This is a genomic window from Winogradskyella immobilis, from assembly GCF_021887715.1.
Lineage (GTDB): Bacteria > Bacteroidota > Bacteroidia > Flavobacteriales > Flavobacteriaceae > Winogradskyella > Winogradskyella immobilis.
On the sequence record NZ_JAIQXX010000012.1, the window covers coordinates 1 to 57,671 of the forward strand.

Below are 57,671 nucleotides of genomic sequence, written 5' to 3' on the forward strand. Positions count from 1 at the left end.
CTTATTACTTATCCCTTATTACTTATCCCTTATTACTTATCCCTTATTACTTATCCCTTATTACTTATCCCTTATTACTTATCCCTTATTACTTAGATTCTAATTCACTGTAGTGCCATTTTTAACTTTAACTTCTGGATTTAGTAAAAATACGTCGTTAGCTTGTACAGCTCCCATGACTAAGCATTCGCTCATAAACTTAGCTATTTGCTTTTTAGGAAAATTAACTACAGCTACAATTTGCCGATTTAAAAGTTCTTCTTTTTTATAAAGTGTTGTTATCTGTGCTGAGGATTTTTTTATACCTAAATCGCCAAAATCTATTTTTAATTGATATGCTGGGTTTCGAGCTTCTGGGAAGTCGTTAACTTCAATAATTGTTCCGACACGTAAATCTACTTTTGTAAAGTCTTCAAATGTTATTATCTTTTCCATTTTATGCTGAACTTGTTTCAGTATTTTTTCCGTGAAAACGGAAGCTTTTTTAATTTCAACTAAAATACTAAAAAATAACATGGCCTTAACTGCTTCTAATATGTTACCCTTAGGTACAAAAGCGCCAGATTTTAGCTTAATCGATACTAAAGATGACCAAATAAAATCGTTAATAGGCCATAAAGGTATAACTGGCACTTTGGTTATGTTTATTTGTAATCATTGTCCTTTTGTAATTCATGTCAATGAGCAATTAGTAGCATTGGCAAATGATTATAAAGCCAAAGGCATTAATTGTATTGCAATTTCTAGTAACGACGTTGAACATTATCCACAAGATGGCCCTGAATTGATGCGGCAAAATGCCTTAGTTAATAACTACCCTTTTCCCTATTTATATGATGAAACTCAAAACGTAGCAAAAGCTTACGATGCGGCATGTACACCAGATTTCTTTTTATTTGATGCTGATTTAAGTTTGGTTTATGCAGGTCAATTAGACGATTCCAGACCTAGTAATGATATTCCTGTAACTGGCAAAGATTTAAGAATAGCCATGGATCACTTAGTCAATAACACATCTATTAATCCTAAACAGAAACCTAGTATGGGATGTAATATTAAGTGGAAGAATTGAACCTAGAGAAAAAGAATATAGAGAGAAGAAAAAATGCTCCTTTAACCAATAAAGAGGCTTTATTATTTTTCTTTTTACCTACTAATTTCGCTAGTTTTGATAATTCTAAAAGTACTGATTTTAATGAATCTGAATTAAAGCGCTTTAAAACTCACGGTTTTTACTTAAAATATAAACAGGCCAGAGAATTACAATTTTATGGTAGGATATTCTATGTAGCATTATCTATTATAATTAGTTATTTTATTCTTTTTTAACTCAAAAATTACAAATTATCTAACTGATTATCTGTACCATTCTCGCTAATCGTCCAAAAGAAACCGACAAAGAAAAACTGATCTGCTGCCGGTCGTAAAGCACGTCTATTAAAAACTCCATTAGCATTTGGTGTATTTGCATATTGGTAACCATTAATATTATTAAACCCTAATATGTTATTTACCGAGAAATACAGTATTTTTTGTTGACTTAGTAAATAGGCCCAATTAAAACTTAAATTGTTAAACGCTTTTGTACGTTCTCCTAAAAATTGTGTGGTATTAGGGTTTGTATATGGACGACCAGAAGCAAAAGAATAGGCCAAACCTATTTGGCTTTTCCAATCTTCTATCCAATACTTTGTTACTAAAGACAAGTTGTGTTTGGCTGCAAAACTTGGTTGCGCTGCTATCGGAAAATTGCCATCATTACGTTCCGTATCTAAATACGAGTAACTTGCCCAATAATCTAAATTCTTGACACTTGTATTATCACGCCAAAACACATCTAACCCTTGAGCAAAACCATCACCGTTAGAGGTGAAATTAGTATTAAGACTTTCTAATGGTGTATCGAATTTAACAAGGTTATCGTAATCCTTTCTATATAATTCTGTTCTAAAGATTTTACCATTATTGACATACTGATAATTAAAAATATAATGTGATGTCTGTTGTGCTTGTAAGTCGGTTTCAAATTTCAATACATTAGAATTGGGGTTTTGAAAAAAGTTACCATACGCTAAAGACATTTGGCTATTCTTAGACGTTTTATAGGCCAATGATAATCTAGGCGCAAAATTTGAAGTTTCAAAAATAGAGCTATAGTCTAATCTTACACCTGCTTTAAGTGCTAAGGATTTAGAAAATATAATATCTGCTTCTGTAAAAGCTGCTGTTATATTATTATTAAACCCAATAGTAGCATCTATATTAACATCTTGAAAACGCTCAGAGAAATCAGTAAGAAATTGTTCTACACCAAAATTAAGTTTAAAACGACTACTAAATCGTTTTTTAATTTTCACTTTAGCATGTAATGAATTTTCTCTACCGGTAATATCGCTAGTCTCTATTCCTATATCGGTATCTGCTATAGTATAACTTAAACCCGTAGTTAAGCTCCAATCATTTCCCAAAATACCTTTATAAGATGCATTAGCATAAAAATTATTATTCTTTAATTGAAATTGCAAACCATCGGTCTGGTTAATGTCTTCTTGTGTTAATTTAAAATTAGCTGTATCAAAAGCTGCGTAAAATTTTAATAACCCACTATTGGTTTGTTGACGAAATACGGCTTCTCCTTGTGCTCCTTGATATGGATTTTCCCAATCATTTCTATCATCAAACACTTCTAAATAAGGTGCTAGATTAATGTATGTAGCGTTAATACTTAACGAAGATTTCTCCCACTTCTGAGTGTTTCCTAAACTGCCACCAAGGGTCATAACACCTACATCTGTTTTTTCTTGGTCAGGCTCATCAATAGTATTTAAAAGTAGTACACTAGATAATGCTTGTCCGTATTCTGCTGAATAACCACCTGTAGAAAAGGTAATACCATCAAATAAAAATGGAGAATATCGACCACGCGTTGGTATATTATTTGGAGTTGGCGAAAAAGGAGTAAATACACGAATGCCATCTATAAAAATCTGAGTTTCATCAGCTGAACCTCCCCGAACAAATAGACGACCATCTTCAGCCACATTAGAAGTTCCTGGTAAGGTTTGCAATGCTCCTACAAAATCCCCTAAAGCACTTGCCGTAGTAACCACATCTAAAGAGTTTAAAACAGAAACTTTACTGTTGTCACTAGCCTCAAAAGTACCTGCAGAAATAACTACAGTATCTAAACTACTAACATCATCTCTAAGTTTAATGATAAGCTTATTCATTTTAGATACATCTTCTGTTATAGATTTGGTTTCATAAGATAAAAACGAAATTACCAATACTTGTGTGCCTTTCTCTTCTGTAGTAAAAGAAAATTCGCCCTGTTCATTAGTAGTAGCTCCATCATAAGTGCCTTCTAAATATACATTAACAGATGCTATAGGTAAGTCTTTAGTATCTATAACTTTACCAGATATGGTAGTTTGCGCAAGAATAAAATTATTTAAAATTAAACTTAAAATAAGGATTACATGTTGTTTCATTTTTGATTGATTTACTGTTCGTTTTTTGTTACTGAAACTAATTCAGTGTAAATTGATGGAGCAAACTTCGTGTAGTTAGCAATATTTAGAAATTCTATATGACCGAACTGTAAAATTTTAATGATGAATTGCGCTTAGCTGATTAGATATATAATTAGTTATCATACTTCTAAAAATTATTTTTATAATTCAAAGATTAAACTGTAACATTGTAGGTGTTTTTACTACCAATAGATAATCAATCATCATAAACCGAACGAGCTTCGGTTAAAAATCTAACTAACTATTGACCAAGGAACTTGAACATAGCTTTGTAGAGCAGCTTCAAACGCATCAAAACATTGTGCATAAAGTATGTAGACTTTATACCAACAATCAAGATGCGCATAACGACTTGTTTCAGGAAATCACGATACAATTATGGCGTGCTTTCCCGAAGTTTAGAGGTGACTCAAAGTTTAGTACATGGATGTATCGTGTGGGATTAAACACGGCGATAACTTTGTATAGAAAATCGAAACGTCGCATACAAACTGATGATTTTGATGCTATACAATTTAAAATTAAAGCTGAAGAGTATGACAATACTGAAGAAGAGCAATTAAAACTGTTATACAAAGCGGTACATCAGTTGAATGATATTGAGAAAGCTTTAGTTTTTTTGTATTTAGAAGACAAAGATTATAGAGAAATAAGTGAAACTTTAGGTATATCTGAAGTTAATGCACGTGTGAAAATGAATCGTATAAAAAAGAAATTAAAAACAATATTAAATCCGTAATGCATAATTACTATGGATGAATTAGAATTACTAAAAAAAGACTGGCAGAGCGATAAGCCTATTTACCCTGAGCTCTCTTATGATGACATTTACAAAATGTTGCATGCCAAATCTTCAAGCATTGTAAAGTGGATATTTTACATTAGCATTATAGAGTTAAGTTTAGGGATAGCTTTAACGTTAATAAATCCAAAAATAGAGTCACCAGCTCAATTTCCTAATTGGATTGATACTTTATCCTATTTTTCTATCCCATTTATTTTAGTCTTTATGTATCTTTTTTATAAAAACTACAAAACCATTACCACTACAGATAATGTAAAATCACTTATTAATAGTATTTTAAAAACACGACGCACAGTTAAATATTACGTATTATTTAATTTAATATTAGCAGGTATTTTCTCATCTGTACTCACTTACGTAAGCTATGTAGAAGTTAATGGCGGTCCCGATGTTTTTGAAGCCAGCGCACACTTTAAAGAATACGCTGTTCTTGGTGTTGTTATAGTCGTAGCTACTATAGGTATTACTGCTATAATCTTTGGTATCTATTATTTAATCTATGGAATTCTTTTAAAACGTTTAAATAAAAATTATAACGAATTAAAAAAACTAGAAGTTTGAAATTATAAATTCTGAATCTATGAATACAACATCACTCTTTAAAAGAAACTTAGTTATATTCGGAATACCAGTATTACTTATTATTAGTTTAATATTTCTTACAAAAACTTCGGTTTTTATTGATTATACCAATTCATTATCTAATGCAATTACTATTGATATTCTATTAATAGTCCCTTTTATTTATTATCTACTCATTCGAAAGACTAAAATTCCTAAAACTACAGTCGTTCCATTTATAATTTTGGGTATTGTTATATGTTCGTTTATTCTCCCAAAAGAACATCAAAATTACCTCAACCTCTTTAAAAGCTATATTTTACCAGTTATTGAATTGTCATTAGCTTCATTTATTATTTACAACGTTAGAAAAGCAATTATAAAGTTTAAAGCTGAAAAAGTCCACGCTTACGATTTCTATACTACATTAAAAAACACATGTTACCAAATGCTTCCTAGGGCTATTGTTATTCCTTTTATTACTGAAATTGCAGTGTTTTATTACGGTTTTATCTATTGGAAAAAACGACGATTAAACTCTAATGAGTTTTCTTATCATAAGGATAGTGGCGGAACAGGTTTATATATTGCTATTCTTTTTTTAATTGCTATTGAGACAGTTGCTTTTCATTTATTATTAATGCAATGGAACCATACTGCTGCTTGGATTTTAACGCTTATAAGCATCTATTCTGGCATACAAATTTTTGGGTTTTTGAAATCAATTTACAAACGACCAATAGCTATTGAAAACAATACTATTTATTTGCGCTACGGCATATTAAAAGAAACGAATATTGCTATAGATTCTATTGCTTCAATAGAGTTGTCATCTAAAGAAATAACTACAGAAGATTCTGTTGCTAAACTTTCTATTTTAGGAGATATGGAAAGTCATAATGTAATTATTAGACTTAAAGAAGAAAATACCTTAACTGGCCTTTATGGTAAAAAGCGAGCTTACAAAACGCTTTTGCTTCATGTCGATGAAAAAGTAGAATTTAAGTATAAAATAGATACTTATATTTCTACCAATCTCTAAGCTCTTTATTAAGCTTCTCTTTCTCTAATAATTCTTTTTGAGGAATTACCTTTAAAAAAGATTTATGCTGCTCAATAGCAAATTCAATCTTCTCTACAATTTCAGCTATAGATTCGTTATCGTAATCAATATCTAAAGGTTGTTTTATTTCAAAAGATTGATAAATATTTTTCTTTTTAATTCGAAGTCCTTTTTTATCAAAAGAACGCCTAAACCCATCAATTACAATTGGCACAACAATAGGCTTATATCGTTTTATAATATGAGCCGTTCCTTTTCTAATAGGTTTAAATGGTGTGGTTGTACCTTGAGGAAACGTAATAACCCAACCATCATCTAATGCTTTTCCTATGCTAGAAATATCACTCATTTTAACCTGTCTATTAACACTCTGTCCTTCAGAACGCCATGTACGTTCTATACTTACAGAACCTACATAAGCCAAAATTTTAGGCAACAGCCCAGATTTCATAGTTTCTTTAGCCGCAACATAGTACATGTTTAATTTAGGGTTCCACAAATAACCTACATTTTTAATGTTATCTAAACGTCCACTTAAACTGGCATTAAACACATGAAACATTGCAATTACATCTGCAAAATAAGTTTGGTGATTAGAAATAAACAAGACATTTGTATCAGGTAGATCCTTAATAATTTCAGATCCTTCTATTTTTAATTCATTAAAACCTCTAAAACGACGGTGTGTTAATACACCTAAGATTCTAATCAACCATTTTTTAATAAAAAGTATATGTCCAAAAGGATTCTTTTTGAATAATCCCATAGTTTTCAATCACATTTGCTAGAACACAAATGTAATAAATAAAGGCACTTATAAAAGCGCTTTTAGTAAGACTTTAATTTCACTAAGCATCATTGCTGTTGCTCCCCAAACCACATAATCATTTAATATAAAAGCAGGCACCTCAACTTCAACGTTATAACTAGTAGGTACTTTAGTTTGCTGCACTTTAGTTTCATCTAAAAGATCTTGAAGTGATACTTCAATAATTGCATTGACTTCTCCATCGTCTTTTATAAATTGAAGTGGTTTCTTTGAAATGCCCATAAATGGATGTACTAAGAAATTGCTAGGAGGAATATAAAGCGGTGACATTTCTTTTACAATCTCTATGCTATGCTGCTTTACCCCTATTTCTTCTTCAGTTTCTCGCAGTGCTGTTGCTTTTAAATTAATATCCGAAGCTTCTACTTTTCCACCAGGAAATCCAACTTGTGCAGAATGCACACCTTTATATGTGTTTCTTAAAATTAAAACTAATGTTGTATCATTATTTACATTTGGATAAAACAAAGCCAATACCGCTGCTATTTGCGCTTCTTTTTGTTTTTGTTTCATCTTCTCTGCCATTTTTAAACGATATGAAGGAGACATTTTAGCATGTGCTATTTCGCCTAAAAGGTCTATATGTTCTATATTTACAATCGATTCTAAAAACGTATTAAATTTCATTTATGAGGATTCTATTAATCTTATGTCTTTGTCTTGTATTTAATTGTGAAGATAAACAAACTTCAAAACAAAAATCATCGGTAGTTAAAGATTCATTAGCGTCTGAAAAAAAAGCAAAGCAAGCAAAAACACAAGAACGAAAATATCCTAGATTAACAGATGCTAATGCTATGGAGTTTTTCTTGAAGTTTCGTGAAGAAAATAAAGAAAATAAAGTGCGGATTACTACAGATTTTGGAACTATTGACGTTAAGCTCTATGAAAAAACAAGTTTTCATCGAGCAAATTTTATTTTCTTAATTAAACAAAATTACTTTGATGGTACTCAGTTTTATAGAGTTATTAATAATTTTATCATTCAAGGAGGAGGCAGTGATGATTATAGAGTGGCAAAACACCGTTCTAAAATTGGAAAATACCTTTTGCCACCAGATACTAAAAAAGGATTTAAACATAAACGTGGCGTATTATCTATGCCAAGTAGCGAAATAGAAAACGCATACAAATTGGCAACACCATATCAGTTTTTTATAGTACAAAATAAAGATGGAGCACCTCATTTAGATGGAGCTTATACAGCCTTTGGAGAAGTAACTAAAGGTATGGATGTTGTTGATAAAATTGCTACTGTAGAAACCGATGAAAGAGATTGGCCTGTACATAACGTTTATATTAAAAAGATTGAAATTATAGACTAATTAAGATCTATAATCTTATAGTTTTAATATCTTATATTTATAAAAAATCAATACATGAATCCATCAGCATTTGGCTGGATAAAAAAATTACTTCGTAGTCTTTCTAAAAGCGATTATCTCCAATTAGAAACGCTAGACTTTTACCATAACTTAAAAGAAACAGGTTTTATATATGGCAGTAATATAAGCTGCCTTTGTAGTGCTACAGACGATTTAGATTTTAACGAAGAAGAACGTTGTAAAGTTAACCTTATCTCTGCGTTTTATTACATCTATAAAACCGAAAATAGTTCTGAAAATTTTATAGAAAGTGTTATTGATTTTTATAAAGCTATTGATGAGCATAAACGTTCTTTTTTATCTGAATTATTTGGCGAAAGTAAATCGGATAGTTTATTAGAAAATATTATACATAAACGTATACATATCGATGATAACTTTATTACTAAAAACTTTAATTACTTTTTAATTAATGCACTCTTATTTATTGACGTACTAGGTTACAAACATTATATAAAAGGAAAAGGCAATACCAAAAAATACATTAATACGTTTGAGTCTACATTAGAAACCATTGTCTTTACTGTACTAAACTCTAAAACAACTAAAACAGAATATGACCATAATCTCGTAAGGCTTTTTGAAGCTTCATTACGACATAAAGAAGACGATTGTAATGATTGTTCAGATGTTACAAAAACCATCACGCAACCGCTAGAAAAACTATACATTATAGATTCTGTGTGTATGGCTTCTTGGAGTGATAAACATATAGACAAAGAAGAATATCTATACCTAAATCAGTTGAAGAAAGATTTAGATATAGATACCAAAATCTTAATAAATTCGGTTGATGATATCAATCGTTTTTATGAAAACAACAAAAACAATATTGCTTTTTTAAGTGCTAAAAATTTAGCTCAAAGTTTTTACGATAACAGCAGTAGTATTGTTTCGCGATTAATAAAACGGAATAGTAAACGTTTACTTAAAGAATTATCTCAAAGTAAAGAAGCTATGGTACTGCTTACAAAATCTACAACACGTCATCTTACAGACGAAGAACAAAAAAAGGTTCAGAATCAGCTTTTAGATATATTTAAGTCCATACCTAGCTTGGCCATATTTATGCTTCCTGGCGGCATGTTATTATTACCTTTATTTGTAAAGTTTATACCTAAGTTATTGCCTTCTGCTTTTGATGATAATAGAATTGAAGACGAATAAAACAACCTATAATGCTATGAAATATATAAAGTTAGTTGCCTTTTTATGTATTACATTAATTATGGCTTGTTCTAAAACCAAAAAAACACAAAAGCTCTTTGTAGAAAATGACACACAATGGAAAACTATAGGCGATGCCAATTGGTCTTTTGTTAAAGGCGAGCTTAAAGGCGTGGCAGATAGCTCTATGGGTTTTATTGTAACCAAATCTGTATACAGTAATTTTGAATTAAACCTAGAGTTTAAACCAGATAGTACTGTTAATTCTGGCGTTTTTGTGCGTTGTAATAATGATGCTATTTCTGCTGCAGGTTGTTACGAAATTAATATTTGGGATCTTCACCCTAACCAAGATAACAGAACTGGAGCCATTGTAACACGCCAAAAACCTTTTAAAAAAGTAGAAACTTTAAATCAGTGGAATACTTATAAAATTATATGTAAAGACAATGTCATTAAAGCTTGGGTTAATAATGTACTAACTGCTGAGTTAATAGATGACCAACATATAGAAGGGAAAATTGCATTGCAAGCTTTTGAAACTGGTATTATATGGTTTAGAAATATATCTATAACTCCGTTATAAAATCCGTTACGGTTAAAGTTGTAACAAATTTAGTATAGCAACGTCATATAACAAAACATCATTATATAGCTATGACACTGACAAATTATTAAAAGTTTCGCCACATAGCGATCTAGAAACTATTAAAATAGCCTTTAGAAGAGAAGTGTCTTTGTATCACCCAGACAATAACAAATCTCCAGAAGCTAAACCTATATTTGAAAACCTTATTGAAGCTTTTGATGTATTATCTAACCCAAAGAAGCGAAAGGTTTACGATGACATGTTACTTAATACTGAAGCTAATAATAAGCCCGTCATCATTACAGAACAACAAGAAGAAACTTATAAAAAATGGAAAAAAGAAGCTAAGAAAAAATCAAAAACTTCTTGGGAAAATCCTTTAACCGATTTACTGTTATTAGATTTGTTTTTTGGCGTAGGTTTCTTTGATATATTTGATGATATCGGCGATGGCATTGGTGATGTTCTAGGTGATGTGTTTGATTTGTTTTAATCTTCTACTCCAACCAGTTTTTAAAATCTTTTACACGTTCTCTAGCCACAATAACATCTTGCTCGTTGTAGTGGTTTAACTTTATTTGAAGGCGAGAATTTGTGTAACTCACCATATCTTTAATGGCATTAATATTAACAAAGAATTTACGGCTAACTCTAAAAAATGTATGTGGCTCTAATTCGTCTTCAAGTTGATCTAAAGTATGATCTAGAAGATAATTTCTGCCTTCCTTAGTATAAGCATAAGTGCCTTTATTTTCGCTATAAAAACATTCTATATCTTCAATATTAATCAACTTTAAATGCTGACCTACTTTTACAGAAAATCTTTTTTTATACTCGCGTTCAATAGGGTTGATTAATAACTTTTTAATGTCATTAAAATCTAAAGTTACGGCCTGTTTTTGCGGAGTTAATTCTTTAAACTTTGTTACCGCTTTTTTAAGATCGTCTTGATCTATAGGCTTCAACAAATAATCTATACTATTAAGTTTAAAAGCTTGTAATGCATACTCATCGTAAGCTGTTGTAAAGATTACTGCTGAGTTGATATCTATAGCTTCAAAAATCTCAAATGACAATCCATCACTCAACTGAATATCTAAAAATATTAAATCTGGATGTTCATTATTCTGAAACCATTCAATAGATTCTTCAACAGAATGTAACATGGTGTTGGTTTCAAAATCTAAACTTGTTAGCATTCGTTGTAAGCGTCTTGCTGATGGTTTTTCGTCTTCTATGATTATAATGTTCATTAATAATTTTATTTATAAGGTATAATACTTTGCTATTATTTAAAGATTGTCAACTACTCCCAACGTTTTTCTTCTTTATCCATATACTCCTTTACTTTACGTTCTTCCCAATTTTTTCCGAATAAAAAATCGGGACCAAATACACCCAGAAAGTGAAAGAATAAACCAATACCCCAAAATATAGCTGTTGAAAACGAAGCAAAGCTAAAATAACCTTCGCCTGAATTTGAGCCAATTACAATAATTAAAAAGATGTTGACAATAACATAACTTACTAAATGCCAGTAAAATCCTTTAAGTTTATCAAGTTTCTTTTTAGCTCTAATATAAGCTTCTTCTTTATAATAACGTTTTTCATCTGTATGATCGTTATAGGGTTCTATATTATATTTTTTCATCTGTTTTAGTTGTAATGTTTTAAATTTTCATCTTCTTCATCCATAAATTTACGTAATTGTTCTTCCTCCCAATTCTTGCCTAAAAAATAATCAAACCCGTAAACCGAAAAGGCATGAAATCCTATACCAACTCCCCAAGTTAACCATAGTGCTATCGTTGCAAAATCGAATATGGCTTCGTTTAATGTTTCTCCATTTTCTAGGTTCTTTACTATTTTAATAGCTGTTATAACTGCATTGACACAAACATAAACGATAACGTGTATATAAAAACCTCTTAGTCTATCGACCTTTGTCTTTGCTCTTAAATATTTTTGATCTTCAATATATCTTCCCATAACTATTGCTTTTTAATTCCAGCGTTTTTCTTCTTCTTCCTCTTGCATAAATTTTTCAATTTTACGCTTTTCCCATTCGCTTCCTAATACACCATCATTAACATAGACTTTATAGGCATGAAAACCTAACCCTAATCCCCAACCTAACATTGGAAACCAAAACCATTGAATTGTATGCGGTGTATAACGGTACCATATAAATACAAGAAATGGTATAACTAAACAGTATGAGATTAGACTGTAATAAAATTCTTTTAATTCTTCTACACGTTTACGTGCGCGGACATAACTACTGTCGTATGCTGATTTAGGCTCTATTCTTTTCATAATTGATAATTGTTTTGTGAGCATTGGTATTGCAACTGCAAAGTGCTTTGCTCCTTGATTGATGTTTACTTTTTTATCTGATAATAATTGGTAGCGCTGTTTAATATTATCTAGACCTACTCCACTGCTCTTTTTAACAATTTGCTTAGGTTGTAAATTATTTTCTACAACTAAGCTACCACTGTCTTCGTATATTTTAATATGTAATGGTTTACTACTCGTCACCATATTGTGTTTTACCGCATTCTCTAACAATAATTGCAACGATAAAGGCACTACTTTACTCTCTGGATTAGATGCGTGTTCTGGGATTTCAAAAATAATACTGTCTTCAAATCGCATTTTTAATAATGACATGTACGTCCTAGCAAAATCTAACTCTTCATCCACAGTAATTAAATCTTTATTTTTTTGTTCTAAAACATAGCGATATACTTTAGATAAAGATGTTGTAAACTGTTGCGCATTCTCAGGGTTTTCTTCTATTAAACTCGTTAGTACATTAAGACTATTAAACAAAAAATGCGGATCTAATTGATTCTTTAAAGCATCAAACTTAGCACTTGCTGTACCCGCAATAACTTTCTGTTCTTTGATTTTATTTTTTTGATAACGATTATAGAAATAAATAATATGAAAAACTGAAACAACACTCAACGTCATCCATAATCCAAAAGAATAACCACTCCAACTTTCATTCTTTATAAAATCATCGAATGAGTTATTATGAATAATCATTGATATTCCAGCTCTTAAAATGAAAATACCTATTAATGTAATTATTGTAGATCCGATAATCCCAGACACAACACGTTTAACCGTTTCTCCTTTTTTCCATTGCCGTTTTTCCATATAATTAAAAAACGCCATATTACTATATCCTAATACAAAAGAATAAACTTGGTAAAGAACAAAATCAAATAAAAATTCATTTACACTTTTAAAATTAAATCCACCAAAGATTCCATTACCTATAACAAAAACTAGGCACCCAATAATGAAAGTTAAAATGATATCTTGAGTTGATTTTTTCATAATATTTTTATTTACATGTTTTTAAAACTTGTTCAGCACGTTCTTTTCCCCAATTAGGATGCAACTTACTTTCTGATTTAAAGTTAGTAAAAAGTTCTATGGACCTTTCAATTTCTATGCAATAAGGTGCTGTGTCCTTACCAAAAAACTTTGCACTTCCCATATCCCAATCTACTTTTCCAAAAACAGCTCTAGGGTTTTTAGCATCAATAGCCATAGCTTTAGCATATAATTCTGAAACTTTATTGGCGTACTTCATTCCATATTTCATACCATCAAAAGCAACCCAATTAGTAAACACTTGTGCTTGCATTACTAATAGTTCTGCATTATTTTCGCTTCTGCTAAATGCAATATCTAAGTGCTGTTGTGCTTTGTCTAACTGTGCTTTAAGAACAGCTTCATCTTTCTCATTCCAACTCTTTAAACTATTAATTTGAGCAATGTAATAATTTGGCAACCATGCTTCGGTTTCTGCTTTAGAAATACGCTCAAATAAATTTTGTGCTTCTTCTAACTTATTGGCTTTCCATAATTCAAAGGCTTTTTGCATGCCTTTTTCGTAATTAGATTGTGCTTCAATATTAGGTGTTACTGCTCCTAAGATTATTACGACTAAAATTTTCACTAAACTGTTCATTTTTTTCTTGATTTAATTTGAAGCAAATATCTTTTTAAAGTCAAATTTTAAAAAATAGGAATTACCGAATTGTAGAAAATTATGGACGAATTGTAATTCTTTTGAAAATAGATTGAAAAATTGGTAACTTATTCACGTTTAATAGGACTCATAGTCATTAACAAAAATCAACCAAAAATGAAACGCTTTTTATTACTACTAATCACTCTTTGTTTTGCATCATCTTTTGCGCAAACCGATAAACGTCTTAAAGGTTTAGAGGATGAACTTAATAAAATATTAGAAATTACAAAAACTGCTGGTTTTGCCGTAGCAGTTGTTGAAGGAGATAAAGTAATCTACAATAAAGGTTTTGGTTACAGAGATTACGAAAATAAGATCCCTGTAGATGCTAATACCTTATTTGCTATTGGGTCATCTACCAAAGCATTTACTTCTGCCATATTAGGAAAATTAAGAGCTGACGACAAATTATCTTTTGATGATAGTCCAAGAAAATATATTCCTGAATTAGAGTTTTATAATGATAATTTAAACAACAATATTATCATTAAAGATTTAATGCGTCATAGCACAGGAATTCCAAGGCATGATGGAGCTTGGTATTTCTTTCCTTCGCATAATAAAGACAGCTTAGTACAGCGTATTAAATACCATGAGCCATTTACAGGCTTACGCCAAAGATGGTATTACAATAATTTTATGTTTTTAACCCAAGGAGTTATTGCTGAAAAGATTACAGGTAAATCCTGGGAAGACAACTTAGACGAGATGTTCTTTAAACCATTAAATATGAATAGAACCAACTCCGATATAAAAGCTATGAAGTCTGCCTCTAATGCATCTATAGGTTATGAACTTAAAGACGATAAAATCTCTAAAATGGATTATTACGACATTGCTGGAATGTCTCCTGCAGGTTCTATAAACAGTAGTGTTAATGATATGACTAAATGGATGACACTATGGCTTAATAAAGGAAAACATAATGAAGAAGAGCTGTTACCAGAAAGTTACATACAAGAAGCTACAGGTTCTCAGATGGTAGTGTCTTCTGGTATTCCTAGTAAAGAATTACCAGACATGCATTTTGCTAATTACGGTTATGGATGGTTTACACACTCGTATAAAGGACATTACGTAGCTGAGCACGGAGGTAATATCGACGGATTTTCTACCAATGTTGCTTTATATCCTACAGATAGCCTAGGCATAGTTGTTTTAGCCAACCAAAATGGATCTGCTACACCTAACTTAGTCCGTAATACTGTTGCAGATTATGTTTTAAAACTAAAGAAAACAGGATGGGCTAGTAAACATAAAAAAGATCTTGAAGAAGCTGAAAAAGCACAAGAAGAAGTTGAAGAAAGTAGTGAAAGCGCACAGATACCAAATACAAAACCTTCGCATAGTAATGTTGATTATACAGGTGTATATTCTAACAAAGGTTATGGTGCAGTAACTATTACTACTAAAAACGATTCTTTATTTACCATTTTAAATAAAAAACTTAATTATCTACATCATTTTCATTACGATACTTTTGAACTTATTAGTGTCGTAAAAGGTAAAGTAGACACAACAGATTATGGACAATCGCTTAAAGCAACATTCAGCACTGGTGACTCTGGAGATATCGATGGTTTTAAAGTTGCTATTGAACCTACAATAGATCCTATTTTCTTTAAACGTTCACCAATTGCATTAGATGTAGATTCTAGTGATTTAGAACCCTATACTGGTGATTATGAGATTTCTGGTGCTACTATCAAATTTTATCTCAAAGGAGGAAAAACATTGTTTCTCTTTGTCCCTGGTCAACCAGAATATGAATTATTACCAACAGACAAACATAAATTTACACTTAAAGGTATAGATGGCTTTAAAGTAGAATTTATAGAAAATGATAAAGGAACTATTAAAGAAGCAAAATTATTTCAACCTAATGGTACATTTACTGTAAAACGAAAAGAATAAAGAACATTGTCAAACAATGAAAATATACATGTTAGCGACACAGCATTTGTAACCTGTGCCTTTAGGCGTTTGAATGAATCATTAAGTCAAGATTATTATGCTAAGCTTTGGTATAATGACAAGGCTGAACTTATTCTTAAAGATTACCTCAGTAAAGTGTCAACCGAAGAAGTGCAAACTCATTGCATTCGTAATCGTTATTTTTTAGAACAATTAAAAAGGCTAATTACTGAACATAAAATAGAAGTACTTATTAATTTTGGAGCTGGATTTAGCATGTATCCTTTTCTTTTAGAACAAAACATTACCCATATAGAAATTGATAAACCTGAGGTTGTTGATTATAAAAAACTTCAGGTAGATCAATGGATTTCTGAAAACAAATTACCTCAACGACATATTAATTTTATAGGCGTGGATTTTAGCACTGATTATCGTGATGATTTAATTGTTAAAATCAATGCTTTAAAGGGAAATAAATCGTGTTTTATACTCTTAGAAGGAGTGCTTTTCTTTTTAAATAGGTCTGAATCTGAAAAACTTTTTGAAGTATTCAGTACAATTCAGCAATCAAAAGATTACATCGGCAGTGTATCTTACACCAATGAAGTTCATAAAACTAAAGCTTATAAACGGTTACTTAAATATGCCAATAAAGAGCTCGACGATGCTAGCGATAATGGACTACAAACCGTTGAAAATAGTTTTTATGAAAATCTAGAAAGTTATCAACTAATAGATCATCAAGATTATTTTTCGTGCTCAAAATTATTTCAAAATACACCAGAATGTGAAGCCACACATATTTTGAATGAGCATTTCTATATTTTACAAAAAGATTAATCTGAATACCTTATTTCTATTTAGCTTCATAGATTTCTATAAACTCCTTAGCTCTTTTATTTCTAGAATTTAAGTCATAAGACTTTAGATAATTATTATAAGCATTTAAACTGTCTCCAGTAGCCAAGTAACCATCACCTAAACTATCGTAAACATTAGGACTATTAGGATGCAAAATAGTATTCATTTTAAATATGGCTACTGCATCTTCATGTTTTTTATCTCTTAGAAATCGGTATCCTATGCGATTAAATTTATATTGCTGAATAAATTCACTGGTAGAGTCTTTTTCTTTTATTTTAAGAAAGCCTTCTAATGCTTTTTCATAATTTGCTTCTTTAAGATATGTGCTCGGTGTTTTATAATCATCTGCTACTTTTAGGTAATCATAAGTAATAGAATCTGTATTTTCTTCTTGTATTACAGACAAATATTTTTCTTTAGATGAAGAATTCTCCACAAAATGAAGCTTCTTATACATATCTGCCACAAAAAATTCATTATCGCCAGTAGTTACAGATTTCATCTCTCCTTCTCTCCATTTTAAGTAAAGGTCATTACCTTTATAGTAAACTTCTATAACATCATCCGCATTGTATAAATATTTACCAGATGTTTCTGCTTTAAACTCTTCTGTAAACTCAACAGAGTTGCAACTTAACATGATTAAAGCAAGTAAAAAGCTAGTGAGAAATGATTGGGTTTTCATGATTGAATTTTTGATTGGTTGTAATATGAGCAAAAAAAAGTCTCATTTAGCAATGAGACGATTTTTTTTAAATTTTGTTACGTGCCTTATATAAGTATAAGCAATTTATTCACTTTTGCTAAAATACAAAAGTGATGCTCTGCTTATTTTATATCCATCAACTCAACATCAAAAACTAAAGTTGCTCCTCCAGGAATGACTCCTCCTGCACCAGCACTACCATAACCTAAATCACTAGGAATAACTAAACGTGCTTTATCACCAACATTAAGTAAACAAATACCTTCATCCCAACCAGCAATTACCTGACCAACACCAACCTGAAAATCAAGTGGTTGATTACGTTTATATGAAGAATCAAATACAGTACCATCTGCTAATTGTCCTTTATAGTGTACAGAAACCATATTTCCTTTTTCTGCTTTTTTACCAGAACCTTTTTGAATAACTTGGTAACGTAATCCGCTAGCTGTTTCTTCAAAACCAGAAGCTAATTTATCCAACTCTGCCTTAGCAGCTTCACGTTCTGCTTCAATACGTTTTTCTCTTGCTCCCTCAAAAGTTCTAAAAGCTTCAACTGCATTAAAAGCTTCTGCTTCTGATCCTTGACGAATAATTTCTAGGCTTTCTATAAGATCTCCTTGTGCTACTGCATCAACAACATCTTGTCCTTCTACAACTTTACCAAAAACAGTATGCTTACCATCTAACCAATCTGTAGCTATATGTGTAATAAAAAATTGACTCCCATTAGTTCCTGGACCTGCATTTGCCATTGATAATACTCCTGGGCTATCGTGTTTTAAATCTGGATGAATTTCGTCATCAAATTTATAACCAGGATTACCTGTTCCTGTACCTTGAGGACAACCTCCTTGAATCATAAAATCTGGAATAACTCTATGAAATTTTAAACCATTGTAATATGGTGTTCCTTGAGGCTTTGCTGAATTCTCTAAATTACCTTCTGCTAAAGCTACAAAATTACCAACTGTACCTGGAGTTTTCTCTAACTCTAAGTTTACTAAAATTGCACCTTTACTTGTATTAAACTTTGCGTATAAACCGTCTTGCATTGTTTTATCATTTTATTTAAGGCTGCAAAGATAGGCAATGATTTATGATTTACGAATTTAGATTGAAGATTTGAGAATTAGTTTTTTAAAGTTAGTTTTGCCTAAATTTAAAACGCATGGGATTCTCATTAACTAACATTTTTGGCAAAAAGGACACTAAAACCAAAACAGAAGATAATATTACTGCTATTTTAAATGATATTGAAAGTGAACCTTTTGGAATCTCTGAACATAATGTACTCTTTGCAGGACTTAATGAATTAGGCGGTTACTCCTTTTTTCAGACTGTAATTGTAGGTCAATTTCATATAAAAACAGTAAAAGGTATATCTATAACACTCAAAAGTGAATCTACTGTAATGACATTAAAGTCTGATACTGATGAGTTAGAATCTGACGCTACTTCAATAAAAGGAAGGCATATTACTAAAGTTGATTTTGAAATTGAAAATTCTGATTTAGAACAATTACAAAACGAAAAAACAACTCAAATTATAATCTCCGACAAATCTCAGAATATTGTGTTTACTAGGTATGTTGCTTTGGATGAGGAAGAGTGAAATAAAACTATTTTCTTATAAATATTGATAGACATTCTTATTAAAATAATTAATCATGACTTTATAATTGTTATTCGCATATCAATTCGCCACCTCGCTCATAAATTTAATACGGTAAAGACGTAGTTCTTCCTCTTCATAATCTCCATCAAATTCTTCAATAGCATCTTCTATTTTATCGGTTTCAGATTCCATAAAGTAATCGTGGATTTCTTCTTGTTGATCTTCGTCTAAAATTTCATCAATCCAATAATTGATATTGAGTTTAGTTCCTGAAAATACAATGACCTCCATCTCCTTAATAAAAGCTTGCATATCCATACCTTTTGAAGACGAAATATCTGTAAGTGGTAACTTTCTATCTACGTTTTGTATAATGTATAGTTTTAATGCAGAATTACTCCCAGTAGATTTCACTATCATATCTTCTGGGCGAATAATATCATTGTCTTCTACATAATCTTGAATTAATCCTATAAAGTCTTTTCCATATTTTTTGGCTTTGCTTTCTCCTACACCATGTACATTAGAGAGTTCTTGTATGGTTATAGGGTATTTTAACGCCATATCTTCTAAAGATGGGTCTTGAAAAATAACAAATGGCGGAACACCTAGGTGTTTAGCATTAGATTTTCGTAAATCTTTTAGCATGCCCATTAATTTTTCGTCAGCCGAAGCACCACCAGATTTTGAATTGGTAATAATACCATCGTCAGTACCTTCATCAAAGACATGGTCTTCAGTCATCATAAAAGATTCTGGAGTATCAATAAATGCTCTACCTGCTTCAGACAATCTTAAAACTCCGTAAGTTTCTATATCTTTTCGTAATAATTTAGCCACTAAAACTTGACGAATTAAGGCCATCCAATATCTTGACTCTTTAGCTTTACCTACTCCAAAAAAAGGTTGTAAATCGGTTTTATGTGAGGATATTAATGCGTTAGATTTCCCTATTAAAACTTGTACTAAGTCTTTAGATTTATACTTTTCATTAGTCTTAGCAACAGTATCTAATATAATATGCACATCATCTTTGGCTTCTTTCTTTGGTTTTGGATAGCGTATGTTATCATCCATATCTCCTCCTTCACCCGTTTCATTATCAAACGCTTCACCAAAATAATGCAATATAAATTTTCGTCGAGACACCGAAGTTTCAGAGAAAGCAACCACTTCTTGTAAAAGCGCATGCCCAATCTCTTGTTCAGCCACAGGTTTGCCAGACATAAATTTTTCTAGTTTCTCTATATCTTTATAAGCATAATAAGCCAAACAATGACCTTCACCTCCATCTCTACCAGCTCTACCTGTTTCTTGGTAATAACTTTCTATACTCTTTGGAATATCGTGATGAATTACAAAACGTACATCGGGTTTATCGATTCCCATACCAAACGCAATCGTTGCAACAACGACATCAGTATCTTCCATTAAAAACATGTCTTGGTGTTTCACTCTCGTTTTTGCATCTAAACCTGCATGATAAGGCACAGCTTTAACACCATTAACCTGTAAAACTTGTGCTAATTCTTCAACCCGTTTGCGACTTAAGCAATAGATAATACCAGATTTACCTTCGTTCTGCTTTACAAAACGAATAATATCTGCATCTACATTTTTAGTTTTTGGACGTACTTCGTAATATAAATTAGGTCGATTAAAAGACGCTTTAAACGTTACCGCATTAGGCATACCCAAACTCTTTAATATATCTTCTTGTACTTTAGGTGTTGCTGTTGCGGTTAAACCTACAATTGGAATATTATCTCCAATCCGCTTTATAATATGTTTTAAGTTTCTGTATTCTGGTCTAAAATCGTGTCCCCATTCGCTAATACAATGTGCTTCATCAACCGCTAAAAAAGATATAGTTACCGTACGTAAAAACTCTACATATTCTTCTTTAGTTAAAGACTCTGGTGCAACGTATAACAATTTAGTTATACCATTAGTAATGTCTTCTTTTACCTGCTTAACTTCAGTTTTATTTAATGAAGAGTTGAGTACGTGTGCAACGCCTTCATGCTCAGAAACTCCTCTAATGGCGTCGACCTGATTTTTCATTAAAGCTATCAAAGGAGACACCACAATAGCTGTACCTTCTTTAATTAAAGCTGGTAATTGGTAGCATAAAGATTTTCCGCCACCTGTTGGCATAATAACAAAGGTGTTATTACCAGCAACTACATTTTTAATAACGTCTTCTTGAAGTCCTTTAAATTTTGAAAAACCGAAGTATTTTTTTAATTCAGAATGCAAGTCAATTTCTATAGTACTCATTAATCCCTATTCCTATTTTATATTTACATTTCTTCTGTAAGAAATTAAATTTTATTTTAAAAAAGCACAAAATTTAATTTTACATCAGTAACCATTTTATTAGCTCAAATATTTTTTTTCATTAGGCTTCATAAAATTTTCTAATGAAAAAAATCATGTACTTTTGCAATAAGTTTAAAGATAACAATTTCTTTAAACTAGAAAAAAACAAAAATCAATAAATTTTGAACACAACGCAATCCATTCTTCAGATCGCTAAAAGCACAATAACTCTTGAAAGTGAAGCTATTACAAATTTAGTAAATCTGCTTACTGAAGATTTTGCAAAAACCACCGAGATAATATACAAATCTAAAGGTCGTGTTATTATAACTGGGATAGGTAAAAGTGCCATTATTGCCAATAAAATTGTGGCTACTTTAAACTCTACAGGAACACCTGCTGTATTTATGCATGCCGCTGATGCTATTCATGGAGATTTGGGGCTAATTTTGGAAGATGATGTTGTTATTTGTATTTCTAAAAGTGGAAATACGCCCGAGATAAAAGTACTTGTTCCTTTAATTAAGAATGCTAAAAATACCATGATTGCTATTACCGGAAATACAGATTCTTTTTTAGGGCAACAAGCGGATTATGTTCTTAACACTTTTGTTGAACAAGAAGCTTGTCCTAATAATTTGGCACCTACAACAAGTACTACAGCTCAATTAGTTATGGGAGATGCACTTGCTGTTTGTTTATTAAAATTACGTGGTTTTTCTAGTAATGATTTCGCAAAATATCATCCTGGAGGTGCTTTAGGAAAACGTTTATACCTTAGAGTTAACGATTTATCGTCTATAAATCTAAAACCCGAAGTCTCTTTAAGTGCAGGTTTAAAAGAAGTGATTGTAGAAATTTCTGAGAAAATGCTTGGAGTTACAGCTGTTACTGAAAACAATAAAATTGTAGGCATTATTACTGACGGAGATTTAAGACGTATGCTAAGCAAAAGTGATGATATTTCTGCTTTAACTGCTAAAGATATAATGAGTAGCAATCCTAGAAGAATTAATGAAGATGCTATGGCTGTTGATGCTAAAGCAATTATGGAAGCTCATGGAATCTCTCAATTACTAGTTGAAAAAGACGGTAATTATGCTGGTGTGGTTCATCTTCACGATTTAATAAAAGAAGGAATCATCTAATGGCAAAAAAGAATATCAATGAGATGTCTTTTCTCGATCATCTCGAAGATCTAAGATGGCATCTTATTAGAGCAACACTCGCCATTGTCATTGCTGGTATTGTTGCTTTTATGTTTAAGACGTTTCTTTTTGAAGTTGTCATTTTTGGGCCATCTAATATGGATTTTGCTACGTATAGATGGCTATGTAGTATGGCTAATCTGGTTGGTGTAGAAACTTCTTTTTGTGCTGAAGAGTTACCATTTACTATTCAAAATAGAACAGTAGCTGGGCAGTTTTCTGCACATATTTGGACCTCAATTTATGCTGGCCTTGTTATTGCCTTTCCTTATGTTATTTATCAATTATGGAAATTTATTAGTCCAGGGTTAAAAACTAATGAACGTAAAAACTCAAAAGGATTTATTATTATTTCTTCGCTGTTATTTTTTATTGGGGTACTTTTTGGATATTATGTTATTGTACCCTTATCACTTAATTTTTTAGCTAATTATAGTGTAAGTGATAAAGTCATTAATGAGTTTGATCTCAGTTCTTACATAGCTATTGTACGCTCATCTGTATTGGCTTCTGGTTTAGTATTTGAACTGCCTATTATTATTTACTTTTTAACCAAAGTTGGTTTAGTTACTCCTATTACGCTTCGTAAGTATCGTAAGTTTGCATTGGTTATTGTTTTAATACTCGCGGCGATAATCACTCCACCAGATATTACAAGTCAAGTGATTGTAGCTATTCCTATTTTAATATTATATCAAGTAAGTATATATATTTCTGCAATTGTGGTAAGGAATCAAAAACGGAAACAACAAACAGCATAAAAATTAAAAGACATGTCTGATATTGTAAAAGAATTTAATGCATATCGTACTAAAATGAATGATAAAATTTTAGCCGATAATAATAAAATTATAAAACGCATTTTCAATTTAGATACTAATGCTTACCAAGCTGGCGCATTAGATGTAAAAACTAAAGAATTGTTAGGTTTAGTAGCTTCTGCTGTATTACGTTGTGATGATTGTATACAGTACCATTTAGAAACTGCTTATAACGAAGGTTTATCTAAAGAAGAAGTAAGTGAAGCTTTAGGTATTGCTACTTTAGTTGGTGGCACTATTGTAATACCACATTTAAGACGTGCTTATGAGTTTTGGGAGGCTTTAGAAAATCAAAGTTAAACGTTAAGTCTTTTTAAACCTATAGACTGTTCTGTACTATTTTAGTACTTTTAACGTTTAGTTACAGAAATATAACGCATGAAGTTACACGCCGAAAATTTAATGAAGTCCTATAGCGGACGAAAAGTTGTAAAAGATGTTTCTCTTGAGGTTAACCAAGGAGAAATTGTAGGTTTACTTGGCCCTAATGGAGCCGGAAAAACCACTTCTTTTTATATGATTGTTGGTATCATTAAACCAAATGGTGGAAATATTTTTTTAGACAATACCAATATCACTAAATTTCCTATGTACAAACGTGCACAAAATGGTATTGGATATTTGGCACAAGAAGCTTCTGTATTTAGAAAGTTGAGTATTGAAGATAATATTTTAAGCGTTTTACAACTTACCAAATTATCTAAAAAAGAACAGCTCTATAAAATGGAGTCTCTTATTGAAGAATTTGGATTAGGGCATATAAGAACTAACCGCGGTGACTTACTTTCTGGTGGTGAGCGTCGTAGAACCGAAATTGCACGTGCTTTAGCTACTGACCCTAATTTTATTTTATTAGATGAGCCTTTTGCTGGTGTTGACCCTGTCGCAGTAGAAGATATACAACGTATTATCGCAAAATTGACTAAAAAAAATATTGGTATTTTAATTACCGATCATAACGTACAAGAAACTTTAGCCATTACAGACAGAACCTATTTAATGTTTGAAGGTAGTATTCTTAAAGCTGGTGAACCCGAAGAATTAGCTAATGACGAAATGGTACGTAAAGTATACCTTGGACAAAATTTTGAATTGCGTAAAAAGAAGTTAGAATTTTAAACGCTAAAATATTATTTAATTATTTCTTCTTTTCTATCGTATTATTTTCCGCTATCAATTTCTTTTGATATCGACCTTGAACAACATCTACAATAATTAAAACGACAATCACAAAATAGAAAGTTGTTTTACTCATAGGTACAATTTCATTACCAAAGATTTTTAAATGTGCTAAATGACCACCTTCAGTAACTAACATAATACCAACTATAAATAATATAAACAATCCTAAAACTTCGTACATTCTATTTTTAGCTAAAAAAGCTGATATTTTATCTGCCATAATAAGCATTAACAATCCACTCGCTACTATAGCTATTGCCATAACTATAAAAGCTGTTGTAGAATTTTCGATTTCGTTAGTAAGTCCAATAGCTGCTAAGATAGAATCAAAAGAAAATACCAAATTCATAATAACGATACTTGTAATTACAGCGTTAGATGATTTGGTGTGTTTACTGCCTCCTTCGACATCATGGTTTAAATCTTTAGTAGAAATCATATGCCAAATTTCTTTAATGGCCGTGTAAATAATAAATCCTCCACCTGCTAATACAATTAGACTATGACCGTTAAAAGCAAACTCTAAAACCTCATCAATATGACCTGTTAAAAATGAAAAAGGATCTTGAAAAAAATCGATTATAGATACTAATACAAATAACAATACAATTCTAAGAATAATAGCAATTAATATCCCAACCTTACGAACACGCTTTTGATCGGATTGTGGAGCTTTTTTAGACTCTAAAGAGATATATAGTAAATTATCAAATCCTAAAACAGCTTGTAATAAGACAAGCATTAGTAGTGTAAAAATAATTTGACCCATAGTTTAGTTGATTTGTTTTTGATTAAATAATGATATTAAAACATATAATATAATAATAGCAGGAATTGCTATAAACTTTAATGTAATAAGTAAGACTACACTTAATATTAAAAACAGATAACGCATAGCATTAGATTTAAAACTCCAATCCTTAAATTTTAATGCAAACAACTTAATGTTAGAGTTTAATAAATAGCAACTTACTAGTGTAACACCTATTAAAAACCATGTGTTAGTAAATAAAGCGGCAACTGTTACAGAATATTGATAATACAAAATTAGTGGCATTGATAGTATTAAAAGTGTATTTGCTGGAGTTGGTAAGCCTTTAAAATACATTTGTTGATCTTCATCAATATTAAATTTAGCTAAACGATATGCAGAAGCTAACGTAATTAATAAACCTATAGAAGCAATTAAACTTATTTGGCCACCACCTAAGTTAATAATTTTATTCCAACCTTCTTCTACCACAAAAACACCATTGGCATTTGTTGCTGAGGCAATAAGCTTATACATTATTATTCCAGGCACCAACCCGCTAGTTACCATATCTGCTAAAGAATCTAATTGAAGCCCTAAAGCGCTTTGAACATTAAGTTTACGAGCTAAAAATCCATCAAAAAAATCGAAACATATTCCTATACAAACAAATAATGCTGTGGCAATAAAATGATCATTAACAGCAAAAATAACTGCTATACAACCTGATAGTAAATTTAAAAGCGTTACAAAGTTTGGAACGTGTTGTTTTATACTCATAAATTAGATTTATGTAAAAATATAAAAGTATTTAGTATTATGGCTTCTATAAGGCAATAAGTCTATATTTTTACTGTTTAATAGATAAAAATATTGTGCATCTTTGTAAAAAAATTAGCTATTGAAAAATTACTATATAGTATTTTTAACATTAGTAACATTATCTTCTTTTGGGCAAACTTCTAGAAAATACTCAAATGAATTTTTGAATATTGGCGTAGATGCTGCTGCTTTAGGAATGAGTAATGCTGTGGTGTCAACAACTTCTGACGTTAATTCGGGGTATTGGAATCCTGCTGGTTTAGTTCACCTTGAAGATAATCAACTCGCTTTAATGCACTCGAGCTACTTTGCTAACATAGCTAACTACAATTACATTGCTTTTGCTAAACCACTAGATGACCGAAGTGCTATTGGCATTTCTTTAATTCGGTTTGGAGTTGATGATATTTTAGATACGACGCAACTTATAGACGACCAAGGTGCTATTAACTTTGATCGAATAAGTACTTTTTCTACTGCAGATTATGCGCTTACTGTATCTTATGCTAGAAAATTACCTCTTGATGGATTAAACTATGGTATTAATGCTAAAGTTATAAGACGTGTTATTGGTGATTTTGCATCTGCATGGGGATTTGGTTTAGATGCTGGTATTCAGTTTGAAACCAATAACGATTGGAAATTTGGGTTTATGGCCAGAGATATTACAACAACCTATAATACGTGGACGTTTGATGAAGATAATTTTGAAAAAATTAGTGGAGCTATTGAAGGTCAAAACCAAACTTTACCTGAAAAAACAGAAATTACATTACCTAAACTAGAATTAGGTTTATCTAAATCTTGGTTGTTCCATTACGATTATTCATTATTAGCTGCTTTTAATTTAAATGTTCGTTTTGCTGAAACTAATGATATTATTTCTACAAGTGCTGCTAGTATTGCTCCCGCATTAGGATTTCAATTTGGATATACTGATTTAGTGTTTTTAAGAGCTGGAGTAGGAAATTTTCAAAACGAATTACAAATAGATAATTCTGAAAACTTAACATTTCAGCCTAATTTTGGAGTTGGCTTTAAGTATAAAGGCATTGAGGTTGATTATGCATTTACAGATATCGGAGATCAAAGTGCAGCACTATATTCAAACGTATTCTCATTAAAATTAGATTTTAGTATTTTTAGGTAATTTCAAAAAAAATGAAGAAATACAGTTTATTCGCAATTTTGCTTTTCTTGTGTTTATCAGTTTGGAGTCAGATTCCTATTTCTCCTCAATGTGAAATCTCTGTAATCACCATTGGACCAGGAACATCATTAAACGATGCATTTGGACATAATGCTTTTCGTATTAAAGATGAAACAAGAGGAATTGATACTGTTTATGGTTATGGTGAATACGATTTTGATACTCCAAATTTCTATTTAAAATTTGCTCAAGGGAAACTCAATTATCTGATTAGTAAAGAGGCTTTTTCTAGATTCTATCGTCGTTACACATATTTTGATAGGACTATTGAAGAACAGGTTTTAAACCTTACAATTAAACAAAAACAAGATCTATACAATTATTTAACCACTAATTATAAACCAGAAAATAGAGCTTATTTATACGATTTCTTTTTTGATAATTGTGCTACCAAGATTAGAGACGTTGTACAAACCTCAACAGATGAAACTACTATGTTTCATACTCCAAAAGATTATACATCTAAAACGTTTAGGCAATTAATACATCAACATACTGGGCATAATACTTGGGGAAGTGTTGGTATAGATATCGCTTTAGGCTCAGTGATTGATAGAAAAGCTACTCCTGATGAGTTCATGTTCTTACCTAATTATATTCATAGTTTTTTTAGTGAAGCTAAGATGCTTAATGATGCTCCTTTAGTAAAATCATCTAAAGCTATATATAAAAGTAGTTCTTTAGGTTATAAAACATTTTCTTTTTTTAGTCCTTTTATAGTTTTAAGCATTATAGGATTGTTAATACTATACAGAACCTACTTAGACTATAAAAAAGGTAAACGTACAAAATGGCTAGATACATTGATTTTTTTTATAACTGGTTTTATTGGTATTGGCATACTCTTTTTATGGTTTGGCACAGACCATTCAGCTACAAAATACAATTACAATTTACTCTGGGCTTTTCCTTTAAATATTATTTTAATTTTTAATTTTTCTAAAAAACTAAAAACCAATTGGATTAAAGGATTTCTTAAATTTTTAATTATTCTAATGACATTGATGACGCTTCACTGGATAATTGGTTTGCAAATTTTCGGTATTACATTAATACCACTTCTATTTGCTTTTTTATTACGTTATATATTTCTATTACGCTTAACTAAAGTTGAAAATAATTGAATTTAAATTATTGACCTCTATAGTACAATACTGTACTTAACGTTTTTAGAATAATATTAGCATCTAAAAAAAAACTTCGGTGCTTTATATAGTATAGATCGTATTGTAATTTAGTTAAGCTGTCTTCTACAGAAGCCCCATATCTTGTATTTACTTGTGCCCAACCTGTAAGCCCTGGTTTTATGATATGTCGCGTTTCGTAAAATGGAATTGAACGTGACAACTCAGCTACAAAAAATGGACGCTCAGGTCTTGGTCCAATTATACTCATATGTCCCATTAACACATTAAAGAATTGTGGAATTTCATCAATACGAGAACGTCTTAAAAACTTACCAAATTTAGTAACTCTTGAATCGTTTTTTTGAGCCCATTGTGCTCTATTACTTTCTGCATCTACTACCATTGTCCTAAACTTGTATATGGTAAACAAGGTACTATTTTGCCCAATACGTTCTTGTATATAAAATAAAGGTCCTTTATTAGAAATTAGGTTGCCAATAAAAATTAGAGGCAGAATAGCTAACCCAAATACAATTCCGATTAGAGAAACAATAATATCGAACATACGGTGAAAAAAACGATAAAGTTGGTTTTCATTATTTCTACTAAATGGGAAATACTTGTAAAAATCTTTTCCTACAAATTGAATCGGGACCTTATTAGTAACCTCTTCATAAACCTGTGTATATTCTCTTATTTTAAAACCACGTTCTAACAACAACATCAATTCATGATACAAGTCTGCTGTAATATGCTCTACATTAGTCGTTGCTACTAAAATTTCAGAAATATGTTCTTCTAAAATAATTGTAGCTAAATGTTGTGGCTGATATTCTTTGAGACCTTTATAAGTGATAGAATCTTCAGATGTTAATTCGCTATTAATAAAACCTACAAATTTATAATTAGGATCCGCTGAAGATAATGTATTTACAACCTTTTCTATATTAGATAGTTCACCTACAACGAGTACATTTTTATAAAAACGAGGGGATTCAATTAATGTGTTATATACAACTCGCCAAATAAAAACAAAACCAACCAGTGCTATAAAAAAATATACGATCTGCAAACGTGCTTCTGGTAAAAAAGGGGTTACAAAAGGGGTCAATAAATAGAATAATAATACCGTTGACATGCAGAGCACAATATTTCTAAAACTAATATCTAAGCGACTGGATTGCTGTAAATCATATAGTTCAAAAATAGTCCCAAATATAGAAATGTATATTGCAAGTACTGCTAAAGGTGTGGCGTTAGCCATACTAATTGTAAGATAATCAAATTCAAAATATCGGCATAGAATAAAAATGCCTAAAAAAGTCATCAAAATATCTATAATACGTAATAGGATTTTACGTTCAGATATTTCAAAATGAATTCCGTTTTTTTTTGTCATTACTTCAGATTAATAGCAGGGTAAATATAAGTCTCTTTTAAGACATAGAAAAACATAGAGGTCAGTAGTTGGTTACCTATTCTATATAATAGAACAATCTATATTTACATCTGGTTGAGCGCAGTCGAAACTTCATTTTATGTTGAATAGTTCTCGACTGCGCTCGAACAGCCATATTAACGCAATACGTTATTCCATTGTTGTTTCACAACAGACCAGGCAAAGGTTTCTGCTTTTCTACGTCCATTTGTAATTAAAGTATCTCGCACTGTTTTTTCTTTATAAATCTTAACTATAGCTTCTACCATCGCATCAACATTGCTCTTTTCAACTAATAGCCCTTCTTTTTCATTCTCAATTAAAAATGGCATACCACCAACATTAGTAGATACAATCGGTAATCCAAGTGCCATTGCTTCAATAAGACTTACTGGGGCATTATCGAAATTTGTGGTATTGATAAATATGTTACTGTTCTTAGATTTTTCGACCCATTCTGTCTTTGAAAGCTTTCCTGTAAACTCAACATCTACATTCAACGCTTTAGCCAGTGCTTTTACTTCTTTTAAACTACCATCACTATCAGGACCTATCATACAAAGTTCAGCAGCATATCCCATATCCATCAATTTCCGCTGCACCTTCACCGCCATTTGGGGGTTGTAAATTTTAGAAAACGAACGTACCCAAAGTAAACGTATGGAATTAAAATTTTTTGAGATTACAGGATAATTTTTTAACTCTATGGTGTTTGAGATGTATTTCATATCCAAATAGCCTTGTGCTTCAAACTCCTTTTTTAAATATACCGATGGGCTTATATTTTGAGCGGCATTATTAAAAATAAAACCGCTAAATCTAGGATTATTTTTTAAGCGTTGTGGCAGATTGCCTCCATTTAAAGAGGTGAAATAGGGCAAACGCAGTAGACGACACAGCTGGCTACAAAACAAGGCATAATAAAAATTTTGTGTACTATAAGTATCGATAATCACTATATCGGCCCAGCGCTTAAACCTTATACATGCCAATAACATATCTAGCAACCTCAACACTTTGTTTACGTATTTTGATGCGTAGCGCAACTGATACCCCTCAGATTCTAACAAACGCCCTAAGCTTTGTATGGAAGAGGTGTTATTTTTTTTAGTGCTTAAGTTGTTTCCTATGTATAGGAGGTTTTTCATAGGTGACGTTTAATAAACAAAGTGCATATATAAATGATGGAGCTGCTATTCTTAAACCAGAATGATTAATGGTTGCAAACCAAAAACAAAAAAAGGATAAGAAATAAATGTTTTTTTTATTTTTTAGATAAATAGATAACGGTTTAATTATTAATATCATAAGTATAATTATCCCTAAAAACCCATGTTCGGATAATAAACGACCGATTTCATTATGGGAAGGCAAATGTCCCACGCCGGCTTCAACTCTCCTATCTTTAACACGACTAGCACCTATACCAAGGAATGGGCTACTTAAAAAACCCTCAATTTCTTCTTTGAATAAATCAACTCTGCCTGTTGTTATATCTTTCTTTTCTACACCCCTTGCGTTTTGATTAGCATACCGTTTATCTATTAAACCATTTGTTTCGTTAGAACTTACAGTCCATGTTCCCATTATAATTAATATCATAGATATAAAAGACACCGTCATTTTGATTCTTTTGCGAGATCTAGATCGCATATATAATACGCCTAAAAAAACAGTTACTATTATTATTGATGCAACTACACCTCCTCTACTAAAAGTAACTATAGCCCTATATGACATAGCACCTAAAACAATTAAGTTAATGATTTTTAAAAATAACGTTGGCGAATTTAAAAAAAACCTAACTACAATAATAAATATTCCTAAACCTAGAATAGTAGCGACTTGATTTGGGCCAAAGCCACCTGAGGCGGCAAGATTTGATGCTGTACCAGACAAAGTTGCTTTTATGCTTGGGTTATATAAAAACAAGTAAGTCGTTGTTGAGATTATTGGCAAAACCATATAGGCTAATACCCTATTCAAATCTTTAAATGTCACTTTTCTATCATAGCAAAATAACGCTGCTATGCCTAAACAAACTGGACCGCTTAATACAAAAGCAATATTAGTTCGAAATCTTGCATCAAAAGTTAAGGTCACAGAGGCCACAAGAATTGAAGGTACTAATAAAATTAAGTATATAAAAAAAGGATACCCTTTTCCTGATAGGCCTTTATAGAACATGCCCATTAAAACAAATAAAATCACTAAATATTTTGAAGCTTCATAAGCTATTCCTCCTTTGGTCATACGAAATAATATTTCTGCCCCGGCAAAATAAGCACACCCCAACAATACATTAATAGTTACCTTAGAAGGTGGGGATAATACAATCTTGATCAAGAAATATCCCATTATGATTAAGAAGAATACTTTTGAAAAAGGTTTAAACATAAAAAACAAAATACCCATTCCTATATGCAATAACACAAGTTGGAGGAAAGGATCTGCTTCTCTTATACGTCTTTTAATTGACACTTTTAAGGTTTAGTATTATGTTCATAATCCGGTTATTATAATGTTCATAGCTAAAGGGTTCAACAAATGTAGTTCTTTCTTTCAATAACAATTGATAGTCTACACTTGCTAGCTCAAGTATTTCATTGAGTTGTCTTGTTACACCTTCACTAGTAACAGGAGTCACTATAAATCCATTGAATTTGTGTTTCACATATTGAGAAATCGCAGATACATCTGATACTATTGGAATACATCCAAAATTATAAGCTTCTGCAATCACTTTTGGAAAGCCTTCAGAAGCTGTTGTTGGCATTAGAAAAAAGTGCGATTTTTTATAGATCTCAAAGACTTTATGACGCGATAAAAAACCATGAAATTGAATATCAACTTTTGTTTCCTTTGCCATATTGATAAACGCTTCCTTTTCAGCTCCATCACCAACTAGATGAATGGTTCCTATTCGTTTTTGTACTTCAGAAGATAATCCAATAACTCCTTTAATTATTCGCTCTACTCCTTTTGGACGTTCCAAGCGACCAACATAACAAAAATTGAATTTATCCTTAATTGTCTTAGTTACTATAATACTTGTTCCAGATTTTATATCTGCTTGAGTTAAACAAGGGTTTTCAAAAGTAATACAGTGGTCTGCTTGGTTTGGCCAATTGCCATTTATAGTAACTTTACGTTTTTGCCTATTAAGCATTGTTCTTTGAAGTCGATAACCCAAAGGTGGATTCTCTTGATTCCAATTTCCAGCATATTTATACCAGCCCTTATTTTTTACAAATAGAGTTAAATAAGGTATTAAAAAAACACCTATTCCTGTTGGTGTTCGAAGCTGAAAATAATCTACTTTTCGCAGTGTCTTGTTCACCACAGAAATAACTTTTGGTGCATTCCATACTGTACTTAACTTGGCACCAAATGTTTGCCCACCTAAAGCAGGCAACTCAATAAATTTAATCTTAGAAGACCTATAAGGCAGGGCGCTTGGTGGTGCTTCGCCTTTATGTAACATGGCTACATGGTAAATTTCGTCAAAAACAGAGGTTAAGTGATTAATTTCTCCAACAGTTGGTCCCCAACCTACAATATACCCTTCATGGGTTTTATAATGTTCTGTATGTGAAATTATACAAAGCTTCATGATTCAATAACTTTTATATACTTCACTATAATTTGCTCCCAAGTATGCTTTAAAGCCCATTGCTTGGACATTTCGCTAAACGTCTGTGTATTCTGTCTAATTTCTTTAACTGCAGAAATAAATGCTTCAGAAACTGAATGGTTAACTAAGATTCCGGATTTATAATTATCGATGGCATCTTCAATTCCGCAACCTAATGCACCAATTGTTGGTAACCCAAAATAGTTTGCTTCAATTAAAGCAATTCCGAAGCCTTCTACATCTCCTGTTTTAGTTTCGCTACTTAACATTACAAAAATATCAGACGCCTTATAAAACTGTTCAAGTTCGCCATGTGTTGCTCTACCATGAAACGTAATACTATCCTCAACAGCTAATACAGTGGCAATGGCTAAGAAGTCTTCCTTTTGAGTTGGAAAACCAACACAATGGTAATGCGCATCAGGAAACTGTTTTTTTAATTCGGATAAGTGCTTAATAACATTAAGCTGTCCTTTTCGATCCGTAACATTCCCTACGGTTAGAAGACTCGGATTCCCTTCTAATCTCAGCACTTTATCAAAATTTAAACTCCATTTAGAATTATCAAAACCATTTGGGATAACTGTTATGTTTTTAAGATTAAGATGAGACACTAGCTGCTTCGTATAATGAGATACAGCTATGATTTTATGATATCTTTTTAGTGAGAAATTTATCGATTTATTCAAGACGCTGTCTGTAAAATTAACTTCACTTCCATGAATTATTGCTAGAAATCGCTTTCTAAAAAAAAACGTTGCTATCGCTCCTAACCACAAAGGAAATTTACCAGAAACAATCACTAAATCATTTTTCCTTATAAGATTAAAAAAAAATAAAATACGCTTAAAGTACATTAAAACTCGAAGCTTCTTAAGCTGAACTCTAAATACCTTAAAATTTAAATCGGTGTCAAAGTTTCGTTCTTCTTCAGAAATGTCTCGCTGATCTGCAATAACAGTTACTTCAAAATTATTATTCTGAAGTTGTTTCGCTAAATTATAAGCATGATTACCTATACCTCCTGGTAATGGTGGGAATTCAGACACTAACAAAAGAATGTTTTTAACTTGCTTTATCAATTAATTTAGTCTTTCAATTAATTCACCTTCTCTTAGCTTTATATTTGACATTCGCCAAGATTTTAAAACTTGTACTATAACTATAGGCAATATAAGGATTGATACTAATGCTCCAATTATAAGCATCGCCTTATTTTTTTTAAACTGGTAAGGCATTATAGACAATGGCACTGTTCTCATTAATGCATACTTCGCGGCTTTGTTACCAAAATATTTTCTAAAGAAATAAAGCACACTAGGAATTGGTCTCGGTGCGAACCATTTTTTAGTTCGAAATGCATCCCAACTTCCCATTTCACGTAAACCACCAACGTCTGCCTTTACATCTATACATGAAGCTTCTGGATTAGAAATACTTTTAAACCCATTTAAATAAGCTCTTAAACCAAATTCGCCATCTCCCATTCGTTGTTTTTCAAATTGCCTATCAAATAAACCAATCTCTTTGAATACACTTTTGTAAAGCATTGCATTTCCAGTTGCAAATTGTGAAGCCATCATAAAAAACGAACGTGCTTTTGGTAGATTTTGCCCTTCAGGATAGAATACACCCGCAGAAATATCTGCTTTAAAAAAGTCGATACACTTAAGGTGTTTTGAAATCCAATCACTTTCAATTCTTACATCATCCTCAGATAGCGCTATAAATTTGCCAGATGCATTTCTAATTGCGGTATTTCTAGCTAGCCAAAGTGCTTTTTCCGCCTGCTTAATAACGTTTATGTTTAGTTTAAATTCGTCGTAAAAACCGCTATTAAAAGGTTCGGATTGATCTACTACAATAATTTCAAAATTCGTATAATCTTGCTTTTCAAAGTCCTTTAAAACATCTTTTAAGTAGTGATAACGATTAAGTGTTGGAATAACCACACTTACTTTAGGGCTTTCTGCAATTAACTGCGATTGAAATTGTTCCCAACCATCATGCACAATAGTATCTTCTATATAACGAAAGCGATTAGTAGATCTTGTTATAAACCAATTACGAAATTCTTTAAAAGGTTTTTTAAAACTGAAAATTCTAATTAACAACACATAAAAGACCCAAACCGAACTAAAATTTTTTCTTATAAAAACATATTCATCGTGCAAAGGAATTGGAGAAATAGTTTGAATTGTATTCGCATCAGAAATATAACCTTTATGTATAGCTTGCCATGCTAGATCATAGCTCTTTGCTATTTCACTTTTGTATGTTGCATCTCCTTGAAGATGTTCTAAAACAGATTTCGGAATAGATTCTATTATAGGAAAAACATAGCCTTTACTATTTCTTGATAAGGAAAAATAACTCGTTGGCTGTAAATATTTTAAAAATGTAAACACGTGGCTATTTTAAAGTGTTTTAGGTAATGCCGCTTTCTGTTCTATACCTATTAGGTAGTCTGGATATGGCTTATCTTCTGGTAACAATAACAAGTGACATTTACCACGATCTTTAATTGTTGAAGCCGTTTTTAATTCCGTTCCAGTTTTTAAATACCATGCTCTATATTTCGCCTTATCACACCAATCTAACATAAGTTGACCTGCTTTTTCCATACCAAGACCTTCTACATTATGCATTTCTATAAAAAAAGCACATTCGGTTTTATTAGCTACTGTGTAAGCACCTTCCATTACCAATGTTTCTGCTCCTTCTACATCAATTTTTATAATATCTGGTTTTAAATCATAGAGCTTATATAAATAATCTAGCGTTACTGTACTAACCTCAGTAAAGCTATTTGTAGCAGCAGCAGATTTAGCGTGCGAAGCATACATACTACCTGCCGCACCAGATCCAATAGTGTAAAATTTCATATTACTGTTGTCATTATCGCTAACAAATCCAGAAAAATATTGAGCCTTAAGCCCTAAGTTATTTATAGTAAGGTTAAAATGTGCTTCGTTTAACGCCTGAGGGTTGGGATCTACCAATATGTAGTCTCTTTGAGGGTTTTGAATCATAGCCAATAAAGCTGTATAACCAACATTACAACCAATATCAAAAATAACATCGTTGTGTTTAGCTAAGTAAAAAAACCAAGTATCGTCTTGATCTACCGCTTCTCTAATAGTTCCTGGTGTTGCTTTAATTGAAACGCCACAAATATTGGATACCACAAGTTTTCGCTCCTTGTTTTCGAGCTTATACTTTATTCCTGAAAGAAACTTTTTAATCTTCATTAAAAAATGTATTAAAAAAAGGATACAATTGTAATTGTTCTTCCCATAATTTTCTATTTGCTAAAAATAGATTATTTAAGGATGTATTATCATGCTTTTTATGAAACTTATAAACTTTTTCTGCAACTAAATGTCGCTCATTATACGCGACCCAAACCACATGTTCTTTCCAATTAATTTTGCTTTCTAAAGGTAATAAACAATCTGTATTAACAAATACAGGAATACGCCCCATTGCTAATGTTTCATAAAATCGTGTCGAAAAATTTCCAGCACCTCTCATGCAAATAACATAATCTGAATCTTTAATATTGTTATAAAACTCTATAGAGGTAGAAAGCCTATCTTTTTCTGATGCAACTCCTGCTCTATATGCTTTCCTTAAAATAAAATTACTGATAACTTTATCCGACTTTTGAAGATTGTTTAAAATTTTCCACCTAAAATAAGTTGTTGAAATCAGCTGTTCTGTATCACGTTTAGTATACCCAATGCTAGAAAGCATATTTTTTACTGCTGTTTTTAAAACTTCTTTAATACTATTCTTACCTAATTTAATTGCTTGTCCACAAAATCCAACTGTTGCTTTATTAGATGTCGCTTTTGGAATGGCATCCTGATTAGGGAAATATTTTAATATAGGGTCTTCTATGAAAACTGGAAGGCCTTTATGGTTTGAACTCTGTTTGGATTTCCCCCCATTAGAGCGAAACACATAACCACTAAACGTCTTTGGTACTTTAACTCCAAAATCTCCAAAAACAAATGACACAATTGGGCGGTTATTAGGAAGGTTCTTATAATAATTTAGAACCTCTTGAATATTATTGTGTGTATGATAATAATTCCAAGACATTGGCAATATAACACAATCGGCTTCATCTATATTTTCTGTGATAGATAAATTTTTCGCCCAATTATTCTCTTCCTTCATTAATGACTTTAATAAAGGAAAAATGTGCCATCTTGCAGAATTATCGTAAAGCGATTTTGGGTAATAAAATATCATCTCTTATGTTAATTAACGATTATTCTCATAAAATTCATAAAATTTTTGCTGTTGCTTATTCACATTAAATTCATGTTTTACGCGATCTTTTGCTCTTTGAATGATGCCGTCTTTTTCGGTTTGAGGTAAACTAATTACACTTCTAATTTTTTCTACTAGTAGCTCTGGTTTTCGTAAAGGTACAACCCAACCTGTTTCATTGTGCAACACATTTTCCGATAATCCTTCAGCATCACTAACAACACAAAGTAAACCCATTGCTTGGGCTTCTAAAACAGCATTACAAAAACCTTCTTGCACGCTATATTGCAAATAGATATCTGCTTCGCTCAATGCTTCTTTAATCTTATCGTGCCCTAACTGACCTTTAAACGTCACGCTCGAACTTAAGTTTAATTGATGCGCTAAAAACTTAAAATATTCTTCTTGAGGGCCATTTCCAATTATCGTGTAATGAAATGTAACTCCCTGTTTTTTTAATAAAGCTAATGCTTCTAGCGTATAATCCAACCCCTTTTTCCAGTGTAATCTGGCGACCGTTATAAATTGAATTGAATCATTTTCTTTATTTTGAGTTGTCGTAAAAAAATCGACATCTATTGCTGGTGTAATTTTTACTACTGGAGCTTGATCTTTAAAGTTATTACTATAGAGAAGTGTCTTTATATCATTAGAAATGACATGAATTTTATCTACTTTATTCCAAAGTTTAGCATAACAATTTGGATGTTTTAATGGGTAAATACCAATGTCGAAACCTCTAAAACTCACAGCCAATTTAGCATCAATAGCTTTTGCTAGGTTTTCTCTTCCTATAGATAAGGTTCCAAACCCAAAATGTAACCAATCTAACTTCTCTTTAAAAAATGCTGCGTTTAAGTATACTTTCTTCATTATTTGAAAAACAGACACACCCTCTTTTCGTTCTAGTTTATAATATTTAATAACACAATTAACATGCGGAATTAAACTTAAATAAGCTATTATAAGCTTAAAAAGTAGTGCCCCTTTTCGAATAGAAACAGATGGTAGCTTTCGCACTTCACATAACGAAAAATCTGGATTGCTTTTTTGACAAAACAAAAGCACAGAATGTCCTTTTTCTTTTAAGCCTAAAATTTTAGACTTAAGAAAAGTTTCTGAATAACCCGGCGACGCCGAAAGTATAAGCCCTATTCTCATTGTAAATTTGTATTACAAATTACCCTTAGTTGCATTATCTAAAAGTCTTCTGTTTTTGTAAGTGTACAACTTTCGTTTATTTGGATTATATAAAACCCACTCAAAATGTTGTCTTAAAGCTCGAGAAAAACGTTTTATTTTCTTTCTAATTTTAGATTTATTAATATAGAGACCTTGTCCTAGAGTTGATTCAACATCGATTGCATGAAAATAATTAATTTTAGTTATTCCAATTTTTGCAGTACTTTTCATTATTCTAATAGCAAACTCTGTTTCTCCATAACCTACACTAGTATTTTCTAAATAATATCCATAGGTTTCATAAAAAGTTTTAGTGGTTAAAAATGGATGATCACTATATTGAAATGTATTTATATTAAAATTTGAGAATGAAAACTTTGGAATTCTGAAAATATTATCCGAACACTTTATTAATTTACTAAACACATAATTTGCTCTATATCTTACCATATCTAAGATCCCCTTTTCTAATAATACTAAACCTTCTAAAAATACTTCATTAAATTTTGAGTCAATTAAAAAATCTTCTTGTACATATAATATGTTGGCCCCAATGCAAGCTTTTAATCCTTTATTTATATTTGCTGCTAACCCTTGATTTACTTTTGTGGTAACTAATGTATCTATTTGAAAGTCTTTAAGTTTTTCTATATTTTCAATATTACTTCCATCATCACTAACTACAATTTCATAATTAATATTAAAATTAAAATCACGTAAAGTATTAATACATTTTTTTAATGCCTCTGGTCTATTATAGTGTGTTATTAATATGCTTAACATAAAATTATAACTTCTTTTTTACTAATTATTTAATACTGTTTTGTATAGATTCAACATACCAGAAACCATTTTTTCATGTGAATGATTCTGTTCAATTTTTAACCGTGCCTTTTTTATAATAGTGTTATAATCGCTTTCCGAGAGGTTTTTTACTTCCATAATACAATTTGCCATTGCATTTATATCTCTAGGTGGTACTAAAAATCCATTTTCTTCATTTGTAATAACTTCATTCATTCCTCCACAATTGCTACTAACTACCAAAATTCCTAAAGCCATAGCTTCTAATACAACATTAGCAATACCTTCTTCTATACTAGATAATAACAAAACATCCGCATCTTTAAGTTCTTCTTTTACTTTAGAAAAAGATACCGATTCTTTTAAGGTAACCTCTTTTTTTAATTGTAATTGTGACCGTTGATGTATTAGCTTTTCATCTTCTTCTACTCCAATAATTGTATAATGAAATGCAGTTTTCTTTTCTTTCAATATTGCCATTGCATCTAAAGCAAAACTATAGCCTTTAGAAAAATGTGACCTCCCTACAGAAATAATTTTCAACGGTTTATATATCTGTTTTTTAGATTGAAATTGAAAACTCTCAAGCAGTAAACCACTTTTCACAACGTTGATTTTATCAGGATCTGCGTTATATTTTTCAGCTTCTTTTGAAATAGATTCAGAAACTGCATGAAACGCAGTAACTTTCGGAAACAATTCTAAATACAAATCTTTATAAAACGGATTTGCTTTAGGGCTAATGGTAATATGTGTACCTCTTAGACTAACCACTAGTTTCATTCCAAATTCTTGAACCCACATCCAGTCCTTGATACTTTTTGCCCACTGTAAATGAAAAATGTCAGGTTTGTAATATAAAACAGGGTAATATTTTAAGCGCAACACACGTTTAGGTTCAATAGTATTTGATTTAATAATTTCATCTAGCCTAATTTTGTCTTTAGGTTTAAATAACGATAACAATAAAGTGTACTTACAGAGCCTTATAAGTTTATTTAACTTACTGCCATAACAATGATATTTAATTGATTTTGACTGAAAACATTTGCCATTAGCAACACCAAAAACTAACACATTTACATTTTTTTTTACTAAGCCCTTAATTAAACGCTCAATAAACGTAGTGCTTTTACTAACCCCTGAATATACAGCTACTGTTATTCCTTTCTTCAAAATCAGTTATTAGTGGTTTTTAATTCTTGTGTTGAAAATAAAGATAATGTGAGTAACATACTCACTGAATGCGAATAAAAAACTTGGTCTTTATTCTTAAATAAATCGTAATATTTTTGTGTCACTTCTGCAGAAATCATAGTCGTAAACATTGGATTATTAAAGAGCCTATTCTCTAGTTGTTTTTCATTTTCGCTACCTAAAAATTGTAGTTCCCAATTGCGTTGTATATATTTTTCATTAGAAGTTATATGCCTCAATTTGTTATAAATACGGTATGGTAAATTCCATGGTGAACGATTGTATGTATATGAGTATAAATTAAAAGGGCGTTGTGCTTGCCAAGTTAATTTTGCTAATGTAGGTCTGCGTTTTTTGATATATGCAATCTGAATTTGTCTGCCTGCTAAATACTTTTCTGGTACAGTACAAATAAATTCGCACATTCTGTTATCGTAATAAGGTAAAGTTATTGGTTTTTTGCTCTGAAATATTGATAAATTAATACTCGTCCAGCGTGGTGCCCAATACAAACTTTTAAATGCTCGTATTTGTGCATTTGCACTCTGAGGTATATTAATGGCTGCTAATAAACCTGAAACTCTTTTTCTAAGGTAATCTTTAAATGAGCCTTTAAGTTCCCAATCTTGCCATAAAGACTCTGCTAACTCTAAGCCTCCTTTCTTTACAATTTTATTTGCCAAAAACGATACTTGGCTCTCAAAAGATAAATCATCTTCAACATTCATATCATCAAACAATACGTCTCCCCAATGACCAAGACTAAAAACATCTCCTAATGCTTCATACTGATTTATAAAAGCCATTTGACGTGAGTGCGTAAACTCTGAGTAGCAACTTGTAATGTTTGCTAGTTCATCTACGGAATTCCATAAATAACCTTTAGGCACAGTCATCGCTTGAAAGGGGAAGTCGCAAATTTTGGCTATTTGTTTTCCGTAATACGTTTCATCGTGGCCATTTTGAAACTTATAACTATATGAATTTACAGGAATATTAAGATACTTTAAAGCTACAGCTTGAGTTCTGCTGTCTAAGCCACCAGATAGTGGTAAAATAACCTTGTTATCCGAAATTTGTTCTTTAATGATCGTTTCAAATAGTTCAGCAAACTCATCTACGATTTGTTTAAACGGTCTATCAACTGGTGAATAATGCCACTTAAAATAAGCCTCCTCAGATAAAATTTTTTGAGTAGTCGTATTAATCTCATACTTACACCCTGGCTTTAACACCTTCTGTTCCTTATAATAGGTGTCTTGATCCAAGAAAAAACCTGTAGCCATAAAAATACAAATTGCGCGTTTATCAAGTGTCTGTTTATAACCTACAAATGTTGGCTCAATTGGAATTATTCCTGTTTTAAATTTTGATATGTTATCTATTTCTTGCAAGGTTTGAATATAAGGTTTCGTGAGCGCTGATAAAAGAATTTAAAGAAAAATGTACTTCACTGTAATTACGAAGTTCTTTTCCTATTGTGGTTCTCTCTTCTGAAGACTTGTGGTACATCATTAGAATTTTTTCACTCAGCATATCATCATTTTCAACTTCAAATAATAAGTTTTCAAAATCTTTTAAAATATAATGTATCCCTGGAATGTTAGAACCTAAAACTGGCACTTGCATCGCCATCGCTTCTATCAAAGCCATTGGCATACCTTCCTTTTTACTCGGTATTATATATAAATCTGCTTGTGCTAAAAAAGAACGCACATCATTTTCTTTTCCTAAGAAAGAAATTTGATTCTCTAAACCTAAGCCCTTCACTAGGTTTTTTAAATAATTAGCATACTCATTTTTATCATCGCCAATCACTTTTAAAAAGATATCAGATTTCTGAGTGTTTTTAATCGCTCTAACCAGGGTTTCGATACCCTTTACGGCAACAAGATTAGCAACAGTTATAATCTTAAACACTGAACAGTCATCGTCTTTTAAAAATAAATCTGAATTGTAATATGCTGTATCTAAACCAAACGGAATAAGTTGTTGCTGCTTTTTATAAGGAAAGAACATCTTCATTTCGGTATTTACTGTAATAATAAAATGACTTAAAAAACTTCGCAGTTTCCAATGCATATTTCCCCAACTCATTGCTTTTTTTGTAAACACAAACTTAGCGTTTGCAAACCTCGATGCCAATACTTCACTCCAATCGCTACTCCAATGCCAAGAATGCACAATATCTATAGACTGCTCTTTTAAAAACAACTTAAAAGGTTTTACACGAGATATTAAACTAAAATAAGGTCGTAAAGGCACTGTAGCATCTATAATATGCATTGGTAAACCTAAATCTTCAACTTCCTTAAAGAAAGCACCTTTGTTGTGAGTACAAGCAATAATGACTTCAAACTTAGTTTTATCTAAACCTTTAGCTAGATCGTAAAGTACTTTTCCGCTTCCAGCAGTATCAAAATTTGGGATTGTATATAAAACTCTAGTTTTTTTAGTCATTTTATAAAACTTTAGTTTTAAAATAAAAACGATTACATCTTAAAAAAAATGCATCTGTTAATAACCCACTTTTGTATAACTTTAACAGAGATAACCCTTTAATGTAATCTAAAAAACTAAAATAGTTTTTATCATAAAATATTTTCAATGTTGACTTTACGTATTTTGTATTACTTATATCTCCAGATCGTTCTAGATACTTTACACACATATAATAAAAAGCTTTAACGTAGTTTTTTTGATCTCGTGATAATTGGTAATTATCTAAAACATTTATAACTAAGTAATCTACAGACTCACAAACAGGCTGTACAAACTTTTTTCGTTCTCTTATCGACTGAACATTGTAATAAAAATCAATCGAATTATCTAATACTACATAATCATCAGTGTTAAATAATGCACGAATAGAAAGCTCTACATCCTGCAGTCGTTCTAGTTTAGGATTAAAAGCACCTAATTCTATTAAAAATCTTTTATTCCAAACTATAGCTGTAGTTTGCCAAATAAAATTTGCATTAAAAAAGTGATTTAAATAATTTGATTTTGGCGGTGTTGTCGGTATAGAATTGCCTTTATGATCTACAACCATCATATTTTTATACACTATAAAACTCAATGTTTTAACAGAGCGATTTTCAACAAAATCTTTAGAAATACCATCATCAGAATCTAAAAACACAACCCTATCATGTCTGCTTCGAGTTAATCCTTTATTTCTACATACCGAAGCATTGGTTTTTTTAGAATCTCGAAAAAACACAACTCTAGTGTCTTCAAATTCTTTAAAAAAAGTTTCGATAGTATTTACATGATTTTTATCTGATTTGTCATCTACTATAATCCATTCCCAAGTATTAACCGTTTGATTACACAATATATCATAAAGGTTTTTAATGCCCTCAGAATTATTAAAATGTGGTGTTATAATACTTAAGCTCATCTACTATTAAACTAAATCATTATTAATGGCCCATTTTTGCCAAGCGTATAAATGCCAAAGCCCCCAAGGGTCAATTTTTTTTGTATTGGAATAAAAGTCTTGTAATAAGCTATGTAAAACCTTTTCATCAATATGTTCTCCCCCATAAAAAGAGGAGTCAATAACCGTTTTTATAAAGTTTTCTTTTAAATCGGTCTCTAGCCATTGTTTTATTGGAATTGAAAATCCTTTTTTTTGTTTTTCTACTTTTTCAATGGGTATAAATTGATATAAGGTGTCTTTTAAAATTAATTTTGGTCGGTCATGGTTTATTGTAAACTCTGAAATTATAGAATTACTAAAACCAATCATGTGTTTATCTAAAAAAGGCACTCTTACCTCTAAGCTATTTGCCATACTGGTTAAATCAACCTTTCTAAGCGTACGTTGCATGTGTCCAAAAAATTCATTCCTTTTTAGATATTGAAGTACATTAGATTTAGAAAAAGCATTATCATATTGATAAATATGGTATAATTCTGAAGAGAAATCAACATTTACCATAAGTGCATCAAGCCTAGTAAAATGGATTTGTTTTTCTAATATCCAATCTGAAAATCGTTTAGTTACAGTTAATGCGGCAGATAAACTCTTATCCTTCTTTCTTAAAAACGGAACAATTAACTTTCTTAGCCACAAAGGATACTTAAAATAATGTGCTTGATTTAAAGATTTTCTAAATCTAGGATAACCCCAAAATAGTTCGTCTCCCCCATCTCCAGATAACATTACTGTAGCGTGTTTTTTAGCCTCTTTGGTGATTAAAAATGATGGAACGGAACTATAATCTCCAAAGGGCTCAGACATATTCTTGAAATGAATATCTACGCTATTAAGTAATTCTTTTCTATGAACCTTAGATACCACATGAGAAACCTTCATATGTTCGGCATACACTTTAGCATCTTCAGATTCATCGAGCTCAGAATCATTCAATCCAAACGTGAATGACTTAATATCACTTTTCTGCTTTTTGGAAAAAGCAGTCACCAAAGAACTATCATAACCTGAGCTTAGAAATGTTGCAATTGGAACATCAGATTGCAATTGGTTTTTTATAATCTTATTCATACTTAAAGAAAACATTTCTCTTGTTTCCTTTGCAGAATCTAAATGTTTTGCTTGTACTTGCCAATTGTAATACAGGCGTTTTTCTTTTACTATCTTTTCATTAAAATCCCAAATGACATATTGACCAGGTTCAACCTGAAAAATATTTTGAAAGACTGTATTAGGCGCAGACATATAGCCTAAACCAAAAAATTCTTTCATAATTTCTGGTCGCAATTCCTTTTGCTTAAAAGAAGGATGTTTAAATATTTGATCGAATTGAGATGCAAATACTATTCCTGAATCACTTAAACCATAATACAATGGTTTTATACCTGAAAAATCACGAATTAAACTTAATTGCATATTCTCAGTATCCCAAATAGCAATAGCAAACATGCCATTAAGTTCTTTAGCGAAAACATTGAGTGGTATCTTTTCAATAAGATGCCTTATAATTTCACTATCAGAAGTTGACTTTAAATCACTATCAGAAATTTTATATTTGTGCTGTAATTCTTTGTAATTATAAATTTCGCCATTAAATACAATAACAAATTTATCTGAAGGGCTTATTAGAGGTTGCATTCCATTTTCTGTAACGTCTAAAATTGCTAGTCTATTAAAACCCAATTGACAAACAGAATCTCTATAAGATTTTTGTTGATCAGGGCCACGATGGACACTTAAGTTTAATAATTCTATAAAATTATTTTCACTTAATATACTTGTAGATATTTCCCCTAAAAAACCACACATAAACTAGCTTAAATAATTATGACAAGATAAACTCTTCTGTGGTTTTAGCAATATGTTTCCAATCATATTTTTCTGCCAAGTTTCGTTGTAATTCACTTATGTTTCTAAGGTAATCTTTATTAGATAAGAGTTTAACAACATAATCTATTGTTACCTCTATATCTAAATTATCAAAAACTGGTATTCCACTTTCTCTGGGTATATAATCAGTGACAGCACCTACATCGTTAACAATTAAAGGACAGCCACAAGATAATGCTTCTAATATAGAGTTAGATGCTGTACAATCTTTGAGAGATAATAATAAGCCTTTTGACTCTTGATAATACTTCAATAGTTGTGCATCAGAAATATTGTTCGTAACTATAGTTACATTTTTTATGTTTCTGTAGAGTTCTGAGAAATCTTCAGTTATCACTATAATAAAATGTGTATCTATCACCCTATTAACACCTTCTATAATCTCTATGTTCCTTTTGTGATCGCGATGAGAAACACCAATTAATAATATTTGATTTAATCGTTCTTTATCAACGTTATACTTAAAATAGTCTGTGTTTATTCCATGAGGAATAAATTTAAAATCTGCATCAGTATATTGCTCTAAAAATGAGATCTGATTTGGTCCCATAACAATTATTTTATCTAATGCACTAAGTACTTTTGAGCGATTATATTGCAATCGTTTTTCTAATTCGGAAGGTGGATGATGAAATGTAGCAATTAACTTATTATCTCTTAAATTGAATGGAAATTGTTTTAGGTAATGCAGATAATAGTAATCCATATCACCATACAAAATGTGTATTTTTTTCTTTTTAAAAATTTGAATCAGAATAAGCAACTCTTTTATAACAGTAGTACTCTTATAGTTGATTAATTGAGTTCTTTTTGCAAAACAACTAACGAATCTGTAGGGCAAATTTAGTTTTTTTGCATAAATTATAGGGAAAGACATGTGGTTCATAAGTCGCTCATAACCAGAGTACAGCCCATGTCTTACCCAATCTTTAGTTAAAACTATGAACTTTGTTGTCATAAATTTTTTTTCGTTTTTTATTATCTGAATTTAAAACTCAAACATGAATTGTAAATTTAGAATTTTATTAAACAAGTATTATAATAAAACAATAAATGTTGATTTATTTTTTTTCCTTAGATTAGCATAATCAACCAAATATCTAGGCAACTAAACAAATGCTTTTTAATTCTCTTGACTTTGCTATTTTCCTACCTATAGTGTTCATCCTCTATTGGTTTGTTACAAAAAAAAATCTCAAGCTACAAAACCTACTCATTGTTATATCTAGTTATGTGTTTTATGGATGGTGGGATTGGAGGTTTTTAAGCTTAATCCTTTTTAGTACAATTATTGATTATTGGGTTGGAATTTCTCTTTCAAAACAAAGCAATGAAAAGAAAAGAAAACTGTTACTCTGGACAAGTATATTTGTTAATCTTGGATTTCTTGCCTTTTTTAAATATTACAACTTTTTTATAGATAATTTTATTGGTGCCTTTTCATTTTTTGGAATGGACGTATCCGCAAATTCATTAAATATTATTCTGCCTGTTGGTATTAGTTTTTACACCTTTCAAACTTTAAGCTATACTATTGATGTATATCGAAAAAAATTAAAACCAACTGAAGATCTCATTGCGTTTTCAGCTTTTGTAAGTTTTTTTCCTCAGTTAGTTGCTGGCCCTATAGAAAGAGCAACAAATTTACTTCCACAGTTTTATAAAAAGAGAGTTTTTGAATATAACAAAGCTGTTAATGGTCTTCGCCAAATACTTTGGGGGCTTTTTAAAAAGATCGTAATTGCCGATAATTGTGCGGTCTATGCCAATCAAATATTTAATGATTCTGACAACCTTTCTGGGAGTACGCTTGCCGTTGGTGCTATTTTATTTGCTTTTCAAATTTATGGTGATTTTTCTGGTTACTCAGATATAGCTATAGGAACTTCAAGGCTTTTCGGGTTTAATTTAAAACAAAATTTTGCTACTCCATATTTCTCAAGAGATATTGCAGAATTCTGGAGACGTTGGCATATATCACTATCCACTTGGTTTAGGGATTATTTATACATTCCTATAGGTGGAAGTCGCGCTAGTTTCACTAAAACTATCAGAAACATCTTTATCATTTTTATGGTCAGTGGTTTTTGGCATGGTGCCAATTGGACGTTTATTATTTGGGGTGCTTTGAATGCCCTTTATTTTTTACCCTTATTACTTTCAAAGAAGAATAGAAATCATTTAGATCATGTCGCAAAGGGGAGTTATTTTCCTTCTTTAAAAGAATTTGCAGCAATGCTATCAACTTTTATATTGACGTGCTTTGCTTGGATATTTTTCCGTGCAGAAAATATTGGTCATGCCTGGGCTTATATCTCTAAGATTTTTTCTATGTCTTTGTTTACTATACCTGAAGTTAGACCGAGTGATGTTTCAATCTTAGTTATTATATTTTTAATTATTGAATGGATTGGAAGAGAAAGTCAATATGCTATTGAAAAAATTGGTTTGCAATGGAAAAAGCCGATACGTTATTTATTTTATTATACCATTATCTTTGCCATATTTTGGTTTAGCCGTAGTGAGCAAGAATTTATTTATTTTCAATTTTAAAAGTGAAAAAATTTCTCCTAAATATCATTCTATTTATTATACCTATTGCTATTACTTTATATCCTTTTGATGTATTTATATCGAAATCTTTAGCTAAATCTAATAAATACCCTGGAAACTATACAGCTTGGAACGACATCTATAACGGCAAAGCTAGTTCTGATGTTTTAATTTTTGGATCTTCTAGAGCAACACATCACATAGATCCAGATATTTTAAAAGATTCTTTAAATCTTAAAGTTTACAATTTTGGTGTTAATGGACATGGTTTTTGGTTACAGTATTTAAAATATATCGAATATTTAAAGCACAATAAACCCCCTCAACATATAATTATTGGTGCCGACTGGTTTAGCTTAGAAAAACGACCCGATTTGTATCAATACAATCAGTTTTTACCCTATATGTTATGGAATAGAACAATTAAAGACTATACAAATAGCTACATCGGCTTTAGATACCTTGATTATTATGTTCCTGCTTTAAGGTATTTCGGGAATTCTACTGCTAAAGAACGTACAATAACTTATGCGTTTAAAGATGCTAAAAAAATTAAACCTTATAAAACAAGAGGATATCGTGCTCTGTATGATAGAAAAAAGCAAGGTAATACTGAGAATTTATCTATTAGAGAAAACTATAATGTAAAAATTGATGGTGAAACAGTAGATTTACTCAATTCGTTTTTAACAGATTGTAAAGAAGAAGGTATACAAGTAAGTTTGGTTTACACACCTGAATATTTTGATGAACAACGTTTTATTATAAATAGAAAAGATGCTATTAAAATATATACTGATTTATCCATTAAATACAACATCCCTTTTTTAGATTATTCTAGTGGTGAAATTAGTCGTGATATAAATTATTTTAATAGCACAATGCACTTAAATAGCTCAGGTGCTGAATTATTTTCAATGAAATTAGTTCATGATTTATTGCAAAATAAATAAAGTATGAATAAATTCTTAAAAAAAAGCATCTTATTTATTGCTTATTTTTATAGCTGCCTATTACTACTCATATGTGTAAGCAATTATTGCATTAATAAACATGTAAATTTAAAACTCGATAGAAATATTAAACACATAGTCATAGGTAATTCAAAGCCAGAATGCGCATATAATGATTCATTAATTTCTAATTTTAAAAACCTATCGCGATCTGCTGAATCGTATTTTTATAACTATATAAAGCTAAAGCAAGTTTTAAATCAAAACTCACAAATTGAAACTGTTTTTATTGAGTTTTCAAACGCTAATATATTAATACGTGAAGACCAAAAAATATGGAGAAATCGATTTCTTAATCACAACCTTCCTCAATACTTTCCTTTTTTAGAAATTAATGATCATAAATTATTAGCCTATAAAAATGCTTTAGGTTATCAACAGAACATTCTTAAAAGCCTTTCTTATAATTTTAATAGAATAGTATCAAGTAATTATAACTATATAGATTCCCTTGGAGGGTTTCTAGCTTTAAAACGTCAAAAGGTTAAAACCATATTAGACACTTTATCTTATAACCCTATAAAACAAATTGCACTTAACCCCAAACAAATATCTATTAACGACCTTGGGTATTTAGAAGAAATGATTCAATTATGTCGCAGAAAAAAATTGTAATATATTTAATTCGCAGCCCTTATCATAAAAAATTCAGCGGTAATAGTTATGAAGAAGATTATTTAAAAATTAAACAATTAAAATTCTATCAAGTTCCTTTTATAGATTTTAAAAACTTTCCGTTAGCTAATTCTGATTTTAGCGATTTGCAACATTTAAATTATAAAGGGGCTTCAAAACTCTCGAAGAGTTTTAATCGATTACTCAAAAACGGCTTACTTAAAAGTGCTAATAAGCAAGAGTTAATTAATGCCGAGATATTGTGTTTATCAAAATAATTATCTTTTTTTTGTAATAGATAAAATTAAATAACTAGTAAATTTGGTTATTATGACAAAGAGAACGATAACTCCTAATAAAATTTTAAACTTATTATATACCGAACACCCAAAATTTCATGGTCGTGAAGAAGCTGGATCGCAAAGCTATGCTATAAAACCAGAGGTGCTAAAATGGATGGCAAATAATATTCCTACTGGTAGTAACACATTAGAAACTGGTTGTGGGTATTCTACCGTTTTATTGACCTTATTATCAAAAAAACATATTGTTATATCCCCTTTTCCTCAAGAACATAAATTAATTAGAGAATGGTGTAATAGTGAAGGTGTAAATAATGATCATGTTAAAATGATTGCCGAAACATCTCAAGATGTTGTTCCAAATTTAGAGTGCAATGATTTAGATTTTATATTAATAGATGGGGATCATGCGTTTCCAGCTCCTTTTATAGATTGGTATTATACAGCAGACAAGTTAAAGGTCGGAGGCACCCTTGCAGTCGACGATACTCATATTCCTACTGGTAAAATTCTAAGAGATTTTTTATTAAAAGAACACACGAGATGGAGTTTAATTACTGATATTGGAACTACTGCTTTTTTTAAGCGTATTTCTAAAGAAAATGTTGCACGTGACATTATTTGGGTACAACAAAAGTATTGTGAGCTTCCAAAATCATCTCTGTCTAAGCGAGTTATTAATAAATTGAAAAGGACCCTAAGGTTAAAGTAAATGAAAGTAATTATTAGCTTTACAACAATCCCTTCTAGAATTGGCAAGATACAACCAATGATAGATTCTATCTGTAATCAAACCTTAAAGCCTGATAGTATTATACTATGGTTACCAAAAACCTATAAAAGAATTAAACAACAAATTGTTATTCCAGATTTTATAAAAGACTCCCCAATTACTATTAAAATTTGTCATGATGTAGGCCCCTTTACAAAACTATATTATTCATTAAAACAAGAATGGAACAATAAAGAATGCTTAGTTGTAACTGTCGATGATGATGTGTATTATCCTCCAAAATTTTTAAAAACGTTGGTGAAGTCCGCTAAAAAACATCCTGAAAAAGCCATTGGTTTTAGAGGTCGAGTATTGAAGGATAAATTAAACTATTCTGATAGTGATTTGTTTTTTGGTTCACCTTCTAGAAAACCATTGAATGTTGACATAATTACCGGGACTTGGGGGGCTGTATATCGCGTAAAATTCTTCGATGAAGCTATTTTTAATGATGATATTATAAAAAGTAATTTTATGGTCGACGATATCTGGATTACCGGAAACTTAGCAAAAAACAATGTCGAACGTATTATTATAAAAAATATCGGTATTAAGCTAATAAACGATATTCATGATATTGATCCTCTTTGGGAAATAAATAAAGAAAATGATAGTAATAACAAACTATTAGAATACTTTAAGGATTATATTTAAATCTCTTTAAGCAGTAATTATCATATTATTTTATAAATATAAAAATCTGCCATAGACGTATTATTGGGGTCACTTTCTTGAAATGGATACTTATTTTTAATAACATCGACTAATTTCCATTCTTCAGACTTATTTTTATCTATCCAATCTGTAAATTTTCGAGAGCGAACATGAGCAGCAGATCTTTTATTGTAGTTGCTTGAGAAGACAATAACATAATTAGTAGATGCCATAAATAATTGCTGCATATAGCTTTCGAAGACCGTATCTTCAATTAAGTGATAAATAACATCTAGTGACATTGTAAGGTCTGCTTTTAAGCCCTTATGCTTATCATCAAATGAATTATAAAATGTCTTTGTATCATCATCTCTAAACTTCGCTTTACATATTTCGAGCGCTTTCTCTGAGACATCAAATCCAATATAATATGGATAGTTTGCCAAACTTAATTGATTACCATCTCCACAACCGAGCTCAATAACGGTTTTAATATTATTTTCTTCTACAAATTGATTAAGAACCTCAGCTTTAAAATCTGCTAATCGTCCGTAGCTTCCAGATCCCGAATTTTTATCTGATTGGTATCGTTTTTCCCAATAATATTCAGACCCTTCAAACTCTTTAATCTTTTTCTTCTTTCTAAAAAATGATTTAAGTTTTAAAACTATGATATTTGACTTCATTATTTTCTTTAGCATTTTGGTAACAAACGTTGAGTCTTTTAGCTTAAATCCAAAAGTAAATGTTTTTAGCACTACTTTTAAATAAGAACGATTCTTAATGAGTTCTTCTATATAATTTTGAGCAAAATAGGTGTACTTAATCTTTAAAGCATCAACTTTAAGATTCTGCATATATAATTCTTGATAGCAATTTACTGCTGTTTTTGCTTGTTGTAATTTTGAAAGTGAATTATGTTGGCCTTTATCATGTACTCTATAAACTGCACTAATAAAATTCTGACAAATACCAAGGCCTTTTTTTAAGAGCTCAGTATACAAGTGAACATCTCTAAAATAGTTATACCTATTAAATATTTCAACGTCTATTGCTGCGGTTCTAAACATTAATGTTAGTGTACCACCATACCAGCCTTTGGTAAACATTTCAAAATTGTAAATAACATCTAGATCGTCTTTAAAAAAACGATCGTTTTCATCTTTTAGACTCTTATCTGGTCTAAGTGCTAAAAATCGAGTCATACTAAAAGTATACGCTTTGTTTGCTTCAAGAAAATCGACTTGTTGTTGTAGTTTTAAAGTATCCGCCCAATAATCATCTCCTTCAAGCAGCGCAATGTAATTTGGTTGGTATTGGAAGCATCTTGCATAGGTATTCCTTGCATTTTGCGTAGATCCTAAGTTTTCCTGATTTAAAATTAATTCAATTTTATCTGGAAATTCTGCTTGAAGTTGTTCACAGATGGATTTCGTCTTATCTGTAGAGCAATCTTCGCCAATAAAGAGCTTAAGATTAAAAGTGGTTTGTTGCTGCATTACAGAACGTATTGCTTGTTCTATATAATCTTCGTGGTTATAAGTAACCATCCAAATTGCAACAGTAATAGAAGACATATACTTATTTAAAATTAATCAATCCAATATTTTTTTCACGCCTAGACTCTAAAATTAAAGTGCCTTTGTTAAGTGATCGTTGTCCTTTATGTGAAGCAAAATAAGAGTTCCGACCATGAAGCACTAATTCGTCATGAAAAAACACAACATCATTTTTATTCAATAATACCTCTGTTAAAAGTCCAGATTTTACAACGCGTCGTTCTAAAAATTCATGAAATTCCTCTTGTAGATCTAACACCTCTTGGCTATTGTCTTTACTTACACAATAGTAATTCCAGTTCACTCTATAATCATCCCCATCCTTTATTAAGATTTTTGAGATACGCTCTCGACCACCTTTACTAAAAATTACATCTAAGTTCATTAGTTTTTCCTTAAGCGCGCCTGCATTTGCCAAATCTAATAACTCTACTAATCGTAACGTGTCGATAAACACAGTACTACCACCTAATTCTGCCTGACTTACACAATAAAAAAATTGTACATTATCTCTTATATTAATATATGAAAAGTCTGTATGCAAAGGTTGTGCATACGCAGCAGAACGGTAACGATCTTGTCTTGCAGGATCGTATGTGATGTCGATCCAACGCTTTCCTGTTGGCTTACCAGTAACAATATCTTCATCTATATTATAAATAAAGCCAATACCATCCGAAAACCCATTAAAAAAGGATAAGCTATCTTCAGGTAAGTTATAAGCTCTCAAAACAACAATTTTGTTCTGGTCTAACAACGCTTCCATTCTTTTTGGATCGTATTTAAGAGCATCATATGTTGTTTCTACTAGGTAATTCATAATATCAATCATTTAATTTTGAATAGCATAACCAAATCCTGATTGTCCAAAACCGTTGCCATTATAAAACATATATTTTTTGTTTTTATAGTGGATTACATTTGGGTAAGACATCATAAAATTATCCCAGCCCTCTTTAGATAAATCAATTCCAATTTTATCATCTAAACGTTGCCATGAAATCCCATCATGAGATTCAGCATATCCAATTCTGAACGATTTAGAAACACGATCTCTGTAGCCTTCAATATCGCGGTAAGCATACCACATTTTATAAATATTATCTTCTTTTAAAACGGATGCGCTTGCAATACCGCCTTCTGTTAGTGTTTTGAAATCGATAGCGACTGTTCCTTGTCTTTCCCAATCAATTCCATTTTTTGATTCGGCATATTTAAGGTGATAAAAAGGTTCTGGAATTTCGTTTATAATTTCCCATTTCGTACAAGACAAATACCACATTCTCCATACCCCCTCTTCTTTAATAACATAAGATGTACCTGTAAAATAGGGTTCTAAATAAGTTGAAGGCATAATTGAACCTTCAAACATTCGTGTAAATGTTTTACCATTATCTGTACTTTTTGCTAATCCTATTGAATTATGATAAGGCACATGTTTTTTAACATTCCAACCAATATAATATAAGTACTTGGTAGTACCATCTGTTACAATAGACGATGGCATTAATCCAGATTCATCAAAGGTTCCAAGCTTTCCAAAATCGAACAAATACTCTGAATGCTTATATAAAATGTTTTCTGGGTTTCCTGCTTCAACTTCAATATAGCTTATTTGGCTTTGGCTCTTGGCATTTCTAGTTGCGTAATAAATTCGCCATACCTTGTCATCTACAACATCTACAACTGGACATTGTGCATGCGTTTTATTCCATTCGTGGTTGCCATCAACAGTAAATATCAATCCTTTTTTCTCCCAACTCATAATTCAACGTCTTTACTATGTTTATTTTCTAGACGCTTTGCAGGGTTCCCTATATAAACACCCCAAGCTTCGGTATCTTTAATTATGGTTGCAGACATACCAACAAAAGTACCTTCTGCAATGGTAATACTATCTCTTATGGTTGCATTTACTCCAAAAAACGAATAACGTTCTATCTTACAATGGCCTGAGAGCACAACATGAGACGTAAAATTAACATAGTCTTTTATAACGCTATGATGCCCTATATGATTACCACTCCACATCACGACACAATTACCAATTGTAACAAATGGCTGAATGGTATTATCTTCTAAAATAAAGCAATTTTCCCCTATAGAATCTGTAAGTACTGTCGCTTTTGAGCTTATATAGCTAATAAATTGATAGCCTTTATGCTTCACTTCCAAATATACAGCCTCTCGTAAGGTGTTCATCTTTTTTGGATCCATAGGAACGAAAAAAAGAAATGCGCTAACAGGATAAAGTTCTTCAACAGTTTCAAAGGCAACAATTGGTACGCCTTTAAATGTTTTTTCTTCTGGTAAAAATTCTTGATGCACTGTAAAAGCAACAACGTCGTAATCGCTATCATTAGTCAAATAATAATGTGCGAGTTCTGCAAAATCCTTTAAACCAAAAATTACAACTTTATTCATATTTACTTATATATGTAGACTGTATATTCATACAATCCATAATCATTTCTTATTATAAAATTACGTGATAATTCTTTTGTCATAAAATCTATTAAAAGATCTGTAGGCAAATGAAACAGATCCCAACGCTCCCAGTCTACGGCTTTAGACATGACGTTGAATGCCATTCCTTTTTCAGTTTTATTAAAAATCGCTGTTAACATATTCTTCGTGTAGGCCCACATCTCATCAAAAGATAATTCTCGCTTTTCTGTAAAAATGCCATTACAAATAACATAATCGAAATTGGGAAGCGCATTATTCTCTTCTAAAATATCTAAGCAATAATAAGTGTTTTCCGGAAATTTCTCTTTAGATAAATCTACAAATGCTTTAGAGATATCTAAGCCATTATATTCAACATTTAGTGTAGTTTGCTCTTTAATGAATTGAAATAAATGCGATGCTCCGCAACCAAAATCTAATAGTGAAAAATTGTTTTCATTCTCTTTAAGGTCAAGAAGTTCTAACATCACTTTATAACGCTTAAGGGCATCTTCAATATTTGGCCAATCGACACCCAAATGTGTATCTCCGTGTTCTGCTAAACAGGCTTCATAATGTTCTATTATGGCTTTATAGTTTTTCATACCAACGTATACGAATTTAAGAACTTAAGTATGGTTTCTTTATCGTTAAACATCATGACATCTACAATAGACAACCAAGGTACAAACTTGGTGTTAAATTGTGAATAGTTAATGGCATTACTTTGTAAAAAAAGCAATTCTAAAGACTGCGCATTAAATTGGGCTTTTGTATACAACTCTTGTCCTCCAATAGCATTGATATATGTTTTTGCTTGTGCATCAGAAGACATTGCAATTAAGCGATCTGCCTTTTTTAAGTGTGCTGTATCTGCATAACGTTTTGAACTAATTTCAAACTGGGTTGATAATTCTAAATATCCAGCAACTAATTGTACACTATGCATTGCCATTTGTGCTATAGACGCATAGGCCAGTGCTTCTTTAAAAAAATCGTTTAATACTGGCATTACAGCATCAAAAAACGGTGCCTTTTTGTAATTAACAACTATAGACTCTTCAAGTTTCTTCAATGCATTTGATGACCTATCAATTTCTATTTCGTTTATTTTTTTATTTTGGCTTACCGCTTTACATGGAATAGTAAACCGTTGTTTTTCATTGTTGATTAGTAGATTATTTCTATTAATGAATCCTTTTTTAATAAAGTTTACATCGTCATAAAACACAAAAGTATCGACAGCATTAATGAGTTGAAAATAACCAATATAAGGAAACAGATAAGGCTGCATTATTGCTATTTTCATTGTAATAACTTTATAAATTTGAAAGAATAGTATCGATTATTTTG

General features: G+C 31.1%; 61 protein-coding genes (1 of these 61 running past the window's edge). 24 read left to right on the forward strand and 37 right to left on the reverse strand.

The genetic code is table 11. The features are described 5' to 3' along the window. Positions 1-99: 99 nt before the first annotated feature. Positions 100-435: a tRNA-binding protein gene (locus K8Z87_RS09615; protein WP_227477315.1), complete on the reverse strand. Its 336-nt coding sequence runs from the start codon at positions 433-435 to the stop codon at positions 100-102. Positions 436-514: 79 nt separating this feature from the next. Between K8Z87_RS09615 and K8Z87_RS09620 the strand changes: the two genes are divergently transcribed. Both K8Z87_RS09620 and K8Z87_RS09625 read left to right on the forward strand, forming a co-directional pair. Continuing rightward, on the forward strand, positions 515-1,072 hold the full coding sequence (locus K8Z87_RS09620) for a thioredoxin family protein (RefSeq protein WP_227477317.1): 558 nt from the start codon (positions 515-517) through the stop codon (positions 1,070-1,072). Further along, positions 1,069-1,329 carry a hypothetical protein gene (locus tag K8Z87_RS09625; protein WP_227477318.1) on the forward strand — a complete coding sequence of 87 codons (261 nt, stop codon included), beginning with the start codon at positions 1,069-1,071 and terminating at the stop codon, positions 1,327-1,329. Before K8Z87_RS09620 ends, K8Z87_RS09625 begins: the two co-directional genes overlap by 4 nt. An 8-nt stretch (positions 1,330-1,337) precedes the next feature. Here the strand turns inward: K8Z87_RS09625 and K8Z87_RS09630 are convergent, their stop codons facing one another. Further along, entirely contained in the window at positions 1,338-3,491 is a 2,154-nt protein-coding gene (locus K8Z87_RS09630; protein WP_227477320.1) for a TonB-dependent receptor, read from the reverse strand. Between the two features lie 286 nt (positions 3,492-3,777). On the opposite strand from K8Z87_RS09630, the gene K8Z87_RS09635 reads away from it, so the two are divergent. From K8Z87_RS09635 to K8Z87_RS09645, 3 genes are read left to right on the forward strand one after another with little or no spacing between them, the layout of a single operon-like run. Next, positions 3,778-4,272 (forward strand): RNA polymerase sigma factor, encoded by a 495-nt coding sequence (locus tag K8Z87_RS09635; protein WP_227477321.1) that lies wholly within the window; start codon positions 3,778-3,780, stop codon positions 4,270-4,272. A gap of 12 nt (positions 4,273-4,284) precedes the next feature. Next, entirely contained in the window at positions 4,285-4,899 is a 615-nt protein-coding gene (locus K8Z87_RS09640; RefSeq protein ID WP_227477322.1) for a hypothetical protein, read from the forward strand. A 19-nt stretch (positions 4,900-4,918) separates the two neighbouring features. After that, complete coding sequence (locus K8Z87_RS09645) at positions 4,919-5,941, forward strand: hypothetical protein (RefSeq protein WP_227477324.1); 1,023 nt, start codon at positions 4,919-4,921, stop codon at positions 5,939-5,941. On the opposite strand, the gene K8Z87_RS09650 is transcribed toward K8Z87_RS09645, so the two are convergent. Together K8Z87_RS09650 and K8Z87_RS09655 are read right to left on the reverse strand one after the other, a co-directional pair. Next, the gene (locus K8Z87_RS09650) at positions 5,928-6,728 is read right to left on the reverse strand and encodes a lysophospholipid acyltransferase family protein (protein ID WP_227477326.1); all 801 of its coding nucleotides are present in this window, start codon (positions 6,726-6,728) and stop codon (positions 5,928-5,930) included. The two genes, K8Z87_RS09645 and K8Z87_RS09650, sit on opposite strands and share 14 nt — an antisense overlap. A gap of 48 nt (positions 6,729-6,776) precedes the next feature. Continuing rightward, on the reverse strand, positions 6,777-7,418 hold the full coding sequence (locus tag K8Z87_RS09655) for an NUDIX hydrolase (protein WP_227477327.1): 642 nt from the start codon (positions 7,416-7,418) through the stop codon (positions 6,777-6,779). Positions 7,419-7,420: 2 nt separating this feature from the next. Here K8Z87_RS09655 and K8Z87_RS09660 point away from each other — a divergent pair, with 2 nt between their 5' ends. Genes K8Z87_RS09660 through K8Z87_RS09675 form a run of 4 tightly spaced genes read left to right on the forward strand, consistent with a single transcriptional unit; the run spans position 7,421 to position 10,425 of the window. Next, positions 7,421-8,116 carry a peptidylprolyl isomerase gene (locus K8Z87_RS09660; protein ID WP_227477328.1) on the forward strand — a complete coding sequence of 232 codons (696 nt, stop codon included), beginning with the start codon at positions 7,421-7,423 and terminating at the stop codon, positions 8,114-8,116. 54 nt (positions 8,117-8,170) lie between these two features. Continuing rightward, positions 8,171-9,343, forward strand: a complete 1,173-nt coding sequence (locus K8Z87_RS09665; protein ID WP_227477330.1) for an LETM1-related biofilm-associated protein — start codon at positions 8,171-8,173, stop codon at positions 9,341-9,343. A 16-nt stretch (positions 9,344-9,359) separates the two neighbouring features. Then, the gene (locus K8Z87_RS09670; RefSeq protein ID WP_227477331.1) at positions 9,360-9,929 is read left to right on the forward strand and encodes a 3-keto-disaccharide hydrolase; all 570 of its coding nucleotides are present in this window, start codon (positions 9,360-9,362) and stop codon (positions 9,927-9,929) included. A gap of 34 nt (positions 9,930-9,963) precedes the next feature. Continuing rightward, the gene (locus K8Z87_RS09675) at positions 9,964-10,425 is read left to right on the forward strand and encodes a J domain-containing protein (RefSeq protein ID WP_227477424.1); all 462 of its coding nucleotides are present in this window, start codon (positions 9,964-9,966) and stop codon (positions 10,423-10,425) included. A gap of 4 nt (positions 10,426-10,429) precedes the next feature. Here K8Z87_RS09675 and K8Z87_RS09680 read toward each other — a convergent pair whose 3' ends face one another. Genes K8Z87_RS09680 through K8Z87_RS09700 form a run of 5 tightly spaced genes read right to left on the reverse strand, consistent with a single transcriptional unit; the run spans position 10,430 to position 13,923 of the window. Beyond that, a complete protein-coding gene (locus K8Z87_RS09680; RefSeq protein WP_227477332.1) occupies positions 10,430-11,185 on the reverse strand; it encodes a LytR/AlgR family response regulator transcription factor in 756 nt (251 codons plus the stop codon). A 53-nt stretch (positions 11,186-11,238) separates the two neighbouring features. Next, positions 11,239-11,583, reverse strand: coding sequence for a 2TM domain-containing protein (locus K8Z87_RS09685; protein ID WP_227477333.1), 345 nt, complete (start codon positions 11,581-11,583; stop codon positions 11,239-11,241). Between the two features lie 5 nt (positions 11,584-11,588). Beyond that, positions 11,589-11,921 (reverse strand): 2TM domain-containing protein, encoded by a 333-nt coding sequence (locus K8Z87_RS09690; protein ID WP_227477335.1) that lies wholly within the window; start codon positions 11,919-11,921, stop codon positions 11,589-11,591. Between the two features lie 12 nt (positions 11,922-11,933). Next, a complete protein-coding gene (locus K8Z87_RS09695; RefSeq protein ID WP_227477337.1) occupies positions 11,934-13,283 on the reverse strand; it encodes a histidine kinase in 1,350 nt (449 codons plus the stop codon). A gap of 7 nt (positions 13,284-13,290) precedes the next feature. Continuing rightward, entirely contained in the window at positions 13,291-13,923 is a 633-nt protein-coding gene (locus tag K8Z87_RS09700; protein ID WP_227477338.1) for a hypothetical protein, read from the reverse strand. Positions 13,924-14,100: 177 nt separating this feature from the next. Between K8Z87_RS09700 and K8Z87_RS09705 the strand changes: the two genes are divergently transcribed. Beyond that, complete coding sequence (locus tag K8Z87_RS09705; RefSeq protein ID WP_227477340.1) at positions 14,101-15,900, forward strand: serine hydrolase; 1,800 nt, start codon at positions 14,101-14,103, stop codon at positions 15,898-15,900. A gap of 6 nt (positions 15,901-15,906) precedes the next feature. Then, a complete protein-coding gene (locus K8Z87_RS09710) occupies positions 15,907-16,743 on the forward strand; it encodes a class I SAM-dependent methyltransferase (protein WP_227477341.1) in 837 nt (278 codons plus the stop codon). 16 nt (positions 16,744-16,759) lie between these two features. Here the strand turns inward: K8Z87_RS09710 and K8Z87_RS09715 are convergent, their stop codons facing one another. Both K8Z87_RS09715 and K8Z87_RS09720 read right to left on the reverse strand, forming a co-directional pair. Next, the gene (locus K8Z87_RS09715) at positions 16,760-17,452 is read right to left on the reverse strand and encodes a tetratricopeptide repeat protein (RefSeq protein WP_227477343.1); all 693 of its coding nucleotides are present in this window, start codon (positions 17,450-17,452) and stop codon (positions 16,760-16,762) included. A gap of 143 nt (positions 17,453-17,595) precedes the next feature. After that, complete coding sequence (locus K8Z87_RS09720) at positions 17,596-18,528, reverse strand: peptidylprolyl isomerase (protein WP_227477344.1); 933 nt, start codon at positions 18,526-18,528, stop codon at positions 17,596-17,598. A 116-nt stretch (positions 18,529-18,644) separates the two neighbouring features. On the opposite strand from K8Z87_RS09720, the gene K8Z87_RS09725 reads away from it, so the two are divergent. Further along, positions 18,645-19,088: a hypothetical protein gene (locus K8Z87_RS09725; RefSeq protein ID WP_227477345.1), complete on the forward strand. Its 444-nt coding sequence runs from the start codon at positions 18,645-18,647 to the stop codon at positions 19,086-19,088. Positions 19,089-19,169: 81 nt separating this feature from the next. Here the strand turns inward: K8Z87_RS09725 and K8Z87_RS09730 are convergent, their stop codons facing one another. Beyond that, positions 19,170-21,371: an ATP-dependent DNA helicase RecQ gene (locus K8Z87_RS09730; protein WP_227477347.1), complete on the reverse strand. Its 2,202-nt coding sequence runs from the start codon at positions 21,369-21,371 to the stop codon at positions 19,170-19,172. A gap of 224 nt (positions 21,372-21,595) precedes the next feature. Between K8Z87_RS09730 and K8Z87_RS09735 the strand changes: the two genes are divergently transcribed. The 4 genes from K8Z87_RS09735 to lptB all read left to right on the forward strand — a co-directional run bounded on the left by K8Z87_RS09735 (position 21,596) and on the right by lptB (position 24,561). Next, complete coding sequence (locus K8Z87_RS09735) at positions 21,596-22,561, forward strand: KpsF/GutQ family sugar-phosphate isomerase (RefSeq protein ID WP_227477348.1); 966 nt, start codon at positions 21,596-21,598, stop codon at positions 22,559-22,561. After that, a complete protein-coding gene (gene tatC, locus K8Z87_RS09740; RefSeq protein ID WP_227477349.1) occupies positions 22,561-23,382 on the forward strand; it encodes a twin-arginine translocase subunit TatC in 822 nt (273 codons plus the stop codon). The genes K8Z87_RS09735 and tatC overlap by 1 nt, the downstream gene beginning before the upstream one ends. A 12-nt stretch (positions 23,383-23,394) precedes the next feature. Beyond that, positions 23,395-23,742 carry a carboxymuconolactone decarboxylase family protein gene (locus K8Z87_RS09745; RefSeq protein WP_227477350.1) on the forward strand — a complete coding sequence of 116 codons (348 nt, stop codon included), beginning with the start codon at positions 23,395-23,397 and terminating at the stop codon, positions 23,740-23,742. Positions 23,743-23,820: 78 nt separating this feature from the next. Further along, positions 23,821-24,561 carry an LPS export ABC transporter ATP-binding protein gene (lptB, locus tag K8Z87_RS09750; RefSeq protein ID WP_227477351.1) on the forward strand — a complete coding sequence of 247 codons (741 nt, stop codon included), beginning with the start codon at positions 23,821-23,823 and terminating at the stop codon, positions 24,559-24,561. A 19-nt stretch (positions 24,562-24,580) separates the two neighbouring features. Here lptB and K8Z87_RS09755 read toward each other — a convergent pair whose 3' ends face one another. Then, complete coding sequence (locus K8Z87_RS09755; RefSeq protein ID WP_227477353.1) at positions 24,581-25,393, reverse strand: TerC family protein; 813 nt, start codon at positions 25,391-25,393, stop codon at positions 24,581-24,583. 3 nt (positions 25,394-25,396) lie between these two features. Further along, positions 25,397-26,155, reverse strand: a complete 759-nt coding sequence (locus K8Z87_RS09760) for a CDP-alcohol phosphatidyltransferase family protein (RefSeq protein WP_227477355.1) — start codon at positions 26,153-26,155, stop codon at positions 25,397-25,399. Between the two features lie 121 nt (positions 26,156-26,276). Between K8Z87_RS09760 and K8Z87_RS09765 the strand changes: the two genes are divergently transcribed. Continuing rightward, positions 26,277-27,347, forward strand: a complete 1,071-nt coding sequence (locus K8Z87_RS09765) for a putative type IX sorting system protein PorV2 (protein ID WP_227477357.1) — start codon at positions 26,277-26,279, stop codon at positions 27,345-27,347. 11 nt (positions 27,348-27,358) lie between these two features. Then, on the forward strand, positions 27,359-28,531 hold the full coding sequence (locus tag K8Z87_RS09770) for a lipoprotein N-acyltransferase Lnb domain-containing protein (protein ID WP_227477358.1): 1,173 nt from the start codon (positions 27,359-27,361) through the stop codon (positions 28,529-28,531). 7 nt (positions 28,532-28,538) lie between these two features. Here K8Z87_RS09770 and K8Z87_RS09775 read toward each other — a convergent pair whose 3' ends face one another. The 16 genes from K8Z87_RS09775 to K8Z87_RS09850 form a co-directional block, all read right to left on the reverse strand. After that, positions 28,539-29,933: a sugar transferase gene (locus K8Z87_RS09775; protein WP_227477360.1), complete on the reverse strand. Its 1,395-nt coding sequence runs from the start codon at positions 29,931-29,933 to the stop codon at positions 28,539-28,541. A 176-nt stretch (positions 29,934-30,109) separates the two neighbouring features. After that, positions 30,110-31,120 carry a glycosyltransferase family 4 protein gene (locus K8Z87_RS09780; protein ID WP_227477361.1) on the reverse strand — a complete coding sequence of 337 codons (1,011 nt, stop codon included), beginning with the start codon at positions 31,118-31,120 and terminating at the stop codon, positions 30,110-30,112. After that, positions 31,080-32,453, reverse strand: a complete 1,374-nt coding sequence (locus tag K8Z87_RS09785; RefSeq protein WP_227477362.1) for an O-antigen ligase family protein — start codon at positions 32,451-32,453, stop codon at positions 31,080-31,082. Before K8Z87_RS09785 ends, K8Z87_RS09780 begins: the two co-directional genes overlap by 41 nt. Then, entirely contained in the window at positions 32,443-33,585 is a 1,143-nt protein-coding gene (locus K8Z87_RS09790) for a glycosyltransferase (protein WP_227477363.1), read from the reverse strand. Before K8Z87_RS09790 ends, K8Z87_RS09785 begins: the two co-directional genes overlap by 11 nt. Further along, a complete protein-coding gene (locus K8Z87_RS09795) occupies positions 33,582-34,655 on the reverse strand; it encodes a glycosyltransferase family 4 protein (RefSeq protein WP_227477364.1) in 1,074 nt (357 codons plus the stop codon). Before K8Z87_RS09795 ends, K8Z87_RS09790 begins: the two co-directional genes overlap by 4 nt. A 33-nt stretch (positions 34,656-34,688) precedes the next feature. Next, the gene (locus K8Z87_RS09800) at positions 34,689-36,014 is read right to left on the reverse strand and encodes a glycosyltransferase family 2 protein (protein ID WP_227477366.1); all 1,326 of its coding nucleotides are present in this window, start codon (positions 36,012-36,014) and stop codon (positions 34,689-34,691) included. Between the two features lie 9 nt (positions 36,015-36,023). Next, positions 36,024-36,857, reverse strand: a complete 834-nt coding sequence (locus tag K8Z87_RS09805) for an FkbM family methyltransferase (protein ID WP_227477367.1) — start codon at positions 36,855-36,857, stop codon at positions 36,024-36,026. Then, positions 36,847-37,866: an exostosin domain-containing protein gene (locus K8Z87_RS09810; protein ID WP_227477368.1), complete on the reverse strand. Its 1,020-nt coding sequence runs from the start codon at positions 37,864-37,866 to the stop codon at positions 36,847-36,849. Before K8Z87_RS09810 ends, K8Z87_RS09805 begins: the two co-directional genes overlap by 11 nt. Positions 37,867-37,878: 12 nt before the next feature. After that, entirely contained in the window at positions 37,879-39,048 is a 1,170-nt protein-coding gene (locus tag K8Z87_RS09815) for a glycosyltransferase family 4 protein (RefSeq protein ID WP_227477369.1), read from the reverse strand. Between the two features lie 12 nt (positions 39,049-39,060). Further along, entirely contained in the window at positions 39,061-39,852 is a 792-nt protein-coding gene (locus K8Z87_RS09820) for a glycosyltransferase family 2 protein (protein ID WP_227477371.1), read from the reverse strand. Between the two features lie 21 nt (positions 39,853-39,873). Further along, on the reverse strand, positions 39,874-41,049 hold the full coding sequence (locus K8Z87_RS09825) for a glycosyltransferase family 4 protein (protein ID WP_227477372.1): 1,176 nt from the start codon (positions 41,047-41,049) through the stop codon (positions 39,874-39,876). A gap of 2 nt (positions 41,050-41,051) precedes the next feature. Next, positions 41,052-42,464, reverse strand: coding sequence for an asparagine synthase-related protein (locus tag K8Z87_RS09830; RefSeq protein ID WP_227477374.1), 1,413 nt, complete (start codon positions 42,462-42,464; stop codon positions 41,052-41,054). Then, a complete protein-coding gene (locus tag K8Z87_RS09835) occupies positions 42,448-43,530 on the reverse strand; it encodes a glycosyltransferase (protein WP_227477375.1) in 1,083 nt (360 codons plus the stop codon). The genes K8Z87_RS09830 and K8Z87_RS09835 overlap by 17 nt, the downstream gene beginning before the upstream one ends. A gap of 1 nt (position 43,531) precedes the next feature. Next, the gene (locus tag K8Z87_RS09840) at positions 43,532-44,473 is read right to left on the reverse strand and encodes a glycosyltransferase family 2 protein (RefSeq protein ID WP_227477376.1); all 942 of its coding nucleotides are present in this window, start codon (positions 44,471-44,473) and stop codon (positions 43,532-43,534) included. A 6-nt stretch (positions 44,474-44,479) separates the two neighbouring features. Further along, the gene (gene asnB, locus K8Z87_RS09845) at positions 44,480-46,321 is read right to left on the reverse strand and encodes an asparagine synthase (glutamine-hydrolyzing) (protein ID WP_227477378.1); all 1,842 of its coding nucleotides are present in this window, start codon (positions 46,319-46,321) and stop codon (positions 44,480-44,482) included. Between the two features lie 16 nt (positions 46,322-46,337). Continuing rightward, positions 46,338-47,360: a glycosyltransferase family 4 protein gene (locus K8Z87_RS09850; RefSeq protein ID WP_227477380.1), complete on the reverse strand. Its 1,023-nt coding sequence runs from the start codon at positions 47,358-47,360 to the stop codon at positions 46,338-46,340. A gap of 158 nt (positions 47,361-47,518) precedes the next feature. On the opposite strand from K8Z87_RS09850, the gene K8Z87_RS09855 reads away from it, so the two are divergent. Genes K8Z87_RS09855 through K8Z87_RS09880 form a run of 6 tightly spaced genes read left to right on the forward strand, consistent with a single transcriptional unit; the run spans position 47,519 to position 52,311 of the window. Then, positions 47,519-48,955, forward strand: coding sequence for an MBOAT family O-acyltransferase (locus K8Z87_RS09855; RefSeq protein WP_227477382.1), 1,437 nt, complete (start codon positions 47,519-47,521; stop codon positions 48,953-48,955). A 2-nt stretch (positions 48,956-48,957) separates the two neighbouring features. Continuing rightward, positions 48,958-49,908: a hypothetical protein gene (locus K8Z87_RS09860; RefSeq protein ID WP_227477383.1), complete on the forward strand. Its 951-nt coding sequence runs from the start codon at positions 48,958-48,960 to the stop codon at positions 49,906-49,908. A 3-nt stretch (positions 49,909-49,911) separates the two neighbouring features. Then, positions 49,912-50,583 carry a hypothetical protein gene (locus K8Z87_RS09865; RefSeq protein WP_227477385.1) on the forward strand — a complete coding sequence of 224 codons (672 nt, stop codon included), beginning with the start codon at positions 49,912-49,914 and terminating at the stop codon, positions 50,581-50,583. Continuing rightward, positions 50,562-50,861, forward strand: a complete 300-nt coding sequence (locus K8Z87_RS09870; RefSeq protein ID WP_227477387.1) for a hypothetical protein — start codon at positions 50,562-50,564, stop codon at positions 50,859-50,861. The genes K8Z87_RS09865 and K8Z87_RS09870 overlap by 22 nt, the downstream gene beginning before the upstream one ends. A 52-nt stretch (positions 50,862-50,913) precedes the next feature. Beyond that, on the forward strand, positions 50,914-51,597 hold the full coding sequence (locus tag K8Z87_RS09875) for a class I SAM-dependent methyltransferase (RefSeq protein WP_227477388.1): 684 nt from the start codon (positions 50,914-50,916) through the stop codon (positions 51,595-51,597). After that, positions 51,598-52,311, forward strand: coding sequence for a hypothetical protein (locus K8Z87_RS09880; protein ID WP_227477389.1), 714 nt, complete (start codon positions 51,598-51,600; stop codon positions 52,309-52,311). 20 nt (positions 52,312-52,331) lie between these two features. Here the strand turns inward: K8Z87_RS09880 and K8Z87_RS09885 are convergent, their stop codons facing one another. The 7 genes in view from K8Z87_RS09885 to K8Z87_RS09915 are tightly spaced (at most 12 nt apart) and all read right to left on the reverse strand, a layout consistent with a single transcriptional unit that may run on beyond the window. Further along, entirely contained in the window at positions 52,332-53,888 is a 1,557-nt protein-coding gene (locus K8Z87_RS09885) for a glycosyltransferase (RefSeq protein ID WP_227477390.1), read from the reverse strand. Positions 53,889-53,892: 4 nt separating this feature from the next. Then, the gene (locus tag K8Z87_RS09890) at positions 53,893-54,690 is read right to left on the reverse strand and encodes a TauD/TfdA family dioxygenase (RefSeq protein ID WP_227477391.1); all 798 of its coding nucleotides are present in this window, start codon (positions 54,688-54,690) and stop codon (positions 53,893-53,895) included. A 12-nt stretch (positions 54,691-54,702) separates the two neighbouring features. Beyond that, on the reverse strand, positions 54,703-55,635 hold the full coding sequence (locus K8Z87_RS09895; protein ID WP_227477392.1) for a glycoside hydrolase family protein: 933 nt from the start codon (positions 55,633-55,635) through the stop codon (positions 54,703-54,705). Continuing rightward, on the reverse strand, positions 55,632-56,294 hold the full coding sequence (locus K8Z87_RS09900; protein ID WP_227477394.1) for an acetyltransferase: 663 nt from the start codon (positions 56,292-56,294) through the stop codon (positions 55,632-55,634). Before K8Z87_RS09900 ends, K8Z87_RS09895 begins: the two co-directional genes overlap by 4 nt. 2 nt (positions 56,295-56,296) lie before the next feature. After that, positions 56,297-56,923, reverse strand: a complete 627-nt coding sequence (locus tag K8Z87_RS09905; protein WP_227477395.1) for a class I SAM-dependent methyltransferase — start codon at positions 56,921-56,923, stop codon at positions 56,297-56,299. Beyond that, the gene (locus tag K8Z87_RS09910) at positions 56,920-57,627 is read right to left on the reverse strand and encodes a WbqC family protein (RefSeq protein ID WP_227477397.1); all 708 of its coding nucleotides are present in this window, start codon (positions 57,625-57,627) and stop codon (positions 56,920-56,922) included. The genes K8Z87_RS09905 and K8Z87_RS09910 overlap by 4 nt, the downstream gene beginning before the upstream one ends. Positions 57,628-57,637: 10 nt before the next feature. Next, a protein-coding gene (locus tag K8Z87_RS09915; RefSeq protein ID WP_227477399.1) for a DegT/DnrJ/EryC1/StrS family aminotransferase crosses the window boundary here: on the reverse strand, positions 57,638-57,671 show its end. It continues 1,040 nt past the right edge of the window; 34 of the gene's 1,074 nt are visible here — the last part of the coding sequence; the start codon falls outside the window, past its right edge — the gene reads right to left on this strand; it ends in the stop codon at positions 57,638-57,640.

Coding starts and splice junctions, on each gene's coding strand:
- K8Z87_RS09615 (WP_227477315.1), bottom strand. CDS start 435: ATGGAAAAGATAATAACATTTGAAGACTTTACAAAAGTAGATTTACGT.
- K8Z87_RS09620 (WP_227477317.1), top strand. CDS start 515: ATGGCCTTAACTGCTTCTAATATGTTACCCTTAGGTACAAAAGCGCCA.
- K8Z87_RS09630 (WP_227477320.1), bottom strand. CDS start 3,491: ATGAAACAACATGTAATCCTTATTTTAAGTTTAATTTTAAATAATTTT.
- K8Z87_RS09640 (WP_227477322.1), top strand. CDS start 4,285: ATGGATGAATTAGAATTACTAAAAAAAGACTGGCAGAGCGATAAGCCT.
- K8Z87_RS09645 (WP_227477324.1), top strand. CDS start 4,919: ATGAATACAACATCACTCTTTAAAAGAAACTTAGTTATATTCGGAATA.
- K8Z87_RS09650 (WP_227477326.1), bottom strand. CDS start 6,728: ATGGGATTATTCAAAAAGAATCCTTTTGGACATATACTTTTTATTAAA.
- K8Z87_RS09655 (WP_227477327.1), bottom strand. CDS start 7,418: ATGAAATTTAATACGTTTTTAGAATCGATTGTAAATATAGAACATATA.
- K8Z87_RS09660 (WP_227477328.1), top strand. CDS start 7,421: ATGAGGATTCTATTAATCTTATGTCTTTGTCTTGTATTTAATTGTGAA.
- K8Z87_RS09665 (WP_227477330.1), top strand. CDS start 8,171: ATGAATCCATCAGCATTTGGCTGGATAAAAAAATTACTTCGTAGTCTT.
- K8Z87_RS09670 (WP_227477331.1), top strand. CDS start 9,360: ATGAAATATATAAAGTTAGTTGCCTTTTTATGTATTACATTAATTATG.
- K8Z87_RS09680 (WP_227477332.1), bottom strand. CDS start 11,185: ATGAACATTATAATCATAGAAGACGAAAAACCATCAGCAAGACGCTTA.
- K8Z87_RS09685 (WP_227477333.1), bottom strand. CDS start 11,583: ATGAAAAAATATAATATAGAACCCTATAACGATCATACAGATGAAAAA.
- K8Z87_RS09690 (WP_227477335.1), bottom strand. CDS start 11,921: ATGGGAAGATATATTGAAGATCAAAAATATTTAAGAGCAAAGACAAAG.
- K8Z87_RS09695 (WP_227477337.1), bottom strand. CDS start 13,283: ATGAAAAAATCAACTCAAGATATCATTTTAACTTTCATTATTGGGTGC.
- K8Z87_RS09700 (WP_227477338.1), bottom strand. CDS start 13,923: ATGAACAGTTTAGTGAAAATTTTAGTCGTAATAATCTTAGGAGCAGTA.
- K8Z87_RS09705 (WP_227477340.1), top strand. CDS start 14,101: ATGAAACGCTTTTTATTACTACTAATCACTCTTTGTTTTGCATCATCT.
- K8Z87_RS09715 (WP_227477343.1), bottom strand. CDS start 17,452: ATGAAAACCCAATCATTTCTCACTAGCTTTTTACTTGCTTTAATCATG.
- K8Z87_RS09720 (WP_227477344.1), bottom strand. CDS start 18,528: ATGCAAGACGGTTTATACGCAAAGTTTAATACAAGTAAAGGTGCAATT.
- K8Z87_RS09725 (WP_227477345.1), top strand. CDS start 18,645: ATGGGATTCTCATTAACTAACATTTTTGGCAAAAAGGACACTAAAACC.
- K8Z87_RS09730 (WP_227477347.1), bottom strand. CDS start 21,371: ATGAGTACTATAGAAATTGACTTGCATTCTGAATTAAAAAAATACTTC.
- tatC (WP_227477349.1), top strand. CDS start 22,561: ATGGCAAAAAAGAATATCAATGAGATGTCTTTTCTCGATCATCTCGAA.
- K8Z87_RS09745 (WP_227477350.1), top strand. CDS start 23,395: ATGTCTGATATTGTAAAAGAATTTAATGCATATCGTACTAAAATGAAT.
- lptB (WP_227477351.1), top strand. CDS start 23,821: ATGAAGTTACACGCCGAAAATTTAATGAAGTCCTATAGCGGACGAAAA.
- K8Z87_RS09755 (WP_227477353.1), bottom strand. CDS start 25,393: ATGGGTCAAATTATTTTTACACTACTAATGCTTGTCTTATTACAAGCT.
- K8Z87_RS09760 (WP_227477355.1), bottom strand. CDS start 26,155: ATGAGTATAAAACAACACGTTCCAAACTTTGTAACGCTTTTAAATTTA.
- K8Z87_RS09770 (WP_227477358.1), top strand. CDS start 27,359: ATGAAGAAATACAGTTTATTCGCAATTTTGCTTTTCTTGTGTTTATCA.
- K8Z87_RS09775 (WP_227477360.1), bottom strand. CDS start 29,933: ATGACAAAAAAAAACGGAATTCATTTTGAAATATCTGAACGTAAAATC.
- K8Z87_RS09780 (WP_227477361.1), bottom strand. CDS start 31,120: ATGAAAAACCTCCTATACATAGGAAACAACTTAAGCACTAAAAAAAAT.
- K8Z87_RS09790 (WP_227477363.1), bottom strand. CDS start 33,585: ATGAAGCTTTGTATAATTTCACATACAGAACATTATAAAACCCATGAA.
- K8Z87_RS09805 (WP_227477367.1), bottom strand. CDS start 36,857: ATGAAGATTAAAAAGTTTCTTTCAGGAATAAAGTATAAGCTCGAAAAC.
- K8Z87_RS09810 (WP_227477368.1), bottom strand. CDS start 37,866: ATGATATTTTATTACCCAAAATCGCTTTACGATAATTCTGCAAGATGG.
- K8Z87_RS09815 (WP_227477369.1), bottom strand. CDS start 39,048: ATGAGAATAGGGCTTATACTTTCGGCGTCGCCGGGTTATTCAGAAACT.
- K8Z87_RS09820 (WP_227477371.1), bottom strand. CDS start 39,852: ATGTTAAGCATATTAATAACACACTATAATAGACCAGAGGCATTAAAA.
- K8Z87_RS09835 (WP_227477375.1), bottom strand. CDS start 43,530: ATGACTAAAAAAACTAGAGTTTTATATACAATCCCAAATTTTGATACT.
- K8Z87_RS09840 (WP_227477376.1), bottom strand. CDS start 44,473: ATGAGCTTAAGTATTATAACACCACATTTTAATAATTCTGAGGGCATT.
- asnB (WP_227477378.1), bottom strand. CDS start 46,321: ATGTGTGGTTTTTTAGGGGAAATATCTACAAGTATATTAAGTGAAAAT.
- K8Z87_RS09850 (WP_227477380.1), bottom strand. CDS start 47,360: ATGACAACAAAGTTCATAGTTTTAACTAAAGATTGGGTAAGACATGGG.
- K8Z87_RS09855 (WP_227477382.1), top strand. CDS start 47,519: ATGCTTTTTAATTCTCTTGACTTTGCTATTTTCCTACCTATAGTGTTC.
- K8Z87_RS09865 (WP_227477385.1), top strand. CDS start 49,912: ATGAATAAATTCTTAAAAAAAAGCATCTTATTTATTGCTTATTTTTAT.
- K8Z87_RS09870 (WP_227477387.1), top strand. CDS start 50,562: ATGTCGCAGAAAAAAATTGTAATATATTTAATTCGCAGCCCTTATCAT.
- K8Z87_RS09875 (WP_227477388.1), top strand. CDS start 50,914: ATGACAAAGAGAACGATAACTCCTAATAAAATTTTAAACTTATTATAT.
- K8Z87_RS09880 (WP_227477389.1), top strand. CDS start 51,598: ATGAAAGTAATTATTAGCTTTACAACAATCCCTTCTAGAATTGGCAAG.
- K8Z87_RS09885 (WP_227477390.1), bottom strand. CDS start 53,888: ATGTCTTCTATTACTGTTGCAATTTGGATGGTTACTTATAACCACGAA.
- K8Z87_RS09890 (WP_227477391.1), bottom strand. CDS start 54,690: ATGAATTACCTAGTAGAAACAACATATGATGCTCTTAAATACGATCCA.
- K8Z87_RS09895 (WP_227477392.1), bottom strand. CDS start 55,635: ATGAGTTGGGAGAAAAAAGGATTGATATTTACTGTTGATGGCAACCAC.
- K8Z87_RS09900 (WP_227477394.1), bottom strand. CDS start 56,294: ATGAATAAAGTTGTAATTTTTGGTTTAAAGGATTTTGCAGAACTCGCA.
- K8Z87_RS09905 (WP_227477395.1), bottom strand. CDS start 56,923: ATGAAAAACTATAAAGCCATAATAGAACATTATGAAGCCTGTTTAGCA.
- K8Z87_RS09910 (WP_227477397.1), bottom strand. CDS start 57,627: ATGAAAATAGCAATAATGCAGCCTTATCTGTTTCCTTATATTGGTTAT.